Source organism: Bradyrhizobium sp. C9, from assembly GCF_002532045.1.
Lineage (GTDB): Bacteria > Pseudomonadota > Alphaproteobacteria > Rhizobiales > Xanthobacteraceae > Bradyrhizobium.
Genome location: NZ_NWTG01000043.1, coordinates 1 through 40678, shown reverse-complemented (window position 1 = coordinate 40678; position 40678 = coordinate 1). Strand labels below are relative to the sequence as shown.

Below are 40678 nucleotides of genomic sequence, written 5' to 3'. Positions count from 1 at the left end.
GGCAACACTACTCCACAGCCATATGCGATTCCCCTACCCCTCCAGGGGAGGGTGAAGAGCGGCTACGCCTTCACTGGCGCCTTCGGCCAGTACCTGTCGCGCAGATGGCGCTTCACCAGTTTCCCGGTCGGCGTGCGCGGCAGCTCTTGCTCGAAGTCGATGCTCTTCGGGCATTTGATCGGCGACAGATGTTGGCGGCAGAACGCGATCAACTCGGCTTCGAGTTCCTTGCCGGCCTTGGTGATATCGTGCGGCTGCACCACGGCCTTGACCTCTTCGCCCATCTCCTCGTTGGGCACGCCGAACACCGCGACGTCGGAGACCGCCGGATGCGTGATCAGCACGTCCTCGGTTTCCTGCGGGTAGATGTTCACTCCGCCGGAGATGATCATGTAGCTCTTGCGATCGGTCAGATAGAGGAAGCCCTCTTCATCGAGGTAGCCGACGTCGCCGAGCGTCGACCAGCCTTTGGCGTTGTAGGCCTTCTTCGTCTTCTCGGGATCGTTGTGATAGGTGAAAACAGGCGCGTCGGCGAAATAGACCTGGCCGATCTGGCCGGCCGGCGCTTCCTCGTCGTTCTCGTCGAGAATCTTGACCTTGCCGACCACGGCGCGGCCGACGGTGCCGCGATGGGTCAGCCATTGCTGCGAGGTCGACACCGTGACGCCGTTGCCTTCCGAGCCGGCATAATACTCGATCAGGATCGGCCCCCACCACTCGATCATTTTCGCTTTCACGTCGACCGGGCAGGGCGCCGCGGCGTGGATCGCGCCCTTCAGCGATGACACCTTGTAGCGGGCGCGCACCTCGTCGGGCAGCTTGAGCATGCGCACGAACATGGTCGGCACCAGCTGCGACTGCGTCACCTTGTGCTTCTCGACCTGCTTCAAAAATTCCTCGGCGTCAAAATGCTCCATGATGACGGAGGTGCCGCCAAGCACGGTCGCCATCATGTTGAAGCGCAAGGGAGCTGCGTGATAGAGCGGCGCCGGCGACAGATAGATCGAGTCGGCGTTCATGCCGCACATGTCGGCGGTGAGAATGCGCAGGAACGGATTCGGCACGTCGATCCGGTTGCCCTCGAATTCTTTCTTGATGCCCTTCGGCCGGCCCGTGGTGCCGGAGGAATACAGCATGTCATAGCCGGCGACCTCGTCGGCAACCGGTGTGGTCGGCTGCGCGCTGGCTTCCTTGTCGTAGGAGCGGAAGCCCGGTGCCGGCTCGTCCATCATGTAGAACAGCGGTTCGCCTGGCTCGCCCTTGATCAGGCCCTTCACCTTGTCGGCGCATTGCGGCGTAGTGATAAACACCTTCGCTCCGCAGTCTTTGATGATGTAGGCGATCTCCTCTTCCGTCAGGTAGCGGCTGATCGCGGTGTAATAGAGCCCCGAGCGCTGCGCGGCCCAGCAGATCTCCATGAAGGCGAGGCGATTCTCCATCAGCAGCGCGATGTGGTCGCCGGCCTTCAGGCCGAGCGAGCGGAACAGATGCGCGCCCTGGTTCGAGAGCTCGTCGAGCTCGCGATAGGTGATCGCCTTGCCGGACGCCGCCATCTGGTAGGCGATCTTGTTCGGATGGTTGCGCGCGTGGATGGACGGATGGGTCAAAGATGTTTCCTCAGGTGATGCGTCGTCCCGGCGAAGGCCGGGACCCAACCACCGCTTTGTTTTGTTGAAATGAGTTGGGGCCGCAGCCCGGCACAACCACAAGCACCTGCGGTTATGGGTCCCGGCCTTCGCCGGGACGACACTTTTTCGTGGAGGTCCTTCGGACCTAATCGAACGCCTCTTACAGCCGCTCGACGATCGTCACGTTGGCCATGCCGCCGCCTTCGCACATGGTCTGCAGGCCGTAGCGCTTGTTGCGCTGCTTCAGGGCGTGCAGCAGCGTCGTCATCAGCTTGGTGCCGGAGCCGCCGAGCGGATGGCCGAGCGCGATCGCGCCGCCATTGACGTTGAGCCTGGCCGGATCGGCGCCGGTGGTCTTCAGCCACGCGGTCGGCACCGAGGCGAAGGCTTCGTTGACCTCGAACAGGTCGATGTCGTCGATCTTCATGCCGGCCTTCTGCAGCGCGCGCTGGGTTGCCGGCAGCGGCGCTTCCAGCATGATCACGGGATCGCCGCCCATCATGGTGAGGTGATGGATGCGCGCCATCGGCTTGACGCCGAGCGCCTTCAGACCCTTCTCGTTGACGACCATCACGCCTGAGGCGCCGTCGCAGATCTGGCTGGCGCTCGCCGCGGTCAACTTGCCATTCTCGGCGATCAACTTGACGCCCTTGATGCCGTCGAGGCTGGCGTCGAAGCGGATGCCTTCGTCGATATGGTGGGTGTCGGTCGAGCCGTCGGCGCGGGTGATCTTCACCGGCACGATCTCGTCCTTGAAGTGGCCGGCCTGCGTCGCCGCGATCGCGCGCTGATGGCTGTTGTAGGAGTATTCGTCGAGCTCATCCTTCGACAGGCCGTACTTCTCGGCCATCATCTCTGCGCCGGTGAACTGGCTGAAGACGATGTTGGGATACTTCGCCTCGATGCCGGGGCTCTTGTAATGGCCGAAGCCGTTCTTGGCGGGCAGCGAGGAGGCGAGCCCCATCGGCACGCGGGTCATCGATTCCACGCCGGCGGCGATCACGCAGTCCATGGTGCCGCTCATCACAGCCTGCGCCGCGAAATGCAGCGCCTGCTGCGAGGAGCCGCACTGGCGGTCGATCGAGGTCGCGGGCACGCTCTCCGGCAGCTTCGAGGCCATCACCGCGTTGCGCGCGATGTTGGTGGATTGCTCGCCGGTCTGCATCACGCAGCCCATGATCACGTCCTCGACCTGCGCCGGGTCGGCGCCTGATCGTTCGACCAGCGCGTCCAGCACGGTGGCGGCCAGATCGGCCGGATGCCAGCCGGCGAGCCGCCCTCCCTTGCGGCCGCCGGCGGTGCGAGCGGCGGCGACGATATAGGCCTCGGCCATGTCTGATCTCCCTGATGTTTCTGGATTGGGCGGTTTCAAAGTTGGGCCGGATTTAAGGGGCGGCTCAGCATTTAGTCAATCAATCAATTAACTCTTGAGTGCAGCCCCGCCATGGGCTTATGTGCGGCCTCGATTTACCGGCGGGCCAAAAAACAGCTAGGGAACAGCCGGGGACGAAGAGCGGGACGAGAGCGCAGTTGAATACCAGCGTACCGACGAAACTTCCGGCCGGCAAAAATGCCACTGCCGACAAGCTATTGGTCGCAGCCAGCGAGCTGATGATCGAGCGCGCCTCGATCGAGGTGTCGCTGTCCGACATCGCGCAGAAGTCCGGCGTCAACGCTGCGCTCGTGAAATATCATTTCGGCAACAAGGACGGGCTGCTGCTGGCGCTGCTCGCGCGCGACGCCGCCACCGAGATATCGCAACTCGAATATCTGATCAGCCAGCCGATCACGCCGTCCGCAAAACTGCGCCTGCATATCGGCGGCATCATTCGCGCCTATCACCAGTTCCCCTACATGAACCGGCTGATTCATTATCTCCTGCACGAGAGCTCGCCTGCCGCCGCGAACGAGGTGTCGAAATTCTTCGTCGCGCCGCTGCTGGATTTTCATCGCCGCCTGCTCGCCGAGGGCATCAAGGCCGGCGAATTCCGCAAGATCGATCCGGTGCTGTTCTACACCAGCCTGATCGGCGCCTGCGATCATCTGTTCTTCGGCCGCCACGCGATGTCGCGCGCGGTCGGCGTCGGTCCGGTCACCGACGAGGTCTGCCGCGAATACATCAAGCACATGGAAGCCTTGATCTTCGGCGGCGTGCTCAATCCCGATAAGGAAACGGCAGCGGCCGCTGCCGGATAACAAGTTCAAGTCTAGAGAAGAAACGCCCAAGGAAAGGTTGTTCTCATGCAGTTGAAAGACGTTGCCGTTCTCATCACCGGCGGTGGCTCCGGGCTCGGTGCCGCGACCGCGCGCGCCATGGCCGCCAAGGGCGCCAAAATCGGCGTGATCGACCAGAACAAGGAAAACGCCGAGAAGGTCGCCGCCGAAGTGAAGGGCGTTGCCCTGCACGCCGACGTCACCGACGAGGAAGCGATCAAGGCGGCGATCGCCAAGGCCGAGGCAGCGCATGGCGTTGCGCGCGTGCTGATGAACTGCGCCGGCATTGGCGGCTCGCAGCGCATCGTCGGCAAGGACGGCGTCTATCCGCTGGCGAAGTTCGTCCGCATCATCAATGTCAATCTGATCGGCACCTTCAACGTGCTGCGCCTGTTCGCGGAGCGCCTCGCCACCGAAGCCCCGATCGGCGAGGAGCGCGGCGTCGCGATCAACACCGCGTCGGTCGCGGCCTATGAAGGCCAGATTGGCCAGATCGCCTATTCGGCCTCGAAGGGCGGCGTCGTCGGCCTCACGCTGCCGGCCGCGCGCGACCTCGCCAGCCTGAAGATCCGCGTCAACACCATCGCACCCGGCCTGTTCCTGACGCCGCTGCTGATGGGTCTCAACGAGGAAGCCCGCAAGAGCCTGGGCGCCCAGGTGCCGCATCCGGCTCGCCTCGGCGACGCTTCTGAGTACGGCAATCTCGCGGTCCACATCGTCGAGAACCCGATGCTCAACGGCGAAACCATCCGCCTCGACGGCGCCATCCGCATGGCGCCGCGCTAACGGTGGACTCCGCCGTACTTCCCTTCTCCCCTTGTGGGAGAAGGTGGCCATAGGCGGCCTTTGGCCGCCGTCCCTTAAAAAAGGACGCCGATGCTTTGCATCGGCTACGGCGACGGATGAGGGGTTCTCTCCGCGGAGACAGACCCCTCACCCAATCGAATGCAAAGGCAATAGCGAACATGCCCTCTCCCACAAGGGGAGAGGGCACAGCAACGAGCATCGCGTTCGCTGAACGGTCGGGAGGACCATGCGCGTGTCTCAGCCGCTGCTGATCGAACATCATGACGGGGTCGATTGGGTCACGCTCAATCGCCCCGAGAGCCTCAACGCGCTCGATCCAGCGATGATCGATGCGCTCAACACCTACTTCCAGGGTTTGCAGCGCAATCGCGACACCCGCGTCGTGGTGCTGAAGGGCGCCGGTGCGAATTTTTGCGCCGGGCTCGACCTCAAGCACGCGATGGCCCGCCGCGGTGGCCAGACCGAACCGCCCGGCGTCACGGAGTCACTGGACTCGCAGCGCCGCATCGCCGACATCGTGATGCTGATGCGGCGCTGTCCGCAGCCGATCATCGCGCTGGTGCAGGGCGCGGCCGCCGGCGGCGGCTTCGCGCTGGCACTCGCCGCCGATATCCGTATCGCCGCGAAGAACGCGCGGATGAATTGCGCGTTCATCAAGCTCGGCCTTGGCGGCTGCGACATCGGTACCAGCTATTTCCTGCCGCGCCTTGTCGGCGTGTCGGTCGCCTCCGAACTGATCCTCACCGGGCGCTTCATCCATGCCGACCGCGCGCTTGCGGTTGGCCTGGTGTCCGAAGTGGTCGAGGCGGCCGATCTCGACACGGCTGCCAATCCTTATGTCGACGCGATGATGACGGCCTCGCCGGTCGGTCTGCGCCTTTCGAAGGAATGCATCAACATGAGCGTCGATGCCGGCTCGATCGAGGCCGTGATCGCGATGGAGGATCGCAATCAGGTGCTGTGCAGCCGTTCGGAAGATTTTCAGGAAGGCATCAAGGCCTTCCTCGAGAAACGAAAGCCTGTCTATATCAGGCGCTGAGAACAGATCCTCAAAAGGACAAGAATTCCGGGAGACGCAAAATGGATGGAGACGCGGCGATGCTGACGAAGCCTGCCTTTCGCAAGGTGGATTGGCTCGCGCGTGACATCGCGGTCGAGCGGCGCGGCGATGGCACCGTCGTCCTGAAGTCGCGGATCCCTTTGCAAGCTTACGAGACCCACATCCCGGCCTATCTCGCCAAATGGGCGGCGCAGGCGCCGGAGCGGATCTGGCTCGCGCAACGCGGCGGCCCCGACCGGCAGTGGCGCAAGGTCTCCTATGGCGACGCGAAACGCACCGTCGACGCGCTGACGCAGGGCCTGCTCGATCTCGGCATTGGCGATGGGCGGCCCGTCGCGATCCTCTCAGGCAACTCGATCGAGCACGCGCTGATGACGCAGGCTGCGATGCAGGCGCGGCTGCCGGCAGCGCCGGTGTCGCCGGCCTATTCGCTGATGAGCCTGGATCATCTCAAGCTCAAATACCTGTTCAACCTGATCAAGCCCGCCGTGGTGATGGTGCAGGACGGCCCGACCTTCGAGAAGGCGCTGAAGGCGATCGACCTCACCGGCATCACGGTCGTTCACGTGCTGCGTCCCTGCGACGGCATCAAGAGCGTGGGCTTCGCCGAGCTCGCGGCAACGCCGGTGACCGCCGATGTCAGCGCGTCGATCGCGAAGATCACGACCGACACCGTCGGCAAGCTGCTGTTCACCTCGGGTTCGACCGGCATGCCGAAGGCCGTCATCAACACCCAGGAGATGATGTGCGCCAATGCGGCGATGATGATGCAGGTGCGTCCGCGTGAAACGGCCGGCCCGATCCCGACCGTGCTCGACTGGATGCCGTGGAATCACACCATGGGAGGGAACGCCGCGTTCAATCCCGTGCTGGTCGATGGCGGCACGCTTTACATCGACGATGGCCGGCCGATGCCGGGCCAGCTCGAGGAGACCATCAGGAATCTGCGCGAGGTGTCGCCGACCTATTACGCCAACGTGCCGGCGGGCTATGCCGCGCTCGCGGCCGCGATGGAGAAGGACGCGGCGCTGTGCGCGAGCTTCTTCAAGAACCTCTCGATCATGGCCTATGGCGGCGCCCGGCTGCCCGACGATCTCTATGACCGGATGCAGGCGCTGGCGGTGAAGACCACAGGCGAGCGCATCGTGTTCTACACCGGCTGGGGCTCGACCGAGACCGCGCCGACCTCGACCGGCACCTATTGGGACACCGAGCGCGTCGGCCTGATCGGCCTGCCGTTCCCCGGCGTCGAGCTGAAGATGGTGCCGTGCGGCTCGAAATACGAATTGCGGCTGCGCGGCGTCAACGTCACGCCGGGCTATTTCGGTCAGGCGGACCTCACGGCCAAGATGTTCGATGAAGAAGGTTTCTACTGCATCGGCGATGCCGGCGTGTTCGTCGATCCCGAGGATCCGCTACAGGGCATTATCTTCGCCGGCCGCGTGGTCGAGGACTTCAAGCTGACCACAGGCACCTTCGTCCATGTCGGCTCGCTGCGCACCGATGCGATCGCTGCCGCGACGCCGGTCGTGCATGACGCGCTGGTTGCGGGGCAGGATCGCGAGTTCATCGGCTTATTGTGCTGGCCGAACCTGCATGCCTGCCGCCAGCTCGTCGGCAATGCGGACGCGAGCTATGAGGACGTAGTCCGGCATCCCGACGTGGTCGATTGTCTCAGGAAGGGCTTGCAGGCGCACAATGCATCCACCACCGGCAGCAGCATGCGCATCGCGCGTGCGATGCTGATGGTCGAGCCGCCGTCGATTGACGGCAATGAGCTCACCGACAAGGGCTACATCAACCAGCGCGCCGGTCTCGAACGCCGCGCCGCGCTGGTCGAGCAGCTCTACGCCGGCAAGCCTGGCGACGAGGTGATCATTTTGAACTGACCGTAGGATGGGTAGAGCGCAGCGAAACCCATCATCTGTGACCACGCCATCGATGGGTATCGCTTCGCTCCACCCATCCTACGAAGCCAACGAACAACAGCAACGCGGGTAAGCGCCATGAATTTCGATTTCTCCGACGAACAGAAGCAGATGCGCGACGAGGCGCGGAAATTCCTCAGCGAACAGTGCCCGCCGAAGGCGGTGCGCGAGGTGCTCGACGGCAAGGCGCCCTACGACAAGGCGCTGTGGAAGGGCCTCGCCGAGATGGGCTTCCTCGGCGTCGCGATCCCGGAGCAGTTCGGCGGCGCGGGTGCCGGCCATCTCGAACTCTGTGTGATCGCGGAAGAAATGGGCCGTGCGCTGGCGCCAGTGCCGTTCTCCTCGACCGTCTATCTCGCCGCCGAGGCGCTGCTGATCGCAGGCTCGGACGCCCAGAAGCAGAAGTGGCTGCCGAAGATCGCTTCCGGCGATGCCATCGGCACGCTGGCGCTGTTCGAAGGCCACGGCAATCCGTCGCCGAAGGCGATCAAGGTGACGGCCAATGGCGGCGTGCTCAACGGCGTCAAGAAGCCGGTGGCCGACGGCGCGATCGCCGATTTCGCCGTGGTCGCCGCGCGCACCGGCTCGAGCGGACGTGAGTCCGATATCTCGCTGTTCATCGTCGATCTCAAGGCCGGTGGCGTCGAGATCAAGTCGCTCACCAACATCGATCTGACCCGCGGTCAGGCCGCGATCACCTTCAAGGACGCTAAGGCCGAGCCGCTCGGTGCCACCGGCGAGGGCTGGGGTGTGCTCACCCAGGTGCTGGATCGCGCAGCCGTGCTCATGGCGTTCGAGCAGGTCGGCGGCGCCGACCGCGCGCTGGAGATGGGCCGCGACTACGCGCTCGACCGCATCGCGTTCGGTCGTCCGATCGGCTCGTTCCAGGCGGTCAAGCACATGCTGGCCGACATGTATGTGTCCGCGACCCTGGCGCGCTCGAACTGCTATTACGGCGCATGGGCGCTTTCGACCAATGCCGGCGAGTTGCCGGAAGCCGCCGCCGCCGCGCGCATCAGCGCGACGCAGGCGTTCCAGCACTGCGCCAAGAACAACATCCAGGTCCATGGCGGGATGGGCTTCACCTGGGAGTTCGACTGCCACATGTACTATCGCCGCGCCAATGCGATGGCGCTTGGCCTGGGCAGCCTGTCCTATTGGGAAGACGCGCTGATCGATCGCATGCGCAAGAAGAACGCGGCGTAAGCGAGGACCGTCATGAATTTCGACGACACCCCGCAGGAGGCCGCGTTCCGCGCCGAGGCGAAAGCGTGGATCGCGGCCAATGCGCCGAAGCAATATGAGGAAGAGCTGCGCAAGGCCTCGCTCGGCCGCGTTGCGCTCAAGGGCGCCAACATTCTCGAAGCGGCAAAAGCCTGGCAGAGGAAGAAAGCCGATGCTGGTTGGGCCTGTCTGCACTGGCCGAAGGAGTATGGCGGCCGCGGCTCGTCGCCGATTGAGCGCGTGATCTGGCAGCAGGAGGAGGGCCCGTTCGGCCGCCTCAGCTCGATGTTCATCATCGGCCACGGCATGTGCGGACCGACAATGATGGCGTTCGCCGGTGAGGAGCAGAAGCGCAAATATCTGCCGCCGCTCGCCTCCGGCGAGAAGATCTGGTGCCAGCTGTTCTCCGAGCCGGCCGGCGGCTCCGACGTTGCGGGCTTGCGCACCCGTGCCGAGAAGCAGGGCGACGAGTGGGTGATCAACGGCCAGAAGATCTGGACTTCTGGCGCGCATTATTCCGACTACGGCATCCTCTTGACCCGCACCGATCCGACGGTCGCGAAGCACAAGGGCCTCACCATGTTCTTCCTGGACATGAAGAGCCCGGGCGTCGAGGTCAGGCCAATCAAGCAGGCGAGCGGAGCGTCGGACTTCAACGAAGTCTATTTCACCGACGTGCGCATTCCGGACTCGCAGCGGCTCGGCAATGTCAATGACGGCTGGAACGTGTCGCTGACCACGCTGATGAACGAGCGGATGTCGATCGGCGCCGGCGTCTCGACCGGCTTCCCCGAGCTGTTCGATTTCTGCAACAACCTGATGCTGGAGGATGGCCTCGCGATCGAGAACCGCGCGGTGCGCGCCAAGCTTGCGAACTGGGCGGTGAAGGCGAGCGGCCTGAAATACACCAGTATGCGCGCGATCTCCGCGCTCTCCCGTGGTGAACGTCCGGGACCGGAGAACTCGATCGGCAAGCTGGTTGCCGGCTCGATGATCCAGGACGTCGCGACCTACGCGCTCGACCTGCAGGGTGCCGCCGGCGCGCTGAGCGGGCCCGAAGATGCCGAGGTCGCCGGCAAGTTCCAGGCAATGCTGCTGCGCGCGCCGGGCACCCGCGTCGAGGGCGGCACCGACGAGATCATGCGCAACATCATCGCCGAGCGGGTGCTGGGTCTGCCCGGCGACATCAGGGTCGACAAGGACGTTCCCTTCAACAAGATCCCGACCAAGGGCCGCGCCTGAGCGCGCGAAAAATCAAGAGAGGTTCGCCATGAATTTCGATGACACACAGCAGGAAGCCGAATTCCGCGCCATCGCCCGCAAATGGATCGCGGCCAATGCGCCGAAGGAGTTCGAGGAAGAGCTCTCAAAGTCATCGCTCGGCCGCATCAGGCTCGCCAAGCACGACATGGTCGAGGTCGGCAAGGCCTGGCAGAAGAAGAAGGCGGAAGGCGGCTGGGCCTGCCTGCACTGGCCGAAGGAATATGGCGGCCGCGGCGCCACCCCGATCGAGCGCGTGATCTGGCAGCAGGAAGAGGGCGTCTACGGCAAGCTGACGCAGCCGTTCCAGATCGGCGAGGGCATGTGCGGCCCGACCGTGATGGCCTGGGGCTCCGAAGACGCCAAGCGCCGTTATCTGCCGAAGCTCGCCTCCGGCGAGGAGATCTGGTGCCAGCTGTTCTCCGAGCCGTCGGCCGGCTCCGACGTCGCCGGCCTGCGCACCCGTGCGGAGAAGAAGGGCGACAACTGGGTCGTCAACGGCCAGAAGATCTGGACCTCCGGCGCGCATTATTCCGACTACGGCCTGTTGATTGCGCGCACCGATCCAAATGTGCCCAAGCACAAGGGCCTCACGATGTTCTTCCTCGACATGAAGAGCCCGGGCGTCGAGGTGCGGCCGATCAAGCAGGCCAACGGCATGCAGGAGTTCAACGAGGTCTATTTCACCGACGTCGTGATCCCGGATAGCCAGCGCCTTGGCGCGGTCGGCGAGGGCTGGAGCGTGTCGCTGACCACGCTGATGAACGAGCGGATGTCGATCGGATCGCGGCTCGCGACCGGCGTGCCCGAGATGTTCGAGTTCTGCTCGAATTTGATGCTGGAAGATGGCCTTGCGATCGACGATCCGGCGGTGCGCTCCAAGCTTGCGAGCTGGGCGGTGAAGGCGAGCGGGCTGAAATACACCAGCTACCGCGCGATCTCGGCGCTGTCGAAGGGCGAACGGCCCGGTCCGGAAAACTCGATCGGCAAGCTCGTCTCCGGCCTGATGCTGCAGGACATCGCGACCTACGCGATGGACCTTGAAGGCGCAGCCGGCAGCCTCACCGGCACCGACGAGGAGCAGGCCAACGGCCAGTTCCAGCAGATGCTGCTGTCGTCGCCCTCGATGCGCATCGCCGGCGGCACCGACGAGATCCTGCGCAACATCATCGCCGAGCGCGTGCTCGGGTTGCCCGGCGACATCCGCGTCGACAAGGACGTGCCCTACAACAAGATCCCGACCAAGGGCCGTTGAGCATGGATGCGAAAACACCAAGCGCGCGCTACGCGACGGAAGACCGCATCGGCGCGCTCGAGGAGCTGCTCAACGAGCGCTACTCCGTGCGCGCGTTCCAGCCGCGCGAGGTGCCGCGCGACGTCATCGAGCACATTCTGACGACCGCGCAGCGGACCGCGTCCTGGTGCAATAGCCAGCCCTGGGAAGTCCTGATCGTGTCCGGCGAGGCCAAGGAGCGGTTCCGCAAGGCGATCTACGCCGAGGCCTCGCGCGGCCTAGGCGAGGATTACGATTTCACCCCGCCGCGCGAATATGTCGGCGTCTATCTGGAGCGCCGCCGCGAGAGCGGCTTCCAGCTCTACAACACGCTCGGCATCGCGCGCGGCGACAGGGCGGCCTACGCAAAACAGGCGCTGGAGAACTACAATTTCTTCGGCGCCCCGCACATTGCCGTGATCCACACCAATGAGCCGCTCGGCATCTATGGCGCGATCGATTGCGGCGGCTATGTCTCGAACTTCATGCTGGCCGCGCAAGCGCTCGGACTCGGCACCATCCCGCAGGCGGCGATCGCGCGCCATTCCGGCCTGATCCGCCGCCATTTCAACCTGGCCGACGATCGCCGGGTTGTCTGCGGTATCTCGTTCGGCTATGCGGATCATGCGCACAAGGTGAACAGCTACCGCACGTCGCGCGCAACTGTGGCGGACACTGTCACATTTGTGGATGTATAGTTTCCTCAAGGCGGGAAGGTCGGTTCACCCTCCCGCCGAGGACAAGAAGAAACGACAAGAAGAACGACTAGAACAACAATGGCGAATAACGCCTCCCTGACGCCGGCGGAGATCGGCTGGCAACTGCACCGTCTGCCTGCGCTTGAACGCGACGCGTTCATCGCCGCGCATTATCTGGGACAGGCTGTTGCCTGGAAGACCCGCTTCTTCGACGCGATCGACTGGGGCGCGGGCTCCGTGTTGCAGTTCAGCTTTCTGCAACGCGGCTGGCATCGCCATTCGCGGCTCGACAACCCGATCTATGCCTATATCGACATCGAGCAACATCCGGAAACACGCGGCCTGCGCCGCGGCCGGCGGATCGATCTCGAGGGCACGATCAAGGGCGTCGACTTCGTGACCGGGATTACGCTCACGCTCGACCGGTTCGAGATCCTGCCGGTCAATTTTCTCGACCGCTTCGTCATCAGCTCCGACAGCCGGTATTAGCGACGGGCCGCGCGGCGCGGCGGCGCGTCCGCATAGCGCGCGGCCATCGCGCCCGCCAGCTCGGCCATCTTCTCGCGCAGCTCCTGCGGTTCGATCACTTCGGCCTCGGCGCCGAGCCGGAGCAGCTCGCTCGCCGCATGCCACACCGTCTTGCCGACCGGCATGGTGGCGGTCCGCCAGCCGTCGGGCTCAGTGCCATCGGCAAGCCGCATCCGCGCCTTCACGTAAGGATGGGCCAGCGCATCGAACAGCTGCAGCCCGAGCGGCGACAGCCGCACTTTGGCCTCGTTCGGATGCAACTCGGCCTCGAGCCGTTCGATCGAGGCGTGCCAATAGGCGGCGAGATCGAACTCCGCCGGCCGCGCGAAGGACGTCTCCAGTGCCGTGCAATCCAGCACCCGCGCGACGCGGTAGGTGCGGACATTGCCGTCGACAAGGCCGGCGAGATACCAGCTGCCGCCCTTCAGCACGAGGCCGAGCGGCGCCACGCGCCGGCGCTTCTCGGCTTTCCAGCTCTGGTAGCGGATCTCGATCAGGGTCTCGCGCAGCACGGAGCTTGCGATGGCGCGCAGATGCTTCGGCTCCTCGGTCGCGCCGAACCAGCCCGGCGCGTCCAAGTGGAAGCGCTGCTGCATGCCTCGCGCGTTGGGGCGCAGATTCTCCGGCAGCGCCGCCATCAGCTTGGTCTGCGCCGCGGTCATCGCGGCATCGAGGCCGAGCGCGGCGGCGGGGCCGGGCAGCCCGGCCATGAACAGCGCCTCGGCCTCGCCCTGCGACAGCCCGTTCAGCCGCACGCGATAGCCGTCGAGCAGCCGATAGCCGCCCTCGGCGCCGCGGTCGGCATAGACGGGGACGCCGGCGGCCGAGAGCGCATCGATGTCGCGGTAGATCGTGCGCACCGAGACCTCGCAGGCTTCCGCCAGCTCAGGTGCGGTGACCTGTCCCCGTGCCTGCAGGGTGGTGAGGATGGAAAACAGCCGGCTCGCGCGCATGGGAAGATCATACCTGACACAAGATGTCAGGTATAGGCGGACATAAGGAGGCCCTGCGCCCTGATGGCGCAAGGAGATCTGCTGATGACCACCGCTGCCACCACCGACCGCATCGCGCTGTATTACTCGCCGCAGAGCCGCGCCACCGGCACGCGCGTGCTGCTGGAGGAGCTCGGCGCGCCCTACGATCTGCACGTTCTCAACATGAAGGCGGCCGAGCAGCGCCAGGACGCCTATCTCGCGATCAATCCGCTCGGCAAGGTGCCCGCGATCCGCCATCGCGGCGGGCTGGTGACCGAGCAGGTCGCGATCTTCATCTATCTCGCCGATCTGTTTCCGCAGGCGGGCCTGACGCCCGCGCTGGACGACCCGCGCCGAGGTCCGTATCTGCGCTGGATGGCCTATTACGGCTCGTCGTTCGAGCCGGCCGTGATCGACCATTTCATGAAGCGCGAGCCGGCGCCGATCACGCAATCGCCCTATGCCGATTACGACACCATGCTGGGCACGCTCGAGGCGCAGCTCGCAAAGGGGCCTTATCTCTTCGGCGAAGAAATCACGGCGGCCGACATCCTCTGGGGCATCGCGCTCAGCTGGACCATGATGTTCGGCATCGTGCCCAAGAGGGACATCTTCGTCCGCTATGCCGAACGCATCGCCGCGCGCCCGGCTTTCGTGCGGATATCGAAGGCCGACGACGAGATGGCGGCGCAGCATGCGGCGGCCGCCGGAGTGTGATACGGATCGTGCCGATGGCAAAACCGCTGTACAGCACCAACTGCTTCAACACCCTGATCCGTGTCGCCGAGGATTGCCCGGCGCAGCGCGGTGAGGAGCCGCAGCTGCGTGGCGGCCAGCCGACGGTTGCCGTGCTGCAATTCCGGATGATCGCAGGCGCGCCCTACAAATACACCTCCGACGACGTGGTGTTCGCGACGTCGTCGGCCGGCCGCGCGCTCGATCCGAAAGCGGCGAAGAAGGCGCGCAGCCTCGCCCGCGAGACGTTCTTCTCGCGTGGCCAGGCCTGCATGCGCGCCTCGCCGCTCGGCAAGCGCTTCGGCTGGGGCGTCCACGCCGACGCCGAAGGCCGCATCGCACTCTACGCCGTCGACAGCAAGCGCTACCAGGCGCTCGCCCGCGACCCGGAGGTCGCGCAGACGCGCGCGATGCGGAGCAAGCGGGCGTGACGCTTCTTATCCCCCTAGAGGGGAGGATCTGTTCACATGTAATGCGAACCGAGGTGGGGTGATCTCTCCACTCGGGCGCCGTTCCGGCTGAGAGATCACCCCACCCCGTCTCACGTTCCGCTACGCTCCATGTGAGCCGACGGTCCCCTCCAGGGGCAGGACTATCGCATATGACTATCGGCCATGACGACGTGGAAACGTCGCTTACAGAAGCGCGCGAATGCCATATGCCCTCGGGGCGAGCGTGCGGCTGCGTGATTTCGGAATATTGGAAAATATCCGTGAGTTGCCCGACGTGTCAAGTAGCCTGGTCGAACGCCGGCCACCGCCGGCTACTTTGCATGGGGTTGTTTTCGATATTTTGGCAACGCGCCTCCCCGCGAGTGCTCCTCCAGGGAGGGTGAAGGCGCATGCCGTGATCGCTAAAACCGCGGTGCCCGCTTCTCGGCGAAGGCCTTGATGCCTTCCTTGATCTCGTCGCCGCGCATGCTGTCGCGGTGGCGCTGGTCGGCGGCGGCCTCATCCAGTTCGCCGCGTGCGAATTCGTTGATGGCGCGCTTCATGCCGGCCATCGCCTTGGGCGCATTGCCGGCCAGGATCGTGGCCAGCTTGTCGACCTCCTCGTCGAGCAGGTCGAGCGACACCATGGCGGTGAGGTAGCCGATCCGCAGCATCTCGGGCGCCGTGATCTTCTGCGCGGTCAGGAACAGCATCTTGGCGTTGTCGACGCCGAGCCTCGTGACATAGCGCTGGATGCCGCTCCTGTAATAGTGCAGCCCGAGCCGCGCCGCGGGCATGAACATCTCAGCGGTATCGACGCCGATGCGGAAATCGCAGGCCAGCGCGAGATCGGTCGAGCCGCCGTAGACGCCGCCGTTGAGCCGGCAGATCGTCGGCACGCAGAGATCCTCGAGCCGGTTGACCACGACCTCGAACGCCGAGCCCGCGCTCTGCTGCTCATTGGCGCTCACCGCGCGCTCGGCCACCGAGTTGAGGTCATAGCCGGCGGAGAATGCGCGGCCGGTTCCGGTCAGCACCAGCACGCGGATCGCAGGGTCGGCCTCGATCCGGTCGAACAGCCTGACGAGATCGCCGAGGTCTTCGGCCTGCAGGCGATTGAGATGCTTCGGCCGGTTGAGGCGGATCGTGGCGCGGGCGCCGGCGATTTCGAGCACGGGTCCGCTGGCGGTGTCGGCCAACTCGGCCATGTCAGTCTCCATCATTGATTCTCGAGTTCGCGCCGCTTCGCCTCGGCGTCGATGGTCTCGGCGAGATCGGGATGCCTTGCCATCAACAGGCGGAAATCGACGAGGTCAAGCACCAACAGCCGGGTCACCTTGCTGGTCGAGACGCTGGCGCCCCGCTTGGCGTTGCCGAGCAGCGCCATCTCGCCGAAAAACGCGCCTTCGCCGAGCTTCACCTTGCGTCCGGGCAGGTCGACCTCGACCTCGCCGGCGGCGACGAAATACATGCAGTCGCCATTGGTATCCTTGCGGATGATCATGGTGCGCGGCGGCAGGTCCATGGTCCGCAGCACCTGGGTGACGTCGGCGATCGCGGCCGGGCCGAGATGCGCGAAGAACGGTACCTTGCTGACGGTCTCCCAGGTTCTCAGAAAATTGTCGCGGCGGGTTTCGGCGGCAAAGCCGGTCGCCAGAATACCGGTCCACAGCCCGAATACGCCGAGGCCCGAAATCATCACCATGGCGGCAACGATGCGGCCGAGCGGGGTGATCGGCACCACGTCGCCATAGCCGGTCGTGGTCAGCGTCACCACCGCCCACCACAGCGCCGCCGGCACGCTGCCGAAGGTCTGCGGCTGGACATCCCGCTCCAGGAAGTATTCGGCGACCGAGGCCAGGAACACCACCATCAGGAAGATCACCAGCACGCTGAGCAGCGGGCCGGATTCCACCACAAGCACGCGCCGGAGCTGGCGCAGGCCGGGAATGCCCGGCACCACCTTGAGCACCCAGAGCACGCCGAGCAGCCATGCGGTCTTCGGCTCGATGCCGGCGAGCAGCGCCAGCGGCACCGCCAGTGCGCCGATCGCATCGACGATGCCGGCGCTGGACAGCGCGTAGAACCAGAGCTTGTCCTGCCGCCGCATGTGCCGCAGCCGCACCAGCCACTCGAACACGAAATAGGCAAGGCAGGCCCACAGCAGCGCATCGACCCAGTGCGGGGCCGCGTCATGGGCCGGCGCGACCGTCAGCAGCGTCATCATGGCGACACCGACCGTGACCGCGACATAGGCTGCCGTGGTCATGTTGCGGCCGGCGGTGGCGGAAACGAAGCGCGTCAAGGCCGGAAGGACGAGCGGCTTGGACATCGGAACGGAGCTTGCCTGTCGCTGAACTGCTGCAATTGAGGCCCCGCGAACGGCGGAGCCTATCGTCACAACGTGCCTCTCCCGGTTGAGGCCGTCAACGCGCAGGCGGTGGCGGGATGATCGCGGCGAACGTCTCAAATGTTGGACGAATGGCCTAACCATGTTGGCCCGTTTTTGCGCCCGCGAATGTGAGAAATCAGACAAATCGTCGCTTTTTCACCGTATATCAGGGATGCTGGTCGCTAATGCGACCTCGGCCGGAATGAAGCGACTAATAAGGCGATCTTGTTCACTTCTTGAGAAATTGGTTGGTTTCCGATGGATACCTCACATCTCGCGGAGCACGCCGGCGCCGCCGGCAGTTTCTTCGCATCGATCTTCGTGGTCGCCACGCTGTCGATGCGGACCATGATTCCGTTGCGGGTCTTCGCCATCCTGACCAACATCATCCTGATCGCGACCGCCGTCCCGACCCATAATTACGCAACGCTGATCCTGCATGCCGTGCTGCTGCCGGTGAACACCTATCGGTTGCACCAGATGCTGCAGCTCGTCCGCAGCGTGAAGAAATCGGTCAACAGCGATCTATCGATGGACTGGCTCAGGCCGTTCACGACGGAGCGCAAATGCTCCGCGGGCGAAGTCCTGTTCTACAAGGACGAGAAGGCCGACAGCATGTTCTACATTGTCAGCGGTCGCTTCCGCCTGGTCGAATCCGGCATCGAGCTGCCGGTCGGCGCCCTGGTCGGCGAGTTCGGGATGCTGTCGCCGTCGAACACGCGAACCCAGACGCTGGAGTGCGTCGAAGCCGGCATGGTGCTGTCGGTGACCTATGACCAGGTCGAGCAGCTCTACGTTCAGAACCCGGCGTTCGGCTTCTACCTCCTGCGTCTGTTCAGCGCCCGCCTGTTCGAGAATATCGCGACGCTCGAGCAGCGGCTCGCGCAGCACGCCACCCCACCACAGGTCGCGGAGCCCAAACCTGCATGAGCCCCGCGACGAGTTCTGGAGGTGCCGCAGTGCCGGATGACGACAGTCTGCTGGCTTCGCTTCGTTACCTGTTTGCCGATATCATCGGCGATGAGGACGAGGGCCCGCCGGTGCTGCCCGAAGCTTGCCCGGACCACCTCGGGCCTGCGGTCACCGACGCTATCCATCTCTTGATCGCCTATCAGAGCACCAGCTACGCCCAGCTCTATATCGACCGGCTCAAGCGCTTCGTCGGCCGCCGCGGCGTCGACGATGGCCTGCTTGCCGAGATCGCGCGGCTGATGGCGGAGCGCATGGCCTATGAGGACGCGATCCGCATCGCCCAGCTCAAGCTCGGCGAAGTCAATGCGGCGGGTGGCCTCGCCGCGCGCGCGGCTGACGACGTCAAGAAGCTCCGTCTTGACGAGTTGATCGACGCCCTGCCGGAGATGGTCGCCGATCCGGTGCTTGCCGTGCTCGACCAGTTCGGCTGGCGCCGCCGCCGGGTCTCGATCCGCTTCAGCGCCAACACCCGCTTCAGCGTTCGCCGGCTCAGGATCGAGGCCGGCCTGAAGCGCTGGCGGCTGTTCTCGGGGCGCTACGCCAAGGAGCGTGTCTGGGTCGAGCGCTGGCTGCACATGATCGACCGCAGCCTGGCCAAGCAGCCGGGCGCGGCCCCGGCGGTCGTAGAGACCGCGACCATGATCCAGGGCTACGGCGATCCCTATCGCCAGGGCATCGCGGACTGGCACGTGATCATCGACGGGCTGGTCAAGCCGACCTTCGACGGCGTGCTCGCGCTTCCCGATCTTGCCGCCGCCATCACCGAAGCCCGCGCCGCCATCATGCCGGATCCGCGGCAGGCCGCGTTGAAGCGCAAGATCGCCGAGATCCGCGCCCGGGTGCCGGCGAGTCCATCCCCGTCACCCTGAGGAGCGCGCTCGTGCGCGCGTCTCGAAGGGTCGACGGCCCGACTGTGGCCGTGCACCCTTCGAGAGGCGCTGCGCGCTCCTCAGGGTAGCGGGTCTGAAGGGCTTCCCGCGGCTCTGCTTCGCCATCCACTACCGCTTGATGTGCGGCGGCTCGTCGTAGCCGCGGCGGCTGGAATAGAACAGCAGGCCCATCAGGCCGACGCAGGCCGCAGCGAGAAGCACGATTCCGATCGAGAAGATGACAATTGCGTACGCCGGCGCCGGTGCGTCGGGTATGGCTAAGCCTTCATAAGCGTAGGCGCCGACAGCGGCCAGAAGTGCCAGCAGGCCGATGCTGATTGCAATGCGCATGCGTGATCTGCCTTTGCTGAAGGCCGAGAGCAGCTAGGCAGTGCGCTGATCATCCTGCCGCGGCGGTAACCTTGGCCAGCGCCTGTTGTCCGGCTTCGGTGAGCTCGGAGAGCGTCGTCCTGCCGCTCTTGGCACATTTGATGATGTATCTGGCAACGCGCCTGCGGGTGTCATGTTCCTCGCCATGAAGAGCGCCGGCGCAGACATGGTCGAGCGCAAAGTTCATGGCAGCCAGCGTATGTGAATCAAATCGTTCCTCGATCATCGCAGCTCTCCCGTCGCGGCCCTCTTTCGGGGCTTGCGGCTATTTGTTGGGCATCAGCCATTCGCTGACTTCCATCACGGTCTCGGTCTGTCTGGCTTTCTTCATCAGCGTTTCGCGCTCCCGTCCCGGCGGCAGCTTGCGTGCTGCGATGCGCGAATCCTCGGCGAATTTTTGCAGGCGGTCCTCGAACGATCCGGGAGGCCGCGACCTGTTGCGTTTCTTCTTGATCATGCCGCCTCCGCGCTGGAACCAGCAATTTTTGGCATGTTCCCAAAATGCCGTCGTTAACCCATGACATCAGTCGAACGAAATCGCCCTCAGAAGTGCAGGAACGATCGTCGGTGCCATGCGTAACACTCACGCGTTCGCTGCTTTGCTCCCCGAAAGGCAGTGGACCACTCCGGTGACGGGCCTCGGCGAATTTCATCGCTGGGGCCCGCATATCTTTTGAGGAGATGGACAATGGCACATTCCAATCAGGGTATCGTGAAGGATGAGAAGGGTCAGGAGCAGCCGGCCGACAAGGAGCGCGCGCGAACGGCTCACAAGACCGACACCCGAAAGCCGCCGGCGCGTGAAGCAACGCGTGATCCGAAGCTGAGCGATCCCGACAAGGCGCCGGGCTCCGGGATGGCGTCAGACGATCGCGGCGATCCTCCGGCAGGCTGAACGGTGTTTCGCTGTGGAGCTACTGCCGCAATGCGGCAGGAACGACGGTCTCGCTCCGCCGTTGGCCTTGGGAGATCAGTGGAGAACTGACATGGCGATGGACGAGAAAGAGCTCGGAAACCTGATCGGCAGCGACAAGGTCGAGGGTACCGCGGTCTATGGATCGGACGAGCGTAAGATCGGCTCGATCGAACGCGTAATGATCGATAAGAAGAGCGGGCGGGTATCCTATGCGGTGCTCGGCTTCGGCGGCATCCTCGGTCTCGGCAACGACCATTATCCGCTGCCCTGGCAATCGCTCAAATACGACACAAGGCTGGGCGGCTATGTCACCGGCGTAACCGAAGACCAGCTGCGCGGCGCGCCGAAATACGGCAGCGAGCGTGACTGGAATTGGGCCGATATCGGTACCGCCCGCGCGGTGAACGATTACTACGGCGTGCCGATCGTCTGAGCGGCGTCGGCCCGGAGTGCACCGCGCCTCCGCCGGTCTCCTTCAAAACCGAGATGTACGGCACTTGAGGACGTAACCGTCGCGTCTTCTGGCGTCTGTACACTAGTGAACATACGGCAATAGCTGTGCAATGTAACATACGTTATTGAAATCGGCCCGGCGGTTACCCGATTAAACATCCGGGGAGACCTATGTCGTTGGCGTCGCTAGTCCGGAAATTGGAGCAGTTCGTACGGCTTTCGCCGGTAGACCACGTTATTCTCAATCGGGCGTCGACCGAACGCGTTCGTCACTTCGGGCCGCGTGTCGATATCGTCCGTGAAGGCGAGAAGCCGAAAGACGTCCACCTGATCTTGTCCGGCTGGGCCTACCGCTACAAACAGCTCGAGGACGGCCGGCGCCAGGTGGTGTCGTTCTTCCTGCCCGGTGACATCTGCGATGTGAATGTCTTCATCCTGCGCGAGATGGATCATTCGATCGGCACCGTCACCGCGGTGTCGATCGCCGACCTCTCCCGCGATTTCTTCGACAGGGTCGCAGCCGAACACCCGCGGATCGTCACCGCGTTCTGGTGGGAAACCCTGGTCAATGCCGCGATCCAGCGCGAATGGACCATGAGCCTCGGCCAGCGCACGGCGCTGGAGCGGATGGCCCATCTGCTCTGCGAGATCTGGCTCCGGCTGCGTCTCGCCGGCCTGACCCAGGGCGACAGCTGCGATTTTCCGCTGACCCAGGGCGACCTCGCCGACGCCACCGGGCTTTCCAAGGTCCACGTCAACCGGACCCTGCAGGAGCTGCGCGCCGGCGGCCTGATCGTGCTCAAGGGAAAGACCCTGGCCGTCCCCAACCTCGACCGGCTGATGCGCGCCGGCCTGTTCAACCCGAACTATTTGCATATGGACCGCGAGGGACGGCAGCTCGACGCCGTCGGGGCGGCGGACGCCGCGGCGGGGTGACGGGGCGCCCGGCGTGGCAAGTCGCGAGCGCGCGGTGCATGATTCACAGGTCGCTGATCATACCTGGTGTCGTCCTGGCGTAAGCCGGGACCCATTACCCCAAATTTCAGTTGTTGCACGGTGCTGGGGCCGCGATCCCGTTCAACACCGAAAGCGGTGGTAATGGATCCTGGTTTCGCCAGGATGACAGCGGTGTATGTAGCGCGAGCGCGGGGACGACAGTGGTGGATGCGGCACTACCGCCTCACCCGTTCGCGGTCTTCACCACCACGAGATTGTCATCGACTGCCGGCGGGTGGCGCTTGAGATGGTCGCGGCGCAGCGCGATCTCGTCGCGGACCAGCTCGTAGCCCAGCTTGAAGGTGTCGAGGCCGTCGCTGGAAACGGTGCCGTCGCGCAAGCCGATCACCGCGCCGCGCAAGATCGCTTCGAGCTCGTCCTGCAATTCGTCGAGATGTTCGGCGCATGTGGTGTGCTCGACGCGCTCGCCGATGTCGAGGATCCGGCTCGCCAGTTCGCTGGCCTTCTCGGGCGCGATGCGGGTGATCTTGGTGTAGATCCCAGCGAAGATCGAGCCGATGATGCTGAGCGCGGCGGCGCCGAGATACATCACGTCGCTGTAGCGATCCATGAACGACTTGGTATCGTCGTTGATGTATTCTGCCGCGCCCTGGTGGGCGACGATGAAGGCGTCCTTGTCGGTCGCGGCCGGCTCGATCTTGGAGGCGAAGCCGTCGTCGAGCGCGAGTTCGGACTTGTTCTCGTAGACAACGCGCGCGAGTTCGGCCGCCGTTGTCGTGGACATCGAGGATTGCGCGACCAGCAGCCATTCCAGCCCGATCGTGTCGACGTCGTCGTCGGGGATCGCCGGCGCGGATGACAGCATGCCGGTCGAGACCGTCTCCTCCGAGATCGCCGGATATTTGCGCGCCAGCGCCTTGGCCTCGTCGATCGCGTTCAAGGTGAAGCCACCGGAGCGCTTGGCATATTGCTCGTAGGTCTTGTCCTTGACGATCTTCGAGGCATGCTCGATCGCGACCACGGCGCCAAAGCCGGACGCGAACAATCTGTCGAACGGCGTGTTCGGCGGCGCCTGCTGCACCCGCTGCGCCGCATCCGGGCTGTCGGAAATCTCCAGTGCGCTGCGGACGAAATTGACGCTATTCTCGCCGTCGCCGACGACTGCGATCTTCTTCCTCTTCAGTTCGGTCAGCGACTTGATCTTCTTGCCGCCGGGGCTCAGCACCAGCACCACGTCATGCTCGAGGATCGCGATGGCGCGGGCGCGCGGCGGCACCCTTGCATCGGTGCGAAGGATCGCGAGCGTTGCGGCGCGGCGATCGAACTGGGCCAGCGCCTTGGCGTTGTCGGGGTTCGGCGCGATCTTCAGCCGCAGCCGGGACGAATTGTTCTTCAGCACGGTGGCGAGGCGGCCGGCGAACTTGGCCTCCGGGCCGTTGGCGTCGCCGACCGCGAACACCAGCGTTTCCGAATTGCGCAGCCAGAGGCGGCCGCCGACCACGGTGATCGCGCTCAAGAACAGCGTCAGCAGGGTGAAGATGATGATCTGCGCGCGGTTGCTCTTGGCGACCGGTGGGCGTGGTCGCGGCGGCGTCGGCGAAGGCGCGGGGGCTTCGGCACTCATGGCTGATCACCTGGCTCATCACCCGTCCGGGACGGCCCGTTGCCGCAACGGCGCGGCGCTGCCCGGTGAATCCGTAAATGACTATAAAAGAAAGAAAATTTCCTGTGCGGCCGACGATATACCTCCCCGGCGCGAATGCAAACCGGCCGCCCGCCGTAACCTTAATCCCGGTTCGCCTGCGCCGCGGTGCCACATGACCATCGCCACTATCGACGGCTGAACCCAGATGTGATTTTCGAGGGGCCGCAGGTGCATTCCGCCGCCGGAGATGTCATAAATGAGACAAGCTTCGCTTTGCGGAATCGCGCTGACGGCCTGACCCGGATTTCTTGCAATCACATTCATCGAAGTAAAAGGGCGTCAGCTTGTTGTTTCCTTCCATGTCATCGTCGGTGTCGGTTGGTGCCCTGGTGGGATGGATGTTGCTTCTCACCGCAAAGCACATCATCGCTGACTTCATGCTGCAGAACGCCTGGATGGCGATCGGCAAGGACCAGAAGACCGGCTGGGCCATGCCTCTGCTCGCGCATTGCCTGGTCCATCTCGCGGTCGCGCTGGCGCTGATCCTGGTGGTGGCGCCGCGGTTCTGGTACGTCGCCTTCATCGACTTCGTGATCCACATCATCATCGATCGCTGCAAGGGAATCTGCGCCTCGCATTTCGGCGTAACGCTGGAGTCCGGCCATCCCTGGTTCTGGACCCTGATCGGGGTCGACCAGGCGCTGCACCACCTCACCGGATTCGCGCTGTCGATCTACATGGCCGCGAACTGAACGGCGCGCGGACGTCTTTTTCCTCATCCCATCCCTGACCACGTCCCTGCGGCTTGCTGCGGGCGGATGTGATTCGCGTGCAACGGGCAAGGGTCCCCGGAAGCGACCGGAGGCCGTGGTTAACCTTTCGTTAGAGGATTGCGCGGCATCTTCCCGATCGAGGGGGATTTGCAAATGTTTTCAAGCCGCGACGCGTTCGAGAACGATGCCTGCCCAGTTGCGGACGACTTGCTCGGCCAGATGTACCGCGCCAATCCGAACGGGCTTTCGCTGCTGGTTGCCAATGTCGCGCCCGACGTCAGGGCGATGCTCGCGCTGTTCTGCTACCGCCGCAGCCATCTGCATGCGCTTGCACTCGCGATTGCGTCGAGCTGCAGCGAGTGGGAGCTGGCCAATTGGGGCGGCCGTGTCGGGTCGACGCTCTACGCGTTGTCGCGCGAGCCGGCTCGCGTTGCGACCGTGTCGCATGGCGGCCGCAAGCCGATCACGCTGTCGACCAAGCCGCTGTCGAGTTTTGCGCCTGTTGTCGACGACGAGCTCGATGACGAGGACGTCGGCGAGACGGTGACTGTGACGGCTTAAGCATGATCGGGAAAAGTGGAAACCGGTTTTCCCTCGCGACAAACGCGGAATGCGTTTGCGCGGAGATCATGCGCAAATAAGAAGGCCGCGCTCAATCCGGCTGCGCGCTCGCGATGAGCGGCAGCCCGTGCCGGCGCCGCGCCATCGCGCATTCCGCATCGCCCGGCAGACAGGTTCGGCACACCTCCGGCCGCACCGCATAGACCTCGCAGCGCGTGGCCTCTCCGACCCTGCCTGACAGCGCCGAGCAGCGGTCACCCTCGCAGCGCATCCCCGACTGCCGCGCATTGACGAATTGCGGCGGGATCAGATCGAGCTGTGCGTCGTCCTCCACGGTGAAACGCGGCCAATTCGCCGAATAGCTGCAGCAGGCGCCGCAGGACTGGCAGGGGCTCACGTCCGCCGCGTCGATCGCGTTGCCGGTCATCAGGTGTCCCTCGGTGCTTCCCACACCAGGCTGCGCCGCCAGCGCGCCCTCAGCAGGTCGCGCCGCTCCGGATACTTCTCGTCGTGATAAACAGCGGTGACCACGCGGTCGGTGCGGAAGCTGCGGAAATCCTTGCGCAGCTCGCACCAGGCGGCGAGCAGCCGCACCGCCTCGTGATAGCCGACCGCGATTGGCCAGATCGTACGCTCAGAGTCGCGGCCATGCTCGTCGCGATAGTTGAGCGTGATCTTCTTGCCCTCGTGGATCTGGCTGCGGGTCCTCACCATGTCGATACGGTCGGGCTCCCGGTTCCAGGCGGAGCGGGCGCGGCTTGCCGGCTCCAGCACGAACGGCCGCAAGCGGTCGGGCACGGTCTCGGCGATCTTGGCCATCAGGTCCTCGGCCGCGCGCGCCAGCGCCGGATCGGCGTGGCCGACCACCCATTGCGCGCCGAGCACGCAGGCTTCGATCTCGTCGGGTGTCAGCATCAAGGGCGGCAGGTCGAAGCCTTTCTCCAGGATGTAGCCCATGCCGGCCTCGCCGCGGATCGGCACCCGCTGCTCGATCAGGCTGGCGATGTCGCGATAGATGGTCCGCTTCGATGTCTCGAGTTCGGCTGCGATCGCATCCGCGGTCAAAGGCTTACGGGTGCGGCGGAGCACCTGGATGATCTGAAACAGCCGGTCGGCGCGTCTCATGGCAATTCTCTCGGTCGCTCTGTTGGCAGTCGTTTTGGCAGCTGTCTTGACGAGTGTCTTGACGGGTCTCGAGGCTCTCGGCGCGTCGGCTTTTCGCGCCCCCTGTCACTGCTGCTGACAGCATGTTGGCAGCAGGTGGGGGCTATATCAGGACAACACCTCAAGTGAAGGGAATTTGTCCATGACGAATCTTGACGAACTCGGTTTCAGGCAGGCGCAGAGCTTCGCGCTGGAACAGCTGGTCACAGTCTACTCCACCTCCGGCGACCTGCGCTGGGCCCTGGTCGCGCTGGTCGCTCAATCCATCAGCGCAGCCTGGTCCTACGGGCGGGCACGGCTGGTCAAGCGCGTTCGCGAGGCGGTTCGCCGCCTCGCGCCCGTCGGCCCGCTCGACAGTGAATGCCACTACTGCTGACACCATGCTGGCAGCAGGGGGCGGCTAGCTTCAATTCACGACCACAGGCGATCTGGAGCTTCAGATGATTACGCTTTTTGGCTTTGGCACGGGCTTCGGCTTGCCGGAAATCAGCCCCTTCGTGACCAAGACCGAGGTCCAGCTCAAGATGGCCGGGCTTGAGTATCGCAAGGAAAAGGCGATGCCGCCGGCTTCTCCCAAGGGGCAGCTGCCCTTCATCGCCGATGACGGCGAGACGATCGCCGATTCGACCTTCATCCGCGCCCATATCGAGGGCAAATACGGCTTCGATTTCGACGCGCCGCTGAGCCTGCAGGCACGCGCGCAGGCCTGGGCCTTCGAACGCATGATCGAGCATCACGTCTACTGGGCGCTGGTCGGCGCGCGCTGGGTCGACGACACCAATTTTGCCAAGGGGCCTGCGCATTTCTTCGACGGCGCGCCCGATCACATGCGCGACAAGATGCGCGAGGACGCCCAGTTCCGCGTCGCCGAGAACTATCTGTTGAGCGGGCTTGGCCGCCACGGCCCGGACGAGGACGTCGATCTCGCGCTCCGCTCGCTGTTTGCGCTGTCGGTGCAGCTCGGCGACAAGCCCTATCTGATGGGCAACGCCCCGTGCGGCACCGACGCCACCGCGTTCGGCGCGCTGGCGGGAATCCTGACGCCGTTCTTCGATTCGCCGCTGCGCGAGCGCACCGAAAAATTCGACAATCTCACCGCCTATGTCGGCCGCATGATGCAGCAATATTATCCGGAGTTCGCTTGGGCGCCGCTGCAGCAGCAAGCTGCCTAGGTGGCAACAGGTGCGGGCTCGCCCTTCAAAGCGGCGAGCTCCGCCTCGAGCTCCGCAATGCGCTGGTCGCGTGAGGCGAGTGCGGTCGCCACATCGGCCGCATCGAATTTCTGCGGGATGTGCTGCGGGCAGTTGCTGTCCCACGCCGCGACCCTGAACAGGATCACCTGCTCGGGCCGCGCGCGATAGCCCTGCGGCATCAGCGAGCGCGTCAGCGCCGGATCGTCCTCCACCACCCGCGCCTCGCCCCAGATCTTCACCCGTTGCCGATGCGCGTAATTCATCACGAAGATGTAGGCCTTCGGGTTCTCCGACAAATTGCCCTGGGTGATGAATTGCCGGTTGCCGCTGTAGTCGGCGAACGCGATGGTGTGCTTGTCGAGCACCTTGATAAAGCCCTTCGGGCCGCCGCGATGCTGGATGTAGGGCTGACCGCCGGCCGAGGCGGTGGCGAGATAGAAGCTGTTGGTGTTGGCGAGGAAGGCCGCGAGGTTCTCGTCGACCTCGGTTTGCCAGCCGCCATGGGCTTCGACCTCGGCATAGGTCGCGCGCGAACCCTTGCGGGTCTGGATTTCCTTCACCGCCGGGGTGAAGCCGACATCGCTCGAATAGCTGTGAACCTCTGACATCTCAGCCTCCCGCCACGGGCGACAAAGCGGCCGTCCGCGGCCCCCAACATGGGTATTTCCGGATCGTAGGCAATCTGGTGCATTGACACTTCACTATTGCCGATTATGCAATAGTTTCATGGACCGGATCGACGCCATGCAGGCCTTCGTCGCGGTGGCGGACCTCGAGGGGTTTGCCCCCGCCGCCCGCAAGCTCGGCCTGTCGCCATCGGCCATCACGCGGCTGATCGCGGCGCTGGAGGAGCGGCTCGGCGCGCGGCTCCTGCAGCGGACCACGCGGCAGGTGACGCTGACCGACGCCGGCTCGCGCTACCTCGAGCGGGCGCGGCGGATCCTCGCCGACGTCGAGGAGGCCGAGGACGCGGTGGAGAGCGAGCGCACCCGCCCCGAAGGCCGCCTCGTGATCTCGGCGCCGTTCGGCTTCGGGCGGCTGCATGTCAGCCCCGTCGTATCAGCCTATCTGAAACGCTATCCCGACGTCGGCGTCGACCTGCGGCTGTCGGACCGCCGGATCAACCTCGTTGAGGACGGCGTCGACCTCGCGGTCAGGCTCGGGCACCTGCCGGATTCGACGCTGGTGGCGCGCCATGTCGGCCAGATGCGCCGCATCGTGGTGGCGTCACACGGCTATCTCAAGCTTCGCGGCGAGCCGAAGCGTCCGGCGGACCTGACCACCCATGACACCATCCAGTTCGGCGCGATGACCGCGACGCCGGACTGGCGCTTCATGGAGGACGGCCAGGAGATCCGCATCACGCCGACGCCGCGCTTCACCAGCAACAGTTCGGATGCCGCCATCCAGTACGCCGAGCAGGACGGCGGGCTGACCCGGGTGATGGCCTACCAGGCCGCCGAATCGCTCAAGGCGCGGCGACTCCGGATCGTGCTCGCCGAATTCGAGCAGCCGCCGGTGCCGATCCATGTCGTCTACCCGACATCCCGCCTGCTGTCGGCCAAGGTGCGGACCTTCATCGATCTCGTTACCGAGATCACCGACTGGCACTTCGCCTAGCGCGAAAGCGCTTAGTTCACCGGCGCCTTCTTCGGCACCACGCGGAACGTGCCGCTGGCGCGCGCGATCGTCACGCCGTCGGCCTTGATCAGGCTCTGCGCGAAGCAGATCGTGCTGCCGGTCTTGATCACATCGCTCTCGATTGAGAGCCACTGCCCGACATTGGCGGAGCCGACGAAATCGACCGTGAGCGAGATCGTCACATACGAGGTGGTCCAGCCGGTCGCCTGGCCGCAGCTATAGCCCATCGCATTGTCGGAGAGTGCTGCGATCAGCCCGCCATGGATCAGGCCGCGGCCATTGGTGTGCGGCCTCGCCAGCCGCAGGCCGATGATGACGGATCGCTCGGTCTTCTTTGCATAGAGCGGCTCCCAGGGCTCGGTGAGCGGGCTCTTGCGGAACAGCGGCTCGAAGCCTTCGGGGATGTCCTGAGGAATGTCGGGGGCGACTTGCGTATCGGTGGTCATCTGAATCTCGTGCATGACGTTGCGTTGACGCCATTGAACGCGATGTCGATCACGGTTTCACCGCCTACAAAGTTTTAAACGGGATTTGCGTGGGTGTTTGAAAGCGCGAACGCTGCGACTGGTCACGCCGGCAATTCGTAGCCGACCTCGCTCTCGATCTCGATCGTCTTCTGCACCGCCGGGCGCGCCATCATCTTCTCGTAATGCGCCATGAGGTTGGGGAACGTCTCCGGCGGCAGCTTCAGCGAATTGGCGAGCCGCCAGTACAGGCGGAACAGATGGATGTCGGCGACCGAATAGCTGCCGATCGCCCAGCCGTGACCGAGGCGGCGGTCGGCGACGCCCCAGACGGTCTTCGCGTGGTCGAGCCCGCGCGCCCGTGCCGGATGCAGCGTCGAGGCGATTAAGGACATCCACGACAGCGCCTGCGCCTCGGCCTCGATATCGTCGCGCGGCAGCAACTCGGCTTCAGGATAGCGCCGGGCGAGATAGAACAGGATCGCCGCGACCTCGGTCAGCGGCCGGCCGTCGATCAGGAGCGTCGGGACCTTGCCTTCCGGATTGAGCGCGAGATAGCCGGGCGCACGCATGTCGTTGCGCTTGAACGACATCGGGTGGGCCTCGAAGCCGGTGCCGATCTCGTGCAAGGCGATATGCACCGCCATCGAACTGGCGCCCGGTGCGAAGTAGAGGGTGAGCATGGGGGCTGCTCCTGCGTCGTTGTGATGCGGAAGCTGAACGTCAGGCGCGCCTGACGCAAGCGCGATCTCCAATTCCGTCACCCTGCGGAGGCCGCGGAGCGGCCGTCTCGAAGGGGCGACGGCCCGGCTGGTGGCCATTCATCCTTCGAGACGCGCTTCGCGCTCGTCAGGATGACGGGTCAGGAATCGTCTCCGTGCTTAGAACGGCAGCCCCACATAATTCTCCGACAGCGAGGTCGACGCCGCCTTCGAGCTGACGAGGTAGTCGAGCTCGGCGATCTGGATGCGCGCGGCGAATTCGCCTTCGTCCGGGAATTTGTGCAGCATCGAGGTCATCCACCAGGAGAAGCGCACCGCCTTCCAGACCCGCGCCAGCGCGCGTCCCGAATAGCCGTCGAGGCCGGCGGAGGATTTCTCGTCGTAATATTCGCGCAGTGCCTGTGACAGATAATGCACGTCGCTGGCGGCAAGGTTCAGCCCCTTGGCACCGGTCGGCGGCACGATGTGCGAGGCGTCGCCGGCGAGGAACATCCGGCCGAACCGCATCGGTTCGGCGACGAAGCTGCGCAGCGGCGCGATGCTCTTTTCGATCGACGGGCCGGTGATGATCTCGTCGGCGGCCTTCTGGTCGAGACGCCGCTTCAATTCGTCCCAGAACCGGTCGTCCGACCATTGATCGACATGATCGTCGAGCGGGCACTGCACGTAGTAGCGGCTGCGATGCGTCGAGCGCATCGTGCACAGTGCGAAGCCGCGCGCGTGGTTGTTGTAGATCAGCTCCGGCGAGACCGGCGGCGTTTCCGACAGGATGCCGAGCCAGCCGAACGGATACACCCGTTCATAGCTGGTGATCGCCGACGCCGGCACGCTGGCGCGGCTGATCCCGTGGAAGCCGTCGCAGCCAGCGATGAAATCGCAGGCGATCTCGTGGGTGACCCCGTCCTTGACGTAAGCGACGCGCGGATGATCGGTGTCGAAATCGTGCGGCTTGACGTCGGCGGCGGAGTAGACCGTGGTCAGGCCGGCCGCCTTGCGCGCGTTCATCAGGTCGAGCGTGACCTCGGTCTGGCCGTAGATGGTCACGGTCTTGCCGGTCGCCGCATGCATGTCGATGCGGTGCCGCGCGCCGCCGAACGCCAGCTCGACGCCGTGATGAACCAGGCCTTCCTGGTGCAGCCGGGCGGCGGCGCCGACGCTGTCGAGCAGCGACACGGTGCCTTCCTCGAGCAGGCCGGCGCGAATCCGGCCCAGCACGTAATCCGGCGTCTGCCGCTCGAGAATGACGTTGTCTACGCCGAAAGTATGAAGTAGTTGCCCAAGCAACAGTCCGGCCGGACCTGCGCCAATGATTGCTACTTTTGTCCGCAACACCTGCTCCTCCCGATCGGATAGGCTTCCAGCCGGGCGCTTGCGCCGGGCGGCCGTCATCAACTTGCCAAGGCAACTATATCATATAACAGTTTTGGCAAGGCGGATTTGCGCGGGACTAGCGTTCGCCGCAGCGCAAGATGCCGGAGGGACCGGGTGCGACGAGGCGTCGTCCCTGCGGATTTCGTCTTGAATATCTGCGCGAATTAGATAACATGTTAAGTAATGAGACCGGGCACCAAGCCCGTCCTGGAGAGGAGGAGAGGTGATGAGGAAGAGTTTGTTGGCGCTGCTGATGGCAGCCGTCGCCATCGTGCCGGCCGCAGGTCCTTCGCAGGCGCAGGACAAGACCGTCAATCTCAAAGTGTCGCTGTGGGTGCCGCCGGCGCATCCGCTGGTTCCGGCGACGCAGGCCTGGGCCGCCGATATCGAGAAGGCGTCGGGCGGCACCATCAAGGTCACCGTGTTTCCGTCCGAGCAGCTCGGCAAGGCGTTCGACCATTACGACATGGCGCGCGACGGCATCGCCGACGTCACCTACGTCAATCCCGGCTATCAGCCGGGCCGGTTCCCGATCGCGGCTGCAGGCCAGCTCCCGTTCGTGTTCTCGGACGGCAAGAAGGGCACACTGGCGCTCAACGAGTGGTACCACAAATACGCGCCGACCGAGATGAAGGACACCAAGCTCTGCTTCGCCTTCATCCACGATCCGGGCGCGCTGCACGGCAAGAAGAAGATCCTGCTGCCGAGCGACCTCTCCGGCGTGAAGGTGCGGCCGGCGCAGAGCACCATCGGCGAGATGGTGAAGATGTTCGGCGGCACCAATGTGCAGGCCTCCGCGCCGGAATCGCGCGACGCGATCGAGCGCGGCGTCGCCGACGAGATCACCTTCCCCTGGGGCTCGATCTTCCTGTTCGGCATCGACAAGGTGGTGAAGTACCACATGGACGTGCCGCTCTACACGACGGTGTTCACCTACAACATCAACCTCGCCAAATATAATGCGATGTCGGATGCCCAGAAGAAGGTGATCGACGATCACTGCACGCCGGAATGGGCCTCCAAGGTCACCGATCCCTGGACCGATTTCGAAGCCAACGGCCGCACCAAGATGAAGGCGCTGCAGGGCCACGAGGTCTATCCGCTGACGGCGGATCAGCTCGCCGAGTGGAAGAAGGCGGTCAAGCCGCTGCGCGACAGCTGGGCCGAAGCGGTGAAGAAGGCCGGCGGCGATGCCGAGAAGATCGAGGCCGATCTGCAGGCTACGCTGAAGAAGTACGAGGCGGGGATCTGATCCCGTTGCCCCTTCACCTCTCCCCTCTTGCGGGGAGAGGTCGGATCGCACCGTCAGATGCGATCCGGGTGAAGGGGTACAGGTCTCACCGCGTTCACAACTCGTGGAAGCAGCCCCTCACCCGACCCTCCAAGAGCGAGCTATGCTCGTCTCGGGCCCGCAAGAGCGGGACGAGGGAGCCAATCGAAGCAACGCATGACGCAATCTGCCGAAGTTTCCCAGGACGGCGCGATCACCGGTCCACCCGAGCCGGTGCGCAAGAATTTCATGGACCGCTTCATCGATTCGATCGAATGGGTGGCGGCCTTCTTCGTCGGCGTCGTCGCGCTCAACACCTTCACCGCGGTGTTCATGCGCAAGTTCTTCGCGGTGACGATCCCCGACTACTACAATTTCGGCCAGTTCCTGCTCGGCATCCTGATCTTCTGGGGCATCGCGGCGACGAGCTATCGCGGCACCCACATCACCGTGGATCTGGTCTGGGCCAATGCCGCGCCGCGCTATCAGCGCTGGATCGACATCTTCGCGACGCTGGTGCTGCTGTTCGTGGTGACGGTGCAGACCTACACGCTGGTCGACAAGGTGATCGACACCAGGAACAGCCACATCGTCACGATGGATCTCGGCGTTCCGGTCTGGCCGTTCTTCCTGGTGTCGTGGCTCGGCGACGTCTCCGCGGTGCTGCTGATTGCGATCCGGACCTACCGCCTGATCTTCCATCCGGAAGATATCCACGATGCCAAGATCAAGACTGCGGAGTAGACGGCCATGAGTCTCGATTTGAGTCCCGAGGCCGTCGCCGTCATCGGCTTCGTCAGCCTGTTCGCGTTGATGCTGTTGCGTGTCCCCGTCGGCATGGCGATGGGCCTCGTCGGCATCACCGGCTTTGGCTATCTCACCGGCTTTGCGCCGGCGCTGAAGCTGGTCGGCCAGACCACGATGCGCACGGTGACGGACTATTCCTTCGGCGTGATCCCGATGTTCCTGTTGATGGGCGCCTTCGTGTCCGTCTCCGGCATCAGCCGCGAGCTGTTCCGCGCCGCCAACACCTTTGTCGGCCATTGGAAGGGCGGGCTCGGCATTGCGACCATCGCCGCCTGCGGCGGCTTTGCCGCGATCTCGGGCTCGTCGGTTGCGACCGCTGCGACCTTCTCCGCGGTGGCCTATCCCGAGATGCGCCGCTTCGGCTATCCGCAATCGTTTTCCACCGGCGTGATCGCGGTCGGCGGCACGCTCGGCGCGATGCTGCCGCCGTCCACGGTGCTCGCGGTGTACGGCATCATCACCCAGCAGGACATCGGCAAGCTGTTCATCGCTGGCGTGGTGCCGGGCCTGCTCGCGATCCTGATGCACATGATCACGATCGGCATCATCGGCGTGACGCGGCCGGGGTTCCTGCCGGCAGGCAAGAAGGCGTCGTGGCATGAGCGCGCGCTTGCGATGCGCGACGTCTGGTCGCCGCTGCTGCTGTTCCTGTTCGTGATCGGCGGCCTCTATGGCGGCTTCTTCGTCCCGACCGAAGCGGGCGCAGTCGGCGCGGTCGGCGCCTTCATCATCGGCATCCTCCGCGGCAAGCTGACCAAGGACGGCATCCTGCAATCGCTGCTGCAGGCGACGCGCACCGCGGCAGCGGTGTTCACGGTGCTGATCGGCGCGCTGTGCTTCGGCTATTTCCTCACCATCACCCAGACGCCGCAGAACGTCACTGAGTTCCTCACCGGGCTCGGCATCGGGCCCTATGGCGTGCTGGCGCTGATCCTGATGATGTATCTGGTGCTCGGCTGCCTGATGGACGCGATGGCGATGGTGATCCTCACCGTGCCGATCGTGTTCCCGGTGGTGACAGCGCTCGGCTTCGATCCGATCTGGTTCGGCATCATCATCGTCATGACAGTGGAGCTCGGGCTGATCCATCCGCCGGTCGGCATGAACGTGTTCGTGATCAAGAGCGTGATCAAGGACGTCAACATGTCGACGATCTTCGTCGGCGTGCTGCCGTTCGTGATCACCGATCTGATCCGGCTGGTGATCCTGATCCTGTTCCCGCTGCTGGCGACCTGGTTGCCGCAGCGCATGATAGGCTAGATCAATGACACCCGAGCTTCAGACCAGATACGTCTTCACCATCACCGCCCGAATCGCCGAGGTCACCTCGGCCGGCGACATCGGCACCGGCGTCCGCCGCATCATTCCGATCATCGGCGGCGAGGTGAGGGGCGAGACCGTCAACGGCAAGGTGCTGCCCTTCGGCGCCGACTTCCAGATCATCCGGCCGAGCGAACTGATCGAACTGGAGGCAAAATACGCCTTTGAGACCGACGACGGCGCCGTCATCTATGTCGAAAACAAGGGCATTCGCTTCGGACCGCTCGATCTGCTCGAGAAGCTCAAGCGCGGCGCACCGGTCGATCCGAAGCTGATCTACTTCCGCACCGTGCCGAAATTCGAAACCGGCGCCGAAAAGTACCGCTGGCTGATGGAGCACATATTCATCGGCTCCGCCGCCCGCCACGCCGACCGCGTCGTGATCGACGTGCATCAGGTGTTGTGAGGCTCCGCGGTCATCCTCACCTGGAGGGGGAGGATCGACGCGCATGCAATGCGCGGCGAGGTGGGGTGATCTCTCCACACGGGATACTGCCCGGGTGGAGAGCCCGTCACCCCACCCCGGCTCCCATTCCGCTTCGCTTCATGTGAGCCGACCCTCCCCCTCCAGGGGAGGGTGCAAGGCTGCGTCGCACGACGCGCCCAGTCTTGACTCCTGCGATGATAGTTATAAAACATAACTATTCTGAATAGGAAACAATAACGCCATGGGAAACGCTGCCGACGCGGGTGATGCCTCGCTGCTCAGGATCGAGACGCGAGGAGCGGTGCTGACCGTCGGGCTCAACCGGCCCGCCAAGCGCAACGCGCTGAACGACGGCATCATCCTGGCGCTGCGCGATTGCTTTTCCGCGATTCCCGATACGGTCGGCGCCGTCGTCATCCATGGCGTCGGCGATCACTTCTCGTCCGGCCTCGATCTCTCCGAACTGACCGAGCGCGACGCCACCGAGGGGCTGGTGCATTCCCAGATGTGGCACCGCGTGTTCGACCGCATCCAGTATTGCCGCGTGCCTGTCATCGCGGCGCTGAAGGGCGCCGTGATCGGCGGCGGGCTGGAGCTTGCGTGCGCTGCGCATATCCGGGTCGCCGAGCCGTCGGCCTATTTCGCGCTGCCCGAGGGCCAGCGCGGCATCTTCGTCGGCGGCGGCGGATCGGTGCGGCTGCCGCGCCTGATCGGCGTACCCAGGATGGCGGACATGATGCTGACCGGCCGGGTCTATTCGGCGACCGAGGGCGCCGCCTACGGCTTCTCGCAATATCTCACCGAGGCCGACGGTGCGCTGCCGAAAGCGCTGGAGCTTGCCGAGCGCGTCGCCGCCAACGCGCCGCTGACCAATTTCGCCGTGTTGCAGGCGCTGCCGATGATCGCCGAGGCCAATCCGCAGACCGGCCTCTTGATGGAATCGCTGATGGCGACGGTGGCGCAGAGCGACAAGGAAGCCAAGAGGCGCATCCGTGCCTTCCTGGATCGCAAGACCGCCAAGGTGAAGCCGACATGAGCGCCAAGGCTAATATAACTGCGTCTGCGCCCACCGCGAGCGCGCACCCGCTGCGCCCGATCTCGTTCGGCAACCCCGACGTCACCGTCGAGCGCCGCGACGACGGCACGATCTATCTTCGCCCCAAGCTCAATCTCGCCGATTACCCCGTTCGTCTCACCGACCGGCTGCATCACTGGGCGAAGGCCGAGCCGAGCCGGGTGTTCATGGCCGAACGTGCAGCCGGCGGCGGCTGGCGTCAGATCACCTACGCGCAATTGCTGGAGACGACCCGGCGCATCGCGTCCGCGCTGATCGCGCGCGGGCTATCGGCCGAGCGGCCGATCGTCGTCCTGTCGGGCAATTCGATCGATCACGCGCTGATCGCGCTCGGCGCGCTCTATGCCGGCATTCCGTTCTGCCCGGTGTCGCCGGCCTATTCGCTGGTGTCGCGCGACTACGGTAAGCTTAGCTTCGTCATCAAGCTGCTCACGCCGGGCCTGGTCTTCGTCGACGACGCCGACAAATTCGCCGACGCCCTGCGCACCAATGTCGGCCCCGGTGTCGAGATCGCCGCAAGCCGCGGCACCGTGCCTGGCCGCGAGGTGACCCGGCTCGCCGATCTGATCGCAACGCCGGAAGATCCGCGCCTTGACGCGGCCCATGCCGCGATCGGTCCGGACACGATCGCGAAATTCCTGCTGACGTCGGGTTCGACCGGCAATCCCAAGGCGGTCATCAACACCCAGCGCATGATCTGCGCCAATCAGGTGATGCTGCGCGAGACGTTGGCGTTCCTGAAGGACGAGCCGCCTGTCATCGTCGATTGGCTGCCGTGGAATCACACCTTTGGCGGCAATCACAATGTCGGGTTGACGCTGTTCAACGGCGGCTCGATGTATCTCGATGAGGGCAAGCCGATGCCCGGCGGCATCGAGGAGACCGTGCGAAACCTGCGCGAGATCTCGCCGACGGTCTATTTCAACGTGCCCAAGGGCTATGAATCGCTGCTGCCCTATCTGCGCGACGATGCCGGCCTGCGGGCAAAGTTCTTCCACCGGCTGCATGCGATGTTCTTCTCGGGAGCCGCGTTGTCGCCATTCATCTGGAACAGCCTCGATGCGCTCGCAGTGCAGGAGAAGGGTTATCGCGTCCCCATGCTGACCGGGCTCGGCGCCACCGAGACCTCGCCGTTCTTCATGTCGGTGCGGCCCGATACCAGCCGCTCCGGCCATGTCGGGCTTCCGGTGTCGGGCAATGATGCGAAGCTCGTGCCCAACAACGGCAAGCTCGAGGTGCGCGCCAGGGGTCCGAACGTGACGCCCGGCTACTGGCGGCAGCCCGAACTGACCGCCAAGGCGTTCGACGAGGAGGGCTTCTACAAGTTTGGCGATGCGCTGAAGCCTGCCAACGCCGGCGATCTCGATGCCGGTTTCGATTTCGACGGCCGCATCGCCGAGGATTTCAAGCTGGCGAGTGGCACCTGGGTCAGCGTCGGGCCGTTGCGGGCGCGCTTTGTCGGCACCTGCGCGCCGCTGGTGCGTGACGTCGTGATCGCGGGGCTCAACCGCGACGAGCTGGCGGCGATCGTGATCCTCGATCTCGATGGCTGCCGCCTGATCAATCCAGCGCTGGCCGCTGGCGACATTACGGCCGCGGCCAATGATCCGCTGGTGCGTGCCGCCTTCCGCGAGCGCTTCGCGCGCGTCCTTGCGAGCGCCACGGGTTCGTCGAACCGGATCGCGCGAGCGATCCTGCTCGATACGCCGCTGTCGATCGATCGCGGCGAGGTCACCGACAAGGGCTCGATCAACCAGCGCGCGGTGCTGGAGCATCGCACTGACATCATCGAAGCGCTCTATGCGCCGGTGCCGCCGGCATCGGTGATCAAACTCGTCTGACCATTCAAGGAGAGAATGCCATGCAGTTGAAGAACCAGGCCGCCATCGTCACCGGCGGTGCATCGGGATTGGGTGCGGCGACCGCGCGCCGGCTGGCTGCGCTGGGTGCCAAGGTCGCGGTCTGCGACCTCAACGCCAAGCTCGCCGAGAGCGTCGCCGCCGAGATCGGCGGCATTCCGGTCGTCTGCGACGTGGCCGATGCAGCGGCGGCCGAAGCCGCGGTCGCTGCCGCCGCCAAGGCGCACGGCCCGGCGCGCGTGCTGGTCAACTGTGCCGGCATAGGCGTCGCCAAACGCGTGATCGGTCGCGAAGGGCCGATGGCGCTCGCCGACTTCGACAAGGTGATCAAGGTCAACCTGATCGGCTCGTTCAACATGCTGCGGCTTGCGACATCAGAGATGGCGAAGCTCGAGCCGCTTGCGACCGGCGAACGCGGCGTCGTGATCTCGACGGCGTCGGTCGCGGCCTATGACGGCCAGATCGGGCAGGCGGCCTATTCGGCCTCCAAGGGCGGCATCGTCGCGATGACGCTGCCGATCGCGCGCGAGCTCGCGCAATTCGGCATCCGCGTGCTGACCATCGCGCCCGGCCTGTTCATGACGCCCTTGCTGGCCGGACTGCCGCAGGAGGCGCAGGATTCGCTCGCCGCTGCGATCCCGTTCCCGCGCCGGCTGGGCCAGGCCGACGAGTTCGCCTCGCTGGCGTTGCACATGATCGACAATCCCTATCTGAACGGCGAAGTGGTGCGGCTCGATGCCGCGCTCCGGATGGCGCCGCGCTGACGCATGATCCGGAAGGGCGCAAAACGCCTTCCGGATCGCTCACGCTCAATCGAGGATACACCATGTTCGTCAATCGGCGCGACGTGCAGATCCAGTGGGGAGATTGCGACCCCGCCAACATCGTCTACTACCCGCGCTACTTCGCGATGTTCGACGACTCGACCTCGATCATGTTCGAGGCCGCCGGCTGCTCGAAGCAGGACCTCGTTCACAAATACGGCCTGGTCGGCATTCCGATGGTCGACACGCGGGCGAAATTCCACATTCCGTCGACCCATGGCGACTGGATTACCATCGAGAGCCGGATCGAGAGCATCAAGCGCTCGAGCTTCGAGGTGGTGCACCGCGTGTTCAAGGGCGAGGCGTTGGCCATCGAGGCGTTCGAGACAAGGGTGCTGGTCGGCCGCCACCCGGACGATCCCGCCAGGCTGAAATCGGCGCCGTTTCCGCAGGAGGTCATCGACCGCTTCATGAACGGCTGACGTGGTCGTGAAGGCCTGACTCGCAGCCTCATGACTCGACTTTCGGAGCATGATCCTCTCGGAAAACCGGTTTCCACTTTTCCGGATCATGCTCTAAAGAAGGGGCTGAATTGGCCCGCAAAACTGGTTTAAACCCAAAAAACTTATCTGCAGGGAGGAATGAATGAGGAAGGCCACTTTCGCCGCAACAGTGCTCGCAGCTGCTGTCGCGCTGCCGGTCGCACCCGCGCTGGCGCAGACCAATGAGATCACCATCGGCATCTCGATCTCGACCACCGGTCCCGCCGCGGCGCTCGGCATCCCCGAGCGCAACGCGCTCGATTTCGTGCCGAAGGAGATCGGCGGCGTGCCGCTGAAGCTGATCGTGCTCGACGACGCCGGCGATCCGACGGCTGCGACCACCAATACGCGGCGCTTCGTCACCGAGTCCAAGGCCGACATCATCATGGGCTCCTGCATCACGCCGACGACGATCGCGGTATCGACGGTCGCCAACGAGGCCGGCATCCCGCATCTCGGTCTCGCGCCGTTCCCGATCAACGACGCCCGCGCGAAATGGTCGGTCGACCTGCCGCAGTCGATTCCGATCATGGGCAAGGTGCTCTACGAGCACATGAAGGCGCACAACATCAAGACCGTCGGTTATATCGGCTATTCGGATTCCTACGGCGACCTCTGGGTCAACGACTTCAAGGCGCAGGCCGTGCCGATGGGCCTGACCATGACCGATGAGGAGCGCTTCGCGCGTCCGGATACGTCGGTCGCGGGCCAGGTGCTGAAGCTCGTCGCCGCCAATCCCGACGCCATCCTGGTCGGCGCTTCCGGCACCGCCGCGGCGCTGCCGCAGACCGCGCTGCGCGAGCGCGGCTACAAGGGCCTGATCTACCAGACCCACGGTGCCGCCACGATGGACTTCATCCGCATCGCGGGCGCGTCGGCGGAAGGCGTCATCATGTCGGCCGGCCCGATCATGTCGCCGGAGACTCAGCCCGACAGCGCGCTGACCAAGAAGCCGGGCCTGACGCTGAACGCGGCCTATGAAGCCAAGTACGGCGCCAACAGCCGCAGCCAGTTCGCCGGCCATTCCTTCGACGCCTTCGAGGTGCTGAAGCGCATCATCCCGACGGCGCTGAAGACCGCCAAGCCCGGCACGCCGGAATTCCGCGAGGCGATTCGCCAGGCCTTCGTCTCCGAGAAGGAGATCGTGGCGAGCCAGGGCGTCTACAACTGGACCGAAAAGGACCGCTACGGCCTCGACGACCGCTCGCGCATCCTGCTCACGGTCAAGGACGGCAAATACATCCCGGCGATGTGAGCTTGGGCGCTCGCTGTGAAAACGAACGAGCCGGCCTCCGATGCGGGGCCGGCTTTTTTCTTGACCCTCCCCTGGAGGGGTAGGGGAATCGCATATGGCTGTGGAGTAGTGTTGCC

Annotated in this window: 45 protein-coding genes; 30 read left to right on the top strand and 15 right to left on the bottom strand. The window is 64.6% G+C overall.

Annotated elements, in window-relative coordinates; all coding sequences use genetic code 11:
* Positions 1–62 precede the first annotated feature (62 nt).
* Positions 63–1607, bottom strand: a complete 1545-nt coding sequence (locus CO675_RS38785; RefSeq protein ID WP_097677134.1) for an acyl-CoA synthetase — start codon at positions 1605–1607, stop codon at positions 63–65.
* 181 nt (positions 1608–1788) lie between these two features.
* Positions 1789–2961: an acetyl-CoA C-acetyltransferase gene (locus tag CO675_RS38780; protein ID WP_097677133.1), complete on the bottom strand. Its 1173-nt coding sequence runs from the start codon at positions 2959–2961 to the stop codon at positions 1789–1791.
* A gap of 197 nt (positions 2962–3158) precedes the next feature.
* Here CO675_RS38780 and CO675_RS38775 point away from each other — a divergent pair, with 197 nt between their 5' ends.
* The 9 genes from CO675_RS38775 (at position 3159) to CO675_RS38735 (ending at position 12581) form a co-directional block, all read left to right on the top strand.
* Entirely contained in the window at positions 3159–3824 is a 666-nt protein-coding gene (locus CO675_RS38775; RefSeq protein WP_097677132.1) for a TetR family transcriptional regulator, read from the top strand.
* 45 nt (positions 3825–3869) lie between these two features.
* Positions 3870–4628, top strand: coding sequence for an SDR family NAD(P)-dependent oxidoreductase (locus tag CO675_RS38770; protein WP_092119588.1), 759 nt, complete (start codon positions 3870–3872; stop codon positions 4626–4628).
* Between the two features lie 253 nt (positions 4629–4881).
* Positions 4882–5688 (top strand): enoyl-CoA hydratase/isomerase family protein, encoded by an 807-nt coding sequence (locus tag CO675_RS38765; protein WP_097677141.1) that lies wholly within the window; start codon positions 4882–4884, stop codon positions 5686–5688.
* 41 nt (positions 5689–5729) lie between these two features.
* On the top strand, positions 5730–7598 hold the full coding sequence (locus CO675_RS38760; protein WP_097677131.1) for an AMP-binding protein: 1869 nt from the start codon (positions 5730–5732) through the stop codon (positions 7596–7598).
* 117 nt (positions 7599–7715) lie between these two features.
* Complete coding sequence (locus tag CO675_RS38755) at positions 7716–8843, top strand: acyl-CoA dehydrogenase family protein (protein ID WP_097677130.1); 1128 nt, start codon at positions 7716–7718, stop codon at positions 8841–8843.
* A 12-nt stretch (positions 8844–8855) separates the two neighbouring features.
* Complete coding sequence (locus tag CO675_RS38750; protein ID WP_097677129.1) at positions 8856–10103, top strand: acyl-CoA dehydrogenase; 1248 nt, start codon at positions 8856–8858, stop codon at positions 10101–10103.
* A 28-nt stretch (positions 10104–10131) separates the two neighbouring features.
* Positions 10132–11376, top strand: coding sequence for an acyl-CoA dehydrogenase (locus CO675_RS38745; RefSeq protein WP_097677128.1), 1245 nt, complete (start codon positions 10132–10134; stop codon positions 11374–11376).
* A gap of 2 nt (positions 11377–11378) precedes the next feature.
* A complete protein-coding gene (locus CO675_RS38740) occupies positions 11379–12092 on the top strand; it encodes a nitroreductase (RefSeq protein ID WP_097677127.1) in 714 nt (237 codons plus the stop codon).
* A 78-nt stretch (positions 12093–12170) separates the two neighbouring features.
* A complete protein-coding gene (locus tag CO675_RS38735) occupies positions 12171–12581 on the top strand; it encodes a hypothetical protein (RefSeq protein WP_097677126.1) in 411 nt (136 codons plus the stop codon).
* On the opposite strand, the gene CO675_RS38730 is transcribed toward CO675_RS38735, so the two are convergent.
* Positions 12578–13573: a helix-turn-helix transcriptional regulator gene (locus CO675_RS38730; protein ID WP_097677125.1), complete on the bottom strand. Its 996-nt coding sequence runs from the start codon at positions 13571–13573 to the stop codon at positions 12578–12580. The genes CO675_RS38735 and CO675_RS38730 overlap by 4 nt on opposite strands.
* Before the next feature lie 84 nt (positions 13574–13657).
* Between CO675_RS38730 and CO675_RS38725 the strand changes: the two genes are divergently transcribed.
* Together CO675_RS38725 and CO675_RS38720 are read left to right on the top strand one after the other, a co-directional pair.
* The gene (locus CO675_RS38725) at positions 13658–14311 is read left to right on the top strand and encodes a glutathione S-transferase family protein (protein ID WP_097677140.1); all 654 of its coding nucleotides are present in this window, start codon (positions 13658–13660) and stop codon (positions 14309–14311) included.
* A gap of 14 nt (positions 14312–14325) precedes the next feature.
* The gene (locus CO675_RS38720; protein ID WP_097677124.1) at positions 14326–14760 is read left to right on the top strand and encodes a DUF6157 family protein; all 435 of its coding nucleotides are present in this window, start codon (positions 14326–14328) and stop codon (positions 14758–14760) included.
* A 422-nt stretch (positions 14761–15182) separates the two neighbouring features.
* Here CO675_RS38720 and CO675_RS38715 read toward each other — a convergent pair whose 3' ends face one another.
* Positions 15183–15968 (bottom strand): enoyl-CoA hydratase/isomerase family protein, encoded by a 786-nt coding sequence (locus tag CO675_RS38715; RefSeq protein WP_097677139.1) that lies wholly within the window; start codon positions 15966–15968, stop codon positions 15183–15185.
* A gap of 11 nt (positions 15969–15979) precedes the next feature.
* Positions 15980–17092: a cyclic nucleotide-gated ion channel gene (locus tag CO675_RS38710; protein ID WP_097677123.1), complete on the bottom strand. Its 1113-nt coding sequence runs from the start codon at positions 17090–17092 to the stop codon at positions 15980–15982.
* Between the two features lie 318 nt (positions 17093–17410).
* Between CO675_RS38710 and CO675_RS38705 the strand changes: the two genes are divergently transcribed.
* A complete protein-coding gene (locus CO675_RS38705; RefSeq protein WP_097677122.1) occupies positions 17411–18082 on the top strand; it encodes a Crp/Fnr family transcriptional regulator in 672 nt (223 codons plus the stop codon).
* Positions 18079–18993, top strand: a complete 915-nt coding sequence (locus tag CO675_RS38700; RefSeq protein WP_198964901.1) for a DUF6537 domain-containing protein — start codon at positions 18079–18081, stop codon at positions 18991–18993. The genes CO675_RS38705 and CO675_RS38700 overlap by 4 nt, the downstream gene beginning before the upstream one ends.
* Before the next feature lie 129 nt (positions 18994–19122).
* Here the strand turns inward: CO675_RS38700 and CO675_RS38695 are convergent, their stop codons facing one another.
* Genes CO675_RS38695 through CO675_RS38685 form a run of 3 tightly spaced genes read right to left on the bottom strand, consistent with a single transcriptional unit; the run spans position 19123 to position 19840 of the window.
* A complete protein-coding gene (locus CO675_RS38695) occupies positions 19123–19344 on the bottom strand; it encodes a hypothetical protein (protein WP_097677120.1) in 222 nt (73 codons plus the stop codon).
* 49 nt (positions 19345–19393) lie between these two features.
* Positions 19394–19609, bottom strand: a complete 216-nt coding sequence (locus tag CO675_RS38690) for a hypothetical protein (RefSeq protein ID WP_097677119.1) — start codon at positions 19607–19609, stop codon at positions 19394–19396.
* 39 nt (positions 19610–19648) lie between these two features.
* Entirely contained in the window at positions 19649–19840 is a 192-nt protein-coding gene (locus CO675_RS38685) for a hypothetical protein (RefSeq protein ID WP_097677118.1), read from the bottom strand.
* 231 nt (positions 19841–20071) lie between these two features.
* On the opposite strand from CO675_RS38685, the gene CO675_RS38680 reads away from it, so the two are divergent.
* The 3 genes from CO675_RS38680 (at position 20072) to CO675_RS38670 (ending at position 21688) form a co-directional block, all read left to right on the top strand.
* On the top strand, positions 20072–20278 hold the full coding sequence (locus CO675_RS38680) for a hypothetical protein (protein ID WP_097677117.1): 207 nt from the start codon (positions 20072–20074) through the stop codon (positions 20276–20278).
* A 91-nt stretch (positions 20279–20369) separates the two neighbouring features.
* On the top strand, positions 20370–20732 hold the full coding sequence (locus tag CO675_RS38675; protein ID WP_097677116.1) for a PRC-barrel domain-containing protein: 363 nt from the start codon (positions 20370–20372) through the stop codon (positions 20730–20732).
* Between the two features lie 197 nt (positions 20733–20929).
* Positions 20930–21688, top strand: a complete 759-nt coding sequence (locus tag CO675_RS38670; protein ID WP_097677138.1) for a Crp/Fnr family transcriptional regulator — start codon at positions 20930–20932, stop codon at positions 21686–21688.
* A 244-nt stretch (positions 21689–21932) separates the two neighbouring features.
* On the opposite strand, the gene CO675_RS38665 is transcribed toward CO675_RS38670, so the two are convergent.
* On the bottom strand, positions 21933–23333 hold the full coding sequence (locus CO675_RS38665; protein WP_097677115.1) for a TAXI family TRAP transporter solute-binding subunit: 1401 nt from the start codon (positions 23331–23333) through the stop codon (positions 21933–21935).
* Positions 23334–23752: 419 nt separating this feature from the next.
* Here CO675_RS38665 and CO675_RS38660 point away from each other — a divergent pair, with 419 nt between their 5' ends.
* Both CO675_RS38660 and CO675_RS38655 read left to right on the top strand, forming a co-directional pair.
* Complete coding sequence (locus CO675_RS38660; RefSeq protein ID WP_198964900.1) at positions 23753–24106, top strand: DUF3307 domain-containing protein; 354 nt, start codon at positions 23753–23755, stop codon at positions 24104–24106.
* A 174-nt stretch (positions 24107–24280) separates the two neighbouring features.
* Positions 24281–24688, top strand: coding sequence for a hypothetical protein (locus CO675_RS38655; RefSeq protein ID WP_097677113.1), 408 nt, complete (start codon positions 24281–24283; stop codon positions 24686–24688).
* 91 nt (positions 24689–24779) lie between these two features.
* Here the strand turns inward: CO675_RS38655 and CO675_RS38650 are convergent, their stop codons facing one another.
* Both CO675_RS38650 and CO675_RS38645 read right to left on the bottom strand, forming a co-directional pair.
* Positions 24780–25115: a YkgJ family cysteine cluster protein gene (locus CO675_RS38650; protein ID WP_097677112.1), complete on the bottom strand. Its 336-nt coding sequence runs from the start codon at positions 25113–25115 to the stop codon at positions 24780–24782.
* A complete protein-coding gene (locus CO675_RS38645; RefSeq protein ID WP_028336549.1) occupies positions 25115–25813 on the bottom strand; it encodes a helix-turn-helix transcriptional regulator in 699 nt (232 codons plus the stop codon). The genes CO675_RS38650 and CO675_RS38645 overlap by 1 nt, the downstream gene beginning before the upstream one ends.
* Positions 25814–25994: 181 nt before the next feature.
* On the opposite strand from CO675_RS38645, the gene CO675_RS38640 reads away from it, so the two are divergent.
* A complete protein-coding gene (locus CO675_RS38640; protein ID WP_097677111.1) occupies positions 25995–26228 on the top strand; it encodes a hypothetical protein in 234 nt (77 codons plus the stop codon).
* A gap of 64 nt (positions 26229–26292) precedes the next feature.
* Entirely contained in the window at positions 26293–27024 is a 732-nt protein-coding gene (locus CO675_RS38635) for a glutathione S-transferase family protein (protein WP_097677110.1), read from the top strand.
* Here the strand turns inward: CO675_RS38635 and CO675_RS38630 are convergent.
* On the bottom strand, positions 27021–27653 hold the full coding sequence (locus CO675_RS38630; protein WP_097677109.1) for a pyridoxamine 5'-phosphate oxidase family protein: 633 nt from the start codon (positions 27651–27653) through the stop codon (positions 27021–27023). The genes CO675_RS38635 and CO675_RS38630 overlap by 4 nt on opposite strands.
* A 118-nt stretch (positions 27654–27771) precedes the next feature.
* On the opposite strand from CO675_RS38630, the gene CO675_RS38625 reads away from it, so the two are divergent.
* On the top strand, positions 27772–28665 hold the full coding sequence (locus tag CO675_RS38625; RefSeq protein ID WP_097677108.1) for a LysR family transcriptional regulator: 894 nt from the start codon (positions 27772–27774) through the stop codon (positions 28663–28665).
* Between the two features lie 11 nt (positions 28666–28676).
* Here the strand turns inward: CO675_RS38625 and CO675_RS38620 are convergent, their stop codons facing one another.
* The 3 genes from CO675_RS38620 to pobA form a co-directional block, all read right to left on the bottom strand.
* Positions 28677–29132 carry a PaaI family thioesterase gene (locus tag CO675_RS38620; RefSeq protein WP_097677137.1) on the bottom strand — a complete coding sequence of 152 codons (456 nt, stop codon included), beginning with the start codon at positions 29130–29132 and terminating at the stop codon, positions 28677–28679.
* 122 nt (positions 29133–29254) lie between these two features.
* Complete coding sequence (locus CO675_RS38615; protein WP_158231372.1) at positions 29255–29833, bottom strand: glutathione S-transferase family protein; 579 nt, start codon at positions 29831–29833, stop codon at positions 29255–29257.
* 198 nt (positions 29834–30031) lie between these two features.
* Positions 30032–31201, bottom strand: coding sequence for a 4-hydroxybenzoate 3-monooxygenase (gene pobA / locus CO675_RS38610; RefSeq protein WP_097677106.1), 1170 nt, complete (start codon positions 31199–31201; stop codon positions 30032–30034).
* A 268-nt stretch (positions 31202–31469) separates the two neighbouring features.
* On the opposite strand from pobA, the gene CO675_RS38605 reads away from it, so the two are divergent.
* The 9 genes from CO675_RS38605 (at position 31470) to CO675_RS38565 (ending at position 40562) form a co-directional block, all read left to right on the top strand.
* A complete protein-coding gene (locus tag CO675_RS38605) occupies positions 31470–32495 on the top strand; it encodes a TRAP transporter substrate-binding protein (RefSeq protein ID WP_097677105.1) in 1026 nt (341 codons plus the stop codon).
* Between the two features lie 252 nt (positions 32496–32747).
* Positions 32748–33257 (top strand): TRAP transporter small permease, encoded by a 510-nt coding sequence (locus CO675_RS38600; protein ID WP_097677136.1) that lies wholly within the window; start codon positions 32748–32750, stop codon positions 33255–33257.
* Between the two features lie 18 nt (positions 33258–33275).
* Positions 33276–34580, top strand: coding sequence for a TRAP transporter large permease (locus tag CO675_RS38595; RefSeq protein WP_097677135.1), 1305 nt, complete (start codon positions 33276–33278; stop codon positions 34578–34580).
* Positions 34581–34584: 4 nt separating this feature from the next.
* The gene (locus tag CO675_RS38590) at positions 34585–35046 is read left to right on the top strand and encodes a DUF3237 domain-containing protein (protein ID WP_097677104.1); all 462 of its coding nucleotides are present in this window, start codon (positions 34585–34587) and stop codon (positions 35044–35046) included.
* A gap of 262 nt (positions 35047–35308) precedes the next feature.
* The gene (locus CO675_RS38585; RefSeq protein ID WP_097677103.1) at positions 35309–36103 is read left to right on the top strand and encodes a crotonase/enoyl-CoA hydratase family protein; all 795 of its coding nucleotides are present in this window, start codon (positions 35309–35311) and stop codon (positions 36101–36103) included.
* Positions 36100–37983, top strand: coding sequence for a feruloyl-CoA synthase (locus CO675_RS38580; protein WP_097677102.1), 1884 nt, complete (start codon positions 36100–36102; stop codon positions 37981–37983). The genes CO675_RS38585 and CO675_RS38580 overlap by 4 nt, the downstream gene beginning before the upstream one ends.
* 20 nt (positions 37984–38003) lie before the next feature.
* Entirely contained in the window at positions 38004–38765 is a 762-nt protein-coding gene (locus tag CO675_RS38575) for an SDR family NAD(P)-dependent oxidoreductase (protein ID WP_097677101.1), read from the top strand.
* A gap of 62 nt (positions 38766–38827) precedes the next feature.
* Positions 38828–39247, top strand: a complete 420-nt coding sequence (locus tag CO675_RS38570) for an acyl-CoA thioesterase (RefSeq protein WP_097677100.1) — start codon at positions 38828–38830, stop codon at positions 39245–39247.
* A 163-nt stretch (positions 39248–39410) separates the two neighbouring features.
* A complete protein-coding gene (locus CO675_RS38565) occupies positions 39411–40562 on the top strand; it encodes an ABC transporter substrate-binding protein (protein ID WP_097677099.1) in 1152 nt (383 codons plus the stop codon).
* The last annotated feature ends 116 nt before the right edge of the window (positions 40563–40678 follow it).

Excerpts from the sequence above, each read along its gene's own strand:
- CO675_RS38780 (WP_097677133.1), bottom strand. The coding sequence starts at position 2,961 with ATGGCCGAGGCCTATATCGTCGCCGCCGCTCGCACCGCCGGCGGCCGC.
- CO675_RS38770 (WP_092119588.1), top strand. The coding sequence starts at position 3,870 with ATGCAGTTGAAAGACGTTGCCGTTCTCATCACCGGCGGTGGCTCCGGG.
- CO675_RS38760 (WP_097677131.1), top strand. The coding sequence starts at position 5,730 with ATGGATGGAGACGCGGCGATGCTGACGAAGCCTGCCTTTCGCAAGGTG.
- CO675_RS38755 (WP_097677130.1), top strand. The coding sequence starts at position 7,716 with ATGAATTTCGATTTCTCCGACGAACAGAAGCAGATGCGCGACGAGGCG.
- CO675_RS38750 (WP_097677129.1), top strand. The coding sequence starts at position 8,856 with ATGAATTTCGACGACACCCCGCAGGAGGCCGCGTTCCGCGCCGAGGCG.
- CO675_RS38745 (WP_097677128.1), top strand. The coding sequence starts at position 10,132 with ATGAATTTCGATGACACACAGCAGGAAGCCGAATTCCGCGCCATCGCC.
- CO675_RS38740 (WP_097677127.1), top strand. The coding sequence starts at position 11,379 with ATGGATGCGAAAACACCAAGCGCGCGCTACGCGACGGAAGACCGCATC.
- CO675_RS38735 (WP_097677126.1), top strand. The coding sequence starts at position 12,171 with ATGGCGAATAACGCCTCCCTGACGCCGGCGGAGATCGGCTGGCAACTG.
- CO675_RS38730 (WP_097677125.1), bottom strand. The coding sequence starts at position 13,573 with ATGCGCGCGAGCCGGCTGTTTTCCATCCTCACCACCCTGCAGGCACGG.
- CO675_RS38725 (WP_097677140.1), top strand. The coding sequence starts at position 13,658 with ATGACCACCGCTGCCACCACCGACCGCATCGCGCTGTATTACTCGCCG.
- CO675_RS38720 (WP_097677124.1), top strand. The coding sequence starts at position 14,326 with ATGGCAAAACCGCTGTACAGCACCAACTGCTTCAACACCCTGATCCGT.
- CO675_RS38715 (WP_097677139.1), bottom strand. The coding sequence starts at position 15,968 with ATGGCCGAGTTGGCCGACACCGCCAGCGGACCCGTGCTCGAAATCGCC.
- CO675_RS38710 (WP_097677123.1), bottom strand. The coding sequence starts at position 17,092 with ATGTCCAAGCCGCTCGTCCTTCCGGCCTTGACGCGCTTCGTTTCCGCC.
- CO675_RS38705 (WP_097677122.1), top strand. The coding sequence starts at position 17,411 with ATGGATACCTCACATCTCGCGGAGCACGCCGGCGCCGCCGGCAGTTTC.
- CO675_RS38700 (WP_198964901.1), top strand. The coding sequence starts at position 18,079 with ATGAGCCCCGCGACGAGTTCTGGAGGTGCCGCAGTGCCGGATGACGAC.
- CO675_RS38695 (WP_097677120.1), bottom strand. The coding sequence starts at position 19,344 with ATGCGCATTGCAATCAGCATCGGCCTGCTGGCACTTCTGGCCGCTGTC.
- CO675_RS38690 (WP_097677119.1), bottom strand. The coding sequence starts at position 19,609 with ATGATCGAGGAACGATTTGATTCACATACGCTGGCTGCCATGAACTTT.
- CO675_RS38685 (WP_097677118.1), bottom strand. The coding sequence starts at position 19,840 with ATGATCAAGAAGAAACGCAACAGGTCGCGGCCTCCCGGATCGTTCGAG.
- CO675_RS38680 (WP_097677117.1), top strand. The coding sequence starts at position 20,072 with ATGGCACATTCCAATCAGGGTATCGTGAAGGATGAGAAGGGTCAGGAG.
- CO675_RS38675 (WP_097677116.1), top strand. The coding sequence starts at position 20,370 with ATGGCGATGGACGAGAAAGAGCTCGGAAACCTGATCGGCAGCGACAAG.
- CO675_RS38665 (WP_097677115.1), bottom strand. The coding sequence starts at position 23,333 with ATGAGTGCCGAAGCCCCCGCGCCTTCGCCGACGCCGCCGCGACCACGC.
- CO675_RS38660 (WP_198964900.1), top strand. The coding sequence starts at position 23,753 with ATGTTGCTTCTCACCGCAAAGCACATCATCGCTGACTTCATGCTGCAG.
- CO675_RS38655 (WP_097677113.1), top strand. The coding sequence starts at position 24,281 with ATGTTTTCAAGCCGCGACGCGTTCGAGAACGATGCCTGCCCAGTTGCG.
- CO675_RS38650 (WP_097677112.1), bottom strand. The coding sequence starts at position 25,115 with ATGACCGGCAACGCGATCGACGCGGCGGACGTGAGCCCCTGCCAGTCC.
- CO675_RS38645 (WP_028336549.1), bottom strand. The coding sequence starts at position 25,813 with ATGAGACGCGCCGACCGGCTGTTTCAGATCATCCAGGTGCTCCGCCGC.
- CO675_RS38640 (WP_097677111.1), top strand. The coding sequence starts at position 25,995 with ATGACGAATCTTGACGAACTCGGTTTCAGGCAGGCGCAGAGCTTCGCG.
- CO675_RS38635 (WP_097677110.1), top strand. The coding sequence starts at position 26,293 with ATGATTACGCTTTTTGGCTTTGGCACGGGCTTCGGCTTGCCGGAAATC.
- CO675_RS38630 (WP_097677109.1), bottom strand. The coding sequence starts at position 27,653 with ATGTCAGAGGTTCACAGCTATTCGAGCGATGTCGGCTTCACCCCGGCG.
- CO675_RS38625 (WP_097677108.1), top strand. The coding sequence starts at position 27,772 with ATGGACCGGATCGACGCCATGCAGGCCTTCGTCGCGGTGGCGGACCTC.
- CO675_RS38620 (WP_097677137.1), bottom strand. The coding sequence starts at position 29,132 with ATGACCACCGATACGCAAGTCGCCCCCGACATTCCTCAGGACATCCCC.
- CO675_RS38615 (WP_158231372.1), bottom strand. The coding sequence starts at position 29,833 with ATGCTCACCCTCTACTTCGCACCGGGCGCCAGTTCGATGGCGGTGCAT.
- CO675_RS38605 (WP_097677105.1), top strand. The coding sequence starts at position 31,470 with ATGAGGAAGAGTTTGTTGGCGCTGCTGATGGCAGCCGTCGCCATCGTG.
- CO675_RS38590 (WP_097677104.1), top strand. The coding sequence starts at position 34,585 with ATGACACCCGAGCTTCAGACCAGATACGTCTTCACCATCACCGCCCGA.
- CO675_RS38585 (WP_097677103.1), top strand. The coding sequence starts at position 35,309 with ATGGGAAACGCTGCCGACGCGGGTGATGCCTCGCTGCTCAGGATCGAG.
- CO675_RS38580 (WP_097677102.1), top strand. The coding sequence starts at position 36,100 with ATGAGCGCCAAGGCTAATATAACTGCGTCTGCGCCCACCGCGAGCGCG.
- CO675_RS38575 (WP_097677101.1), top strand. The coding sequence starts at position 38,004 with ATGCAGTTGAAGAACCAGGCCGCCATCGTCACCGGCGGTGCATCGGGA.
- CO675_RS38570 (WP_097677100.1), top strand. The coding sequence starts at position 38,828 with ATGTTCGTCAATCGGCGCGACGTGCAGATCCAGTGGGGAGATTGCGAC.
- CO675_RS38565 (WP_097677099.1), top strand. The coding sequence starts at position 39,411 with ATGAGGAAGGCCACTTTCGCCGCAACAGTGCTCGCAGCTGCTGTCGCG.